At 45.7% G+C, this 57671-nt stretch carries 49 protein-coding genes, 7 tRNA genes, 1 pseudogene and 1 riboswitch (2 of these 58 cut by a window edge); of the genes and pseudogenes, 27 read left to right on the top strand and 30 right to left on the bottom strand.

The genetic code is table 11. The features are described from left to right. The 6 genes and pseudogenes from AC3IT7_RS13440 to AC3IT7_RS13465 form a co-directional block, all read right to left on the bottom strand. Positions 1 to 810, bottom strand: partial view of a UDP-N-acetylmuramoyl-L-alanyl-D-glutamate--2,6-diaminopimelate ligase gene (locus tag AC3IT7_RS13440; protein ID WP_489248792.1) — the 5' portion only. Its footprint begins 687 nt before the window's first position; 810 of the gene's 1497 nt are visible here — the first part of the coding sequence; the start codon lies at positions 808 to 810; the stop codon falls past the left edge of the window. A gap of 11 nt (positions 811 to 821) precedes the next feature. Further along, complete coding sequence (gene ftsI / locus AC3IT7_RS13445; RefSeq protein WP_475654598.1) at positions 822 to 2645, bottom strand: penicillin-binding protein PBP3; 1824 nt, start codon at positions 2643 to 2645, stop codon at positions 822 to 824. Positions 2646 to 2660: 15 nt separating this feature from the next. Further along, on the bottom strand, positions 2661 to 2993 hold the full coding sequence (gene ftsL / locus AC3IT7_RS13450) for a cell division protein FtsL (protein ID WP_100355180.1): 333 nt from the start codon (positions 2991 to 2993) through the stop codon (positions 2661 to 2663). Between the two features lie 10 nt (positions 2994 to 3003). After that, positions 3004 to 3915 (bottom strand): 16S rRNA (cytosine(1402)-N(4))-methyltransferase RsmH, encoded by a 912-nt coding sequence (gene rsmH / locus AC3IT7_RS13455; RefSeq protein WP_475654597.1) that lies wholly within the window; start codon positions 3913 to 3915, stop codon positions 3004 to 3006. Positions 3916 to 4100: 185 nt separating this feature from the next. Then, positions 4101 to 5120: a sulfate ABC transporter substrate-binding protein gene (locus AC3IT7_RS13460; protein WP_489248793.1), complete on the bottom strand. Its 1020-nt coding sequence runs from the start codon at positions 5118 to 5120 to the stop codon at positions 4101 to 4103. Positions 5121 to 5363: 243 nt separating this feature from the next. Further along, positions 5364 to 5938, bottom strand: a pseudogene (locus AC3IT7_RS13465) (sulfate ABC transporter substrate-binding protein); the annotation flags it as partial. 485 nt (positions 5939 to 6423) lie between these two features. Between AC3IT7_RS13465 and AC3IT7_RS13470 the strand changes: the two are divergent. From AC3IT7_RS13470 to AC3IT7_RS13490, 5 genes are all read left to right on the top strand, one after another. After that, positions 6424 to 6726, top strand: coding sequence for a hypothetical protein (locus AC3IT7_RS13470; protein WP_489248794.1), 303 nt, complete (start codon positions 6424 to 6426; stop codon positions 6724 to 6726). 126 nt (positions 6727 to 6852) lie between these two features. Further along, positions 6853 to 8361, top strand: a complete 1509-nt coding sequence (gene gltX, locus AC3IT7_RS13475; RefSeq protein WP_489248795.1) for a glutamate--tRNA ligase — start codon at positions 6853 to 6855, stop codon at positions 8359 to 8361. Positions 8362 to 8418: 57 nt separating this feature from the next. Continuing rightward, positions 8419 to 8494: transfer RNA gene (locus tag AC3IT7_RS13480), tRNA-Ala, on the top strand. Positions 8495 to 8530: 36 nt separating this feature from the next. After that, positions 8531 to 8606 (top strand) — tRNA-Glu (locus AC3IT7_RS13485). A gap of 150 nt (positions 8607 to 8756) precedes the next feature. After that, positions 8757 to 9098, top strand: coding sequence for a membrane protein (locus AC3IT7_RS13490; RefSeq protein ID WP_004281123.1), 342 nt, complete (start codon positions 8757 to 8759; stop codon positions 9096 to 9098). A 72-nt stretch (positions 9099 to 9170) separates the two neighbouring features. Here the strand turns inward: AC3IT7_RS13490 and ettA are convergent, their stop codons facing one another. Then, positions 9171 to 10832 carry an energy-dependent translational throttle protein EttA gene (ettA, locus tag AC3IT7_RS13495; RefSeq protein WP_489248796.1) on the bottom strand — a complete coding sequence of 554 codons (1662 nt, stop codon included), beginning with the start codon at positions 10830 to 10832 and terminating at the stop codon, positions 9171 to 9173. 309 nt (positions 10833 to 11141) lie between these two features. On the opposite strand from ettA, the gene AC3IT7_RS13500 reads away from it, so the two are divergent. From AC3IT7_RS13500 to AC3IT7_RS13550, 11 genes are all read left to right on the top strand, one after another. Next, a complete protein-coding gene (locus AC3IT7_RS13500) occupies positions 11142 to 12419 on the top strand; it encodes an O-acetylhomoserine aminocarboxypropyltransferase/cysteine synthase family protein (RefSeq protein WP_489248797.1) in 1278 nt (425 codons plus the stop codon). 295 nt (positions 12420 to 12714) lie between these two features. Beyond that, positions 12715 to 13602 (top strand): SDR family NAD(P)-dependent oxidoreductase, encoded by an 888-nt coding sequence (locus AC3IT7_RS13505; RefSeq protein ID WP_180040885.1) that lies wholly within the window; start codon positions 12715 to 12717, stop codon positions 13600 to 13602. A gap of 225 nt (positions 13603 to 13827) precedes the next feature. Next, positions 13828 to 14610 (top strand): bifunctional phosphoribosyl-AMP cyclohydrolase/phosphoribosyl-ATP diphosphatase HisIE, encoded by a 783-nt coding sequence (hisIE, locus tag AC3IT7_RS13510; RefSeq protein WP_489248798.1) that lies wholly within the window; start codon positions 13828 to 13830, stop codon positions 14608 to 14610. A gap of 15 nt (positions 14611 to 14625) precedes the next feature. Continuing rightward, positions 14626 to 16128 (top strand): UvrD-helicase domain-containing protein, encoded by a 1503-nt coding sequence (locus AC3IT7_RS13515; RefSeq protein ID WP_489248799.1) that lies wholly within the window; start codon positions 14626 to 14628, stop codon positions 16126 to 16128. A gap of 33 nt (positions 16129 to 16161) precedes the next feature. After that, positions 16162 to 17547, top strand: coding sequence for an ATP-binding protein (locus AC3IT7_RS13520; protein WP_489248800.1), 1386 nt, complete (start codon positions 16162 to 16164; stop codon positions 17545 to 17547). A gap of 446 nt (positions 17548 to 17993) precedes the next feature. Then, a complete protein-coding gene (locus AC3IT7_RS13525) occupies positions 17994 to 20831 on the top strand; it encodes a monovalent cation/H+ antiporter subunit A (protein ID WP_489248801.1) in 2838 nt (945 codons plus the stop codon). A 4-nt stretch (positions 20832 to 20835) separates the two neighbouring features. Continuing rightward, on the top strand, positions 20836 to 21201 hold the full coding sequence (locus AC3IT7_RS13530) for a Na+/H+ antiporter subunit C (protein WP_489248802.1): 366 nt from the start codon (positions 20836 to 20838) through the stop codon (positions 21199 to 21201). Beyond that, entirely contained in the window at positions 21201 to 23009 is a 1809-nt protein-coding gene (locus AC3IT7_RS13535; RefSeq protein ID WP_489248803.1) for a monovalent cation/H+ antiporter subunit D, read from the top strand. Before AC3IT7_RS13530 ends, AC3IT7_RS13535 begins: the two co-directional genes overlap by 1 nt. Further along, a complete protein-coding gene (locus AC3IT7_RS13540; protein ID WP_489248804.1) occupies positions 23009 to 23527 on the top strand; it encodes a Na+/H+ antiporter subunit E in 519 nt (172 codons plus the stop codon). Before AC3IT7_RS13535 ends, AC3IT7_RS13540 begins: the two co-directional genes overlap by 1 nt. Further along, positions 23524 to 23799 (top strand): monovalent cation/H+ antiporter subunit F, encoded by a 276-nt coding sequence (locus AC3IT7_RS13545; protein WP_475654301.1) that lies wholly within the window; start codon positions 23524 to 23526, stop codon positions 23797 to 23799. Before AC3IT7_RS13540 ends, AC3IT7_RS13545 begins: the two co-directional genes overlap by 4 nt. Before the next feature lie 10 nt (positions 23800 to 23809). Next, the gene (locus AC3IT7_RS13550; RefSeq protein WP_489248805.1) at positions 23810 to 24214 is read left to right on the top strand and encodes a Na+/H+ antiporter subunit G; all 405 of its coding nucleotides are present in this window, start codon (positions 23810 to 23812) and stop codon (positions 24212 to 24214) included. A gap of 100 nt (positions 24215 to 24314) precedes the next feature. Here AC3IT7_RS13550 and AC3IT7_RS13555 read toward each other — a convergent pair whose 3' ends face one another. The 11 genes from AC3IT7_RS13555 to tpiA all read right to left on the bottom strand — a co-directional run bounded on the left by AC3IT7_RS13555 (position 24315) and on the right by tpiA (position 31687). Continuing rightward, a complete protein-coding gene (locus AC3IT7_RS13555) occupies positions 24315 to 24719 on the bottom strand; it encodes a ribosome-binding factor A (RefSeq protein ID WP_005094380.1) in 405 nt (134 codons plus the stop codon). After that, the gene (infB, locus tag AC3IT7_RS13560; RefSeq protein WP_489248806.1) at positions 24719 to 27430 is read right to left on the bottom strand and encodes a translation initiation factor IF-2; all 2712 of its coding nucleotides are present in this window, start codon (positions 27428 to 27430) and stop codon (positions 24719 to 24721) included. The genes AC3IT7_RS13555 and infB overlap by 1 nt, the downstream gene beginning before the upstream one ends. Positions 27431 to 27440: 10 nt before the next feature. Further along, positions 27441 to 28925: a transcription termination factor NusA gene (nusA, locus tag AC3IT7_RS13565; RefSeq protein WP_475654883.1), complete on the bottom strand. Its 1485-nt coding sequence runs from the start codon at positions 28923 to 28925 to the stop codon at positions 27441 to 27443. 34 nt (positions 28926 to 28959) lie between these two features. Further along, positions 28960 to 29484 carry a ribosome maturation factor RimP gene (gene rimP, locus AC3IT7_RS13570; protein ID WP_489248807.1) on the bottom strand — a complete coding sequence of 175 codons (525 nt, stop codon included), beginning with the start codon at positions 29482 to 29484 and terminating at the stop codon, positions 28960 to 28962. 223 nt (positions 29485 to 29707) lie between these two features. After that, positions 29708 to 29784: transfer RNA gene (locus AC3IT7_RS13575), tRNA-Met, on the bottom strand. 197 nt (positions 29785 to 29981) lie between these two features. After that, positions 29982 to 30058 (bottom strand) — tRNA-Met (locus AC3IT7_RS13580). A gap of 68 nt (positions 30059 to 30126) precedes the next feature. Continuing rightward, positions 30127 to 30203 (bottom strand) — tRNA-Met (locus AC3IT7_RS13585). An 80-nt stretch (positions 30204 to 30283) separates the two neighbouring features. Then, positions 30284 to 30360: transfer RNA gene (locus AC3IT7_RS13590), tRNA-Met, on the bottom strand. A gap of 54 nt (positions 30361 to 30414) precedes the next feature. Then, a tRNA-Leu gene (locus AC3IT7_RS13595) sits at positions 30415 to 30499 on the bottom strand. 53 nt (positions 30500 to 30552) lie between these two features. Next, entirely contained in the window at positions 30553 to 30882 is a 330-nt protein-coding gene (secG, locus tag AC3IT7_RS13600) for a preprotein translocase subunit SecG (protein ID WP_222110695.1), read from the bottom strand. A gap of 13 nt (positions 30883 to 30895) precedes the next feature. Next, positions 30896 to 31687, bottom strand: a complete 792-nt coding sequence (gene tpiA, locus AC3IT7_RS13605; protein ID WP_489248808.1) for a triose-phosphate isomerase — start codon at positions 31685 to 31687, stop codon at positions 30896 to 30898. Positions 31688 to 31963: 276 nt separating this feature from the next. On the opposite strand from tpiA, the gene pilB reads away from it, so the two are divergent. Genes pilB through coaE form a run of 4 tightly spaced genes read left to right on the top strand, consistent with a single transcriptional unit; the run spans position 31964 to position 36398 of the window. After that, entirely contained in the window at positions 31964 to 33676 is a 1713-nt protein-coding gene (gene pilB / locus AC3IT7_RS13610) for a type IV-A pilus assembly ATPase PilB (protein WP_489248809.1), read from the top strand. A gap of 31 nt (positions 33677 to 33707) precedes the next feature. Then, positions 33708 to 34937: a type II secretion system F family protein gene (locus AC3IT7_RS13615; protein WP_489248810.1), complete on the top strand. Its 1230-nt coding sequence runs from the start codon at positions 33708 to 33710 to the stop codon at positions 34935 to 34937. Further along, positions 34937 to 35797 (top strand): prepilin peptidase, encoded by an 861-nt coding sequence (locus tag AC3IT7_RS13620; RefSeq protein WP_489248811.1) that lies wholly within the window; start codon positions 34937 to 34939, stop codon positions 35795 to 35797. Before AC3IT7_RS13615 ends, AC3IT7_RS13620 begins: the two co-directional genes overlap by 1 nt. 1 nt (position 35798) lies before the next feature. After that, on the top strand, positions 35799 to 36398 hold the full coding sequence (gene coaE / locus AC3IT7_RS13625) for a dephospho-CoA kinase (RefSeq protein ID WP_489248812.1): 600 nt from the start codon (positions 35799 to 35801) through the stop codon (positions 36396 to 36398). Between the two features lie 18 nt (positions 36399 to 36416). Here coaE and AC3IT7_RS13630 read toward each other — a convergent pair whose 3' ends face one another. The 3 genes from AC3IT7_RS13630 to ppnP form a co-directional block, all read right to left on the bottom strand. Beyond that, complete coding sequence (locus AC3IT7_RS13630) at positions 36417 to 37346, bottom strand: DMT family transporter (RefSeq protein ID WP_489248813.1); 930 nt, start codon at positions 37344 to 37346, stop codon at positions 36417 to 36419. A 3-nt stretch (positions 37347 to 37349) separates the two neighbouring features. Continuing rightward, complete coding sequence (rlmB, locus tag AC3IT7_RS13635; protein WP_489248814.1) at positions 37350 to 38099, bottom strand: 23S rRNA (guanosine(2251)-2'-O)-methyltransferase RlmB; 750 nt, start codon at positions 38097 to 38099, stop codon at positions 37350 to 37352. A 136-nt stretch (positions 38100 to 38235) separates the two neighbouring features. Next, entirely contained in the window at positions 38236 to 38559 is a 324-nt protein-coding gene (ppnP, locus tag AC3IT7_RS13640) for a pyrimidine/purine nucleoside phosphorylase (RefSeq protein WP_004281089.1), read from the bottom strand. Positions 38560 to 38973: 414 nt separating this feature from the next. On the opposite strand from ppnP, the gene recN reads away from it, so the two are divergent. After that, complete coding sequence (gene recN, locus AC3IT7_RS13645; protein WP_489248815.1) at positions 38974 to 40635, top strand: DNA repair protein RecN; 1662 nt, start codon at positions 38974 to 38976, stop codon at positions 40633 to 40635. An 88-nt stretch (positions 40636 to 40723) separates the two neighbouring features. On the opposite strand, the gene AC3IT7_RS13650 is transcribed toward recN, so the two are convergent. From AC3IT7_RS13650 to AC3IT7_RS13665, 4 genes are read right to left on the bottom strand one after another with little or no spacing between them, the layout of a single operon-like run. Continuing rightward, on the bottom strand, positions 40724 to 41710 hold the full coding sequence (locus tag AC3IT7_RS13650) for a CsgG/HfaB family protein (RefSeq protein ID WP_489248816.1): 987 nt from the start codon (positions 41708 to 41710) through the stop codon (positions 40724 to 40726). A 52-nt stretch (positions 41711 to 41762) separates the two neighbouring features. Continuing rightward, positions 41763 to 42365: a penicillin-binding protein activator LpoB gene (lpoB, locus tag AC3IT7_RS13655; RefSeq protein WP_489248817.1), complete on the bottom strand. Its 603-nt coding sequence runs from the start codon at positions 42363 to 42365 to the stop codon at positions 41763 to 41765. Between the two features lie 12 nt (positions 42366 to 42377). Beyond that, entirely contained in the window at positions 42378 to 42779 is a 402-nt protein-coding gene (locus AC3IT7_RS13660) for a YcfL family putative periplasmic lipoprotein (protein ID WP_244782699.1), read from the bottom strand. A 19-nt stretch (positions 42780 to 42798) separates the two neighbouring features. Then, positions 42799 to 44157 carry a COG3014 family protein gene (locus tag AC3IT7_RS13665; protein ID WP_489248818.1) on the bottom strand — a complete coding sequence of 453 codons (1359 nt, stop codon included), beginning with the start codon at positions 44155 to 44157 and terminating at the stop codon, positions 42799 to 42801. A 655-nt stretch (positions 44158 to 44812) separates the two neighbouring features. Here AC3IT7_RS13665 and AC3IT7_RS13670 point away from each other — a divergent pair. Further along, the gene (locus tag AC3IT7_RS13670) at positions 44813 to 45367 is read left to right on the top strand and encodes a YqgE/AlgH family protein (RefSeq protein ID WP_475655313.1); all 555 of its coding nucleotides are present in this window, start codon (positions 44813 to 44815) and stop codon (positions 45365 to 45367) included. Beyond that, on the top strand, positions 45360 to 45803 hold the full coding sequence (gene ruvX, locus AC3IT7_RS13675) for a Holliday junction resolvase RuvX (protein ID WP_489248819.1): 444 nt from the start codon (positions 45360 to 45362) through the stop codon (positions 45801 to 45803). Before AC3IT7_RS13670 ends, ruvX begins: the two co-directional genes overlap by 8 nt. 63 nt (positions 45804 to 45866) lie before the next feature. Here ruvX and AC3IT7_RS13680 read toward each other — a convergent pair whose 3' ends face one another. Beyond that, entirely contained in the window at positions 45867 to 46487 is a 621-nt protein-coding gene (locus AC3IT7_RS13680; RefSeq protein ID WP_244782695.1) for an alpha-ketoglutarate-dependent dioxygenase AlkB family protein, read from the bottom strand. Between the two features lie 150 nt (positions 46488 to 46637). Here AC3IT7_RS13680 and AC3IT7_RS13685 point away from each other — a divergent pair, with 150 nt between their 5' ends. After that, on the top strand, positions 46638 to 48440 hold the full coding sequence (locus tag AC3IT7_RS13685) for an ABC transporter ATP-binding protein (protein ID WP_489248820.1): 1803 nt from the start codon (positions 46638 to 46640) through the stop codon (positions 48438 to 48440). A gap of 208 nt (positions 48441 to 48648) precedes the next feature. Here AC3IT7_RS13685 and AC3IT7_RS13690 read toward each other — a convergent pair whose 3' ends face one another. From AC3IT7_RS13690 to abuO, 4 genes are all read right to left on the bottom strand, one after another. After that, on the bottom strand, positions 48649 to 49605 hold the full coding sequence (locus AC3IT7_RS13690; protein WP_489248821.1) for a hypothetical protein: 957 nt from the start codon (positions 49603 to 49605) through the stop codon (positions 48649 to 48651). After that, the gene (locus AC3IT7_RS13695) at positions 49602 to 50939 is read right to left on the bottom strand and encodes a glycosyltransferase family 2 protein (RefSeq protein WP_489248822.1); all 1338 of its coding nucleotides are present in this window, start codon (positions 50937 to 50939) and stop codon (positions 49602 to 49604) included. The genes AC3IT7_RS13690 and AC3IT7_RS13695 overlap by 4 nt, the downstream gene beginning before the upstream one ends. A 378-nt stretch (positions 50940 to 51317) precedes the next feature. Next, positions 51318 to 52037 (bottom strand): phosphate signaling complex protein PhoU, encoded by a 720-nt coding sequence (phoU, locus tag AC3IT7_RS13700; protein ID WP_475654746.1) that lies wholly within the window; start codon positions 52035 to 52037, stop codon positions 51318 to 51320. A gap of 92 nt (positions 52038 to 52129) precedes the next feature. Further along, positions 52130 to 53488, bottom strand: coding sequence for a multidrug efflux outer membrane protein AbuO (gene abuO, locus AC3IT7_RS13705; RefSeq protein WP_489248823.1), 1359 nt, complete (start codon positions 53486 to 53488; stop codon positions 52130 to 52132). Positions 53489 to 53777: 289 nt separating this feature from the next. On the opposite strand from abuO, the gene AC3IT7_RS13710 reads away from it, so the two are divergent. From AC3IT7_RS13710 to AC3IT7_RS13720, 3 genes are all read left to right on the top strand, one after another. Further along, positions 53778 to 54809: a hypothetical protein gene (locus AC3IT7_RS13710; protein ID WP_489248824.1), complete on the top strand. Its 1032-nt coding sequence runs from the start codon at positions 53778 to 53780 to the stop codon at positions 54807 to 54809. 108 nt (positions 54810 to 54917) lie between these two features. After that, positions 54918 to 55050: riboswitch (TPP riboswitch) on the top strand. Between the two features lie 88 nt (positions 55051 to 55138). Beyond that, complete coding sequence (gene thiC, locus AC3IT7_RS13715; RefSeq protein WP_489248825.1) at positions 55139 to 57034, top strand: phosphomethylpyrimidine synthase ThiC; 1896 nt, start codon at positions 55139 to 55141, stop codon at positions 57032 to 57034. A 76-nt stretch (positions 57035 to 57110) separates the two neighbouring features. Further along, positions 57111 to 57671, top strand: partial view of an NUDIX domain-containing protein gene (locus tag AC3IT7_RS13720; protein ID WP_489248826.1) — the 5' portion only. It continues 75 nt past the right edge of the window; only the first 561 of its 636 coding nucleotides appear in the window; its start codon is at positions 57111 to 57113; its stop codon lies beyond the right edge, outside the window.

Below are 57671 nucleotides of genomic sequence, written 5' to 3' on the forward strand. Positions count from 1 at the left end.
CTGAACCTGATAATCCGCCGCTTGCGTGGTGGAATAGGTCAAGATTTGCGGTTGCGCAGGATTGTTTTTCGCAGCCTCTAACATGACGGACGCATGTTCATCATCAATATTGATGATTGCCACTTTTAGACTTTCAAATTTAAATAAAGCAGACTTGGCTTCGGCATAGGCTTCTAGCGTCCCGTGATAATCCAGATGATCGCGGCTTAAATTACTATAGCCCGCAATCTCGATCTCACAGCCAGTTAAACGGCTTTGCTCCAGACCATGTGAGCTGGCTTCAATCGAGGCAAACTTGGCACCGGCCTGCGCATACGCATGTAAAGCATTTTGCAGTTGCAATGCATCCAGTGTGGTATGTGACGAAGCTTCCAGATGGGGTAAAATCCCATTACCTGTAGTGCCCATCACTGCACAAGCCTGGCCTTGCAGCATCAGCAACTCAGCGACCAGACGCGAAATGGTGGTCTTGCCGTTGGTTCCCGTCACCGCCAGAATTCGAGCGGCCTGAACAGGCTGACTGGCGTGTAAATACTGTTTTTGCCACTGCCCCATCCAGTGCCGCACATCAGCCACCACCAGACTCGGGGCAATAGCCAATTCAGTTTCTGAAATCACTGCCAATGCACCATTATCTAAAGCTTTTTGTGCAAATACTACTGTTTTTTCCGGTTGGGACAAACTGGTCAGGGCAATAAAAATTTGCCCTGGCTTAACTTTACGGCTATCCAGCTCGAAACCCTGAAAGGCTTGACTCATCCATTCAGCAGCATCTTGAACGGCGTAGAGAGCTTTAAATGTAATAGACATTGATCACCTATTTACTGGACTTTGGGAGATTCTAAAGGTTTGTCCAGAGGGACATTCAGTAGACGCAAGGATTCCTGCATCACGCGTGCGAAGACTGGTGCAGAAACCGTACCGCCATAGTAGGTACCTTGCGGGTTTTCTACCACCACCACCATCGCAATACGCGGATCACTGACGGGAGCTACGCCCGCAAATAAAGCCCGGTATTCACTGGTCGAATAGCCTTTACGGTCGGCACGTAACTTATGTGCAGTACCGGTTTTACCTGCCACACGATAACCCGGAATTGTGGCACGCGTCGCGGTACCACCCGGTAAAGTTGCAGTTTCCATCATCAACAAGACCTGATCGGCAATCTTGGCATCAATCATCTGCTCACCCTGTGGCTGCTCTTCCAGCTTGTACAGGCTTAGCGGTATTTTCACGCCTTTATTGGCCAGCATGGCATAGGCATCGGCCAGCTGTAGCACCGTTGCATTCAGACCATAACCATAGGACATGGTCGCGACTTCAGATACATTCCATTTGCTCGGCGGCAGGATCAGACCGGCACTTTCACCCGGAAATTTCACCGCTGAACGCTGCCCAAAACCCAGACGCTTATAGAAGGTCGGCAAGGTTTCATAAGGCAGCGACAAGGCCAGTTTGGCCACACCGACGTTAGAGGATTTCTGGATGATGCCACCCAGCGTTAATTGGCCATAATTATGCGTATCGCGAATGGTGTGATTTCCGACCCGCATACTACCCGGTGTGGTATTGACCACTGAGTTGGCGGTATATTTACCACTTTCCAGGGCCATTGCGACAGTCAGCGGTTTCATGGTCGAACCCGGTTCGAAGGAGTCCACCGCACCGCGGTTACGCATCGCATCTTTATTCAGCAAACCATTCTTGTCATTCGGGTTATATGAAGGCCATGAAGACAAGGCGAGAATTTCACCGGTTTTGACATCAACCGCAATCGCGGTGGCTGAACGGGCATTATTGGCGACCCCTGCCGCAGTCAGCTCACGGTACATGATGTATTGCAGACGCGAATCGATACTCAGGGTGATATTTTCCCCCGGTTCGACTTCTTTAATCACTTCCGGCTCTTTGACCCGGTTGCCTTTTTTATCGCGGATGATCTGCTGCTCACCATCTTCACCTGCCAGACGGGCGTTGAGCTGCATCTCCAGACCTTCAATCCCGGTACCTTCACTATTGGTCAGGCCAATAATCTGTGAATTCGGTTGTGGCTGCGGATAATAGCGCTTGTAGTTTTTCTCGGTATACACGCCCTGAAAATTACGCTTCATAATCAGTTCAGCCTGTTGCGGCGGCACTTCTTTTTTCAAAATCAGGTAACGTGAACGTGGTCGTTCTTCAAGTTTTTTACGCAGTTCTGCACGATCCATGCCGACTGCATCGGCAAGCTCATCCAGGTTCAGGTTTTTATCTGGTAACTGACGTTTCAGCTTGCGGCTATTTGGCTCTTTTTCCAAGGCCAGCATGGTCTCGTCATAGAGTTTTTTATTGTCAAAATAATCGCGCGGATCAATCACGATTTTCATGATTGGGGTACTGATCGCCAGAGGCACACCATTACGGTCATAGATCACGCCACGCATGGCCTTAATGGTATTGGTTCTTAAAATATTGGCATTGGCTTTGTTTTGTAAAAAATCTTTATTGATAATCTGCACATAGAAGGCACGGCAGACCAGAGTAATAAAACACAGTAACACCACCGCCCACATGATATAGAAACGGTTGATATAAACATTTGAGGCGTTTTTGTCGGTGACTGATTGTTTTTTACGTACCGCTTGCTTCTTTCTTTTGTCTATCATGTCCGAGCGCTAGCCTTATTTTTTCTCATCTGAAGGTTGTGGTAAGGAAATCACGACACTCTGTGACACCGGGGGAGAATACATGCGCAACTGGGTGACTGCACGTGTACCAATCTGCGCGGTTGCACCGAAAGTCTGCTGTTCAATCAGCAAACGTCCCCAGTCCGCATTCAGGTCATCACGTTCACGCAGATAGCTACTCAGCTTTCTGGTGTCCTGACGATATTCAAAGACCTGAAAGACCACAAATACTGCACTGATGAAGACCATCAGGATCAGTACAAGATAGATGATGGCTTTTTTCAGCCACAATTTTTCTGATTTTTTATCGATCACTTCAGTTTTCATTATGCGCCTATTAAGCTAAACGTTCTGCAACCCGCAGCCAGGCACTTCGTGAACGAGGATTGGCTTTGACTTCCTCATCACTGGCTTTGACGCGAGCCACTTTCTTTAAACGTCGCGTATCTTTCTGTTGTTGCGGCATTCCCCAACCTGAATCTTCTTCAAGCGTTGACTCTTTTTGGATAAATTGTTTGATCAAACGGTCTTCCAGTGAATGGAAGCTAATCACGGCCAAACGGGCTTCCGGCTTCAAGATATCCACTGCTTGCGGCAAGAAGATTTCAATATCTTCTAATTCTTTATTAATAGCAATACGAATGGCCTGGAAAGTACGCGTTGCAGCATGCTTATTTTTTTCCCATTTCGGGTGCGCTACTTTTACAATTTCCGCCAGTTGTGCCGTGGTATCAATCTGTCCGGCTGCCTTGATGGCTTTGGCAATACGGCGACTATAACGTTCTTCGCCATATTTGAAAATAATATTGGCCAGTGCTTCTTCTTCAATTTTAAGCAGCCATTCTGCTGCAGTTGGCCCCTGCGAGTTGTCCATACGCATGTCCAGCGGGCCATCTTTCATAAAGCTGAAACCACGCTCAGCCTGATCCAGCTGCGGTGAAGACACGCCTAAATCCGCCATCACCCCATCCACTTGTTCAATGCCCAGTCCAGCCAGCGCATCTTTCAGGTCAGCAAAGCTGGCATGAATAATTTTAAAGCGTGAATCTTCCTGTTCGAGTTCAGCTGCAACTGCCAGTGCCTGCGGATCTTTATCGAAGGCATACACACGTGCATGTTCATCCAATTTTGACAGCAATAAACGGGTATGTCCGCCACGGCCAAAAGTACCATCTACATAAATTCCCGTATTGCGACCCGCCAACAAGGCATCAATCGTTTCGTGAAGTAATACAGAAATATGTGACATAAAAACTCAATCAATAGGGCGAAAAATTTAACTGCACATTATCACCCTGTTTGGGTAAAGCTCCAAACGACTTTTTGTAGATAAATATTACTTTCTATAGAGAAAACCGTTTTAATATTTTTCAGATATAAAAAAGCCTCCTGTTTTCGGAGGCTTTTTCAAAATTTAGCGCTACACCAGCAAAATTAACGTTTGCTGTTATAAATCTGGTCGAAGATGGCACCATTCACAAAGTGGGTTTTTTGCGCATTGGCCCAGCCACCAAACACTTCATCAATGGTAAAGGTTTTAATTTTCGGGAATTGCGCCGAATATTTGGCTAAGACTTTTTCATTACGTGGACGATAGAAATGTTTGGCTGCCATTTCCTGACCCAGAGGTGAGTACAGGTAATTGATATAGCCTGTGGCTAACCATTTATTGCCATTTTTCTCCACGGTACGATCTACAATTGCCACCGATGGCTCAGTCAAAATCGTAATCGACGGATAAACAATCTCAAACTTGTCTTTACCCAAGGTTTTTTGCGTGATTAAGGCTTCATTTTCCCAGGTCAGCAATACATCACCAATGCCACGCTCGGCAAAAGTGGTCATTGAAGCACGTGCCGCAGAATCCATGACTTTTACATTTTTGTAGAGCTTACCAACAAAGTCCTGAGCCTTGGCTTTATTCCCGCCAGGCTGTTTCTCGGCATAGCCCCATGCAGACAGATAAACCCAACGTGGCAAACCACCGGTTTTCGGGTTCGGGGTAATAATTTGCACACCCGGTTTGGTCAAGTCATTCCAGTCCTTGATACCTTTCGGGTTGCCTTTACGTACCATGAACACGATGGTTGAAGTATAAGGTGCCGAATTATGCGGGAATTCTTTTTGCCAGCCTGGCTGAATCTGGCCAGATCTCACAATTTCTTCGATGTCATTGGCCAGCGCCAAAGTCACCACATCCCCTTTCAAGCCATCTACCACCGAACGTGCCTGCTTGCCTGAACCGCCATGTGACTGTTTAAAGTTCACATCCAGTCCGGTACGGCTTTTCCAGTAAGCACCAAAGGATTTATTGAATTCATCATAAAATTCACGGGTTGCATCATAAGATACATTCAGAAACTGTCGGTCAGCCGCTTGCGTAACAGTGGCTGTCATACTTAGGCCAGTCGCCAATAAGGCAACGCTAAATAACGATTTTAATTGATTTTTCATGAGAGCACGGGAGTTTATCTTCTATAGATATAACTATATGAAATAAAATCATTTACTGCAATTCAACCTACAACATCACAACACGATATAATCGAGGGTTTTTTATTATTAATTACATGTTTTTAAAGATAAAAATTCTCAAATTATTCTACTTATCTCTAATATATAGAATTTTATGCTTTAAATATAAAAAAAACGGATAACACCTGATCTATTTTATCATCCAGTCGGGCTTAACGCTTTTTATCTCTTGTCATAATAGATCTGGTCGTACATCGCCCCATTCATAAAATGCGTTTTTTGCGCTTTGGCCCAGCCACCAAATACCGGATCAATGTTAAAGGTCTGAATTTTCAGGAACTACGCCGAATATTTGGCATTCCGTAGATGGAAGAAATAATTCGCAGCCAGCTCCCAAGCTTTCGGTGAAGACATATAGTTCAAATAAGCTTGTGTCAGATGAGTATTTCCACTTTTATTCACGTTTTTATCAACCATCATCAGCAAAGGCTCGGCCAGAATTGAAATGGATGGCTAAATCATATCGTATTTGTCTTTACCCAAACCCTGGGTTGCCACTAAAGCTTCATTTTCCCAAGACAACAGTCCATCTCCAATATCACGCTCGGCAAAAGTGGTGAGTGAACTACGTGCTGCGGAATCTAGAACTTTGACATTTTGATAGCGTTTTTTCACTCGATCTCTGTGCCGTCTGGCTGTTTCAGCGTATAACCCCAAGCCAACAGATCAATCCAGCGTGGCGCGCCACCTGTTTTTGGATTTGGCGTCATAATCTCGACCCCCGGTTTGGTCAGGTCATAACAGACATTCAGGAAATCTTTAGCCAGCGCATTTTGCATGCAAGCCACAGTCAATAAGCGAAGATCGCAGTTGCTATTGTTCTATTCAGGTTATGTAACTCGTTATTTACACAGCGAGCATTGTATAAATTAAAAATAAATATAATAATCATATATTTATAACAATATTCTTAATCTATAGCTGATTTTAAGATATCTAGTAACAATTAAAGTCAGATACATATTCTGCTAAAAAATTAATCTCCTGCTACAATATAAGACAGTTCTTCACGTTCTCTTCACAGTTGTCTGCTAAAAATAGGCCGCTAAAATAGAGAATTACGTTTTTTAGTAATTTTCCATATATGTTATATTAATTTTTTGTAAAAAATGTGACTTAGTTCTACTTCTTTATAATCAACTGTGATTAAATTGTAGACAGAGTATTAAAAAAACATTTTTAACAAAATAAAACCAACTAGAAGCAAGGAGGAAGTTTGGATATGAAAGTTAAATTATTCACAGCCAGCATCCTGAGTCTGATCATGCTGTTTTCGATTCAACTTGGTCATGCCGTTGCCGTTAAGACCGATTTGCCGAAGGCTTCAGACAGTACTGTAGAAAGCAAAACATCGCCGATTGAAAAAGCAATTCAACAGAACAAAAGCGAAAAAACCCTGCATACAGATGACAACCTGAAAGTTTTAACTGCACTTAAAGTTGCCCCTTCGCAAAATTTCTTTGCAGCACAAAATTATCGTTTTACCCGCTTCGTGCAAAGCATTTTTTCAAGCGACCATTCTTAATCAGTTTGAACTGATTCGAACACTCCAGGATTTAAAGCCATATCACTCAATGTTGAATAAAGCATTAAGTGATGTGGCTTTTTCGCTATAATAGAGCCAAATTTATATTCTAGATTATATCCGGCTATGACTGTTCGTACTCGTATTGCACCTTCCCCTACAGGCTTTCCTCATGTAGGAACTGCCTATATTGCCTTGTTTAACTTATGTTTTGCTAAACAGCATGGTGGTGAATTTATCCTTCGTATTGAAGATACCGACCAACTGCGCTCAACACCTGAATCTGAAAAAATGATCTTGGATTCATTGCGCTGGCTTGGCTTGAACTGGTCTGAAGGTCCAGATATTGGCGGGCCGCATGCGCCATACCGCCAGTCAGAACGTATGGATATTTATAAAAATTATGCTTTGGAATTAGTAGAAAAAGGGCATGCTTTCTACTGTTTCGCAACCGCAGCAGAACTGGATCAAATGCGTGCTGAACAGCAAGCACGTGGTGAATCTCCGCGTTATGATGGTCGTGGCTTAAACCTTTCTCAAGAAGAGGTCGAGCGTCGATTGGCTGCTGGCGAACCGCATGTGATTCGTATGAAAGTGCCGACTGAAGGTATTTGTAAATTCAATGACATGCTACGTGGTGAAGTCGAGATTCCATGGGCACAGGTCGACATGCAGATTCTGCTTAAAACTGACGGCTTGCCGACTTATCATTTGGCCAACGTGGTGGATGACCATCTGATGCAAATCACTCACGTGATTCGTGGCGAAGAGTGGATTCCGTCTGCACCGAAGCACCAACTGCTTTACCAATACTTTGGCTGGGACATGCCGGTGCTTTGCCACATGCCATTACTACGTAACCCGGACAAGTCAAAACTATCGAAACGTAAAAACCCAACCTCTATCAACTACTATAAAGATATCGGCGTACTGCCTGAAGCCTTGTTGAACTACTTGGGCCGTATGGGCTGGTCAATGCCGGATGAGAGTGAAAAATTCACTCTGGCAGAAATGATCGAGCACTTTGATATTCAGCGTGTCTCCCTGGGTGGCCCGATCTTTGATGTGGAAAAACTCAATTGGCTCAATGGCCAGTGGATCAAAGCGCTTTCTCCAAGCGACTTACTTGATACTTTGCTTGCCTGGAAAGCAGATCGTGCCAAGCTAGAAGAAATTGCAGCAGCAATTCAGCCACGTATTAACCTGCTGTCTGAAGCGGTGAACTGGTCTGCGCATTACTTCAATCATTTCCCGACACTGACTCAGGAACAGTTTGTCAGCAAAAAACTGTCTGACGAACAGGTTCGTCAGAGCTTGCAGTTTGCAATCTGGCGTCTGGAAAGCCTGTTTACCTGGAATAATGACACCGTAAGCCAAACCTTGATGGATTTGGCCACCCAGATGGAAATCAAACTGCGTGACTTCATGCCGGCGTTCTTTATTGCCATCGCGGGTTCAACTGCCTCTACTCCCGTAATGCAAACCATGGTGACCATTGGCCCCGACCTGACCTTCGCACGTTTACGTCATGCGCTGGAAATTGTTGGCGGACCAAGCAAAAAAGAGCTAAAAGTCTGGGAAAAACTTAATGAAAGCTTAAAATTGCCGAAAAATGAAGCGGTTGATCAAGCTTAATTAATTTTTATGTTGACGTGTGGGCGCGATATCCCTAATATAGCGCTCACACAGACTGGGGTCATAGCTCAGTTGGTAGAGCGCTACAATGGCATTGTAGAGGTCAGGAGTTCGATCCTCCTTGACTCCACCAAATCAAGTCTTGCTTTAGCTGTGTAATGCCTCATTTGTCCCTATCGTCTAGAGGCCTAGGACATCGCCCTTTCACGGCGGTAACCGGGGTTCGAATCCCCGTAGGGACGCCATATTCAAGATTACTTTTGAAGTGGTCTTTTAAAAAACCCAAGCATTGCGACTTGGGTTTTTTATTGCCTGTATATTTTATGTTGGGCAATATTTCGGTTTCTTCGCATCTTCCGATAAAATAATCAGTAATTTAGAATTCTGGAGTTGTAATGCAATATCGTTGCCCTAAGTGTCAAAGCCCGAAAATCATGCCGGTAGCCCAGCCAGGTCAAGCAGCTCCACGTCCGGTAGTTCCTAAAAGCCTGATGTTTCTGGTTCCTGCCCTGTTCTTATTATTATTACTGGTGATCATCAGTATTGCGATGTGGATTTTTGGTGATGGTGCAGGTACAACTTTACAGACCGCGACTGTCATCGTCTTTATTCTCTCTTTAATCGCCGGCTTCATGTTCTATAAAGATCTACCTGATTTTAAAATCTCCATGCAAGCATTTATGCAAACCCAAAAGAAATGGAAATGTCGTGAATGTAATCATGAGTGGGAAATCTGATCTCTCATTCAGTCAAACACAAGCACAAAAAAACCAGCCCGCAGGCTGGTTTTTTATCAATCAAGATGCAGATTAAGCACCGATTTTGCGGTATTTTTGACGCTTGGTTACCAGATCATCACCATCACGTTTACGGCGATATTCTTCGAACTCAGTATAGTTACCGTGGAAGAATTCTGGGGTCTGGCCTTCAAATGACAAGATGTGCGTTGCAATACGGTCAAGGAACCAGCGGTCATGCGAGATCACCATCACAGTACCCGGGAATACCAGAATGGCATCCTCAAGCGCACGCAAGGTTTCGATATCCAAGTCGTTCGACGGTTCATCGAGCAGGATCACGTTTGCGCCCATTTGCAGGATTTTTGCCAGTTGTAAACGGTTACGTTCACCACCAGACAATTGACCGACACGTTTTTGCTGATCCTGGCCTTTAAAGTTAAAGCGACCGATATACGCACGAGATGCAATTTCGTATTCGCCAATCTTCAAGATGTCTAGACCGCCAGAGACTTCTTCCCAAACGGTTTTGTTGTCATCAAGCGTGTCACGAATCTGGCCCACATATGCCACTTTAACCGAATCACCCAGTACCACAGTACCTGTGTCTGGTTGTAATTCGCCAGTCATCATACGGAATAATGTGGTTTTACCTGCACCATTCTCACCGACAATACCCACAATCGCTGTTGGTGGCACAACGAATGATAAATCTTTATAAAGCGTACGACCATCAAACGATTTGCTGATGCCTTCAACTTCAACCACCTTGTTGCCTAGACGTGGGCCAGGTGGAATGTAGATTTCAGAGGTTTCGTTACGCTGTTGGAACTCACGCGAGTTAAGTTCTTCAAAACGCTCCATACGCGCTTTGTTTTTCTTTTGTTGACCTTTGGCATTTGAACGAACCCATTCAAGTTCCTTTTTCAATGCTTTGGCAAAAGATTCTTCCTGCTTGTTCTCTTGTTCTAAGCGGGCATTTTTCTGCTCCAACCAAGAAGAGTAGTTACCTTGGTATGGAATGCCCATGCCGCGGTCAAGCTCAAGAATCCACTCAGCCACGTTATCCAGGAAATAACGGTCATGCGTAATCGCAACGATGGTGCCCGGGAAATCTTTCAAGAAACGTTCTAACCAGGCGACAGATGAAGCATCTAAATGGTTGGTCGGTTCATCAAGAAGCAGCATGTCCGGTTTAGACAACAGCAAACGGCACAGCGCCACACGACGGCGTTCACCACCTGAAAGCAGCTTAACATCTGCATCCCAGGCAGGAAGATTAAGCGCAGCTGCAGCTTGATCCATCTGGTTGGCAAGGTTATGTGCATCCCAGGCATGAATAATTGCTTCCAGCTTCTCCTGCTCTTTTGCAAGAGCATCAAAATCAGCATCTTCCGCTGCATATTCAGCAAAAACTTCGTCTAAACGAGCTAAAGCATCTAAGGGTTCACGCAAACCATCTTCAACGTTGCCACGAACGTCTTTGGTTTCATCCAAAGGTGGTTCTTGCTCTAGATAGCCAATTTTTGTGCCCGGCTGCGCACGTGCTTCACCCGAGAAATCTTTATCTACGCCCGCCATAATACGAAGCAAAGTAGATTTACCTGCACCGTTTAGACCAAGCACACCAATTTTTGCGCCTGGGAAAAATGATAAGGAGATATCTTTCAGGATTTCGCGCTTAGGCGGAACCATCTTAGATACTCGGTTCATCGTATAAATATATTGGGCCACGTAGGACTCCTCAACTGAAAAACCAAATGGGGTTAAAACAACCACCCCAGCTCAAAAAGAGCGAAAAAATAATCGGCTATTATACGCAGAAAGCAGCGAAAACATAAGCCATTGCCATGAACTTCAATGCATTGTTACAAGTTTGTTGCTGATGTTTTTTTAAACAGCTGTTTTCAGTAAAATAACTGCGCCGAATCCCGGTTTATATATGATTATTTCACCTATCTATTTCAGTAAAATTGCACTTTTAGATAGATATGAAAATGCTACACTCAAGTCATAAACTTAAACACAAGAAGATCACACAAAATGAGTTATAAAGCAGAAACCCTGGCGATTCATGCCGGTTATAGCCCTGAGGCCACCACCAAAGCTGTTGCAGTGCCTATTTATCAAACCACATCTTATGCCTTTGACAATACCCAACATGGGGCCGATTTGTTCGATTTAAAGGTTCAGGGCAATATCTATACCCGCATCATGAATCCGACCACGGCGGTACTGGAACAACGTATCGCGGCACTTGAAGGCGGGATTGGCGCACTGGCATTGGCTTCTGGCATGGCGGCGATTACCTATGCGATTCAGACCATTGCTGAAGCTGGCGACAATATTGCCTCTGTCTCTACGCTTTATGGCGGCACTTATAACCTGTTTGCACACACCCTGCCGAAACAAGGCATTGAAGTGCGTTTTTTTGATTATGAACAACCAGAAAGTCTGCGCAATTTGATTGATGACAAAACCAAACTGGTTTTTGTCGAATCGATTGGTAATCCGCTGGGTAATATTATTGATCTGGAAGCCATTGCCAAAATTGCGCATGAATACGGTGTGCCTGTGGTCGTGGACAATACCGTAGCCACCCCGGTACTGCAGAAATCTTTTGATTTTGGCGCGGATATTATCGTGCATTCCCTGACCAAATATATTGGCGGTCATGGTAATTCAATTGGCGGGATTATTGTCGATAGCGGTAAATTCCCGTGGGGCAAATATCCTGAACGCTTCCCTGCCCTTAATACCCCAGATCCAAGTTACCACGGCGTAAACTATGTCGAAGTTCTCGGTGAAGCCGCCTATATTGCCCGAGCCCGTGTAGTGCCATTACGTAATACTGGTGCCGCCATCAGTCCGCAGAATGTCTTCCTGATTTTGCAAGGTCTGGAAACTTTGAGCCTACGTATGGAACGCCATACCGAAAATGCCCTGAAAGTAGCCGAATATTTACAGCAGCATCCTAAAGTAAAATGGGTCAATTACGCTGGTCTAAAAGATCACCCACAACATGCCTTGGCACAAAAATATGTGAAAGGCAAACCTTCCGCTATTCTGACTTTCGGAGTTCAGCATGGTCTCGAAGGGGGTACCCGCTTTATTGATGCGCTGCAACTCTTCACCCGTCTGGTCAATATCGGCGATGCCAAGAGTCTGGCCTGCCACCCGGCGACCACCACGCATCGTCAGCTCAATGCTGAAGAACTCAAATCTGCCGGTGTCAGTGAAGATATGGTGCGTTTATCCATTGGCATTGAACATATTGATGACCTGATTGCCGATCTGGATCAGGCGCTGGCAACCGTTTAAAGCCCGACTACATCTATCCCAGAACTCCATCCATACAGGTGGAGTTTTGATTTATTTTTCTAAAACAGCCACTTGCTTTGCTTTTTATTTTCATGGTAAAAGTTAAATGAAATAGCGAACACAAATAGAGCAATTACTCTAATTTTTATTTTAATTTCAATAGTTTAATATATAGATTTTCCTGAAGAATTGTTTATCATATCTGTACTCATCTTCGCTCTCATTTTTTGTTAGAGCGCCATAGACCTTTAATAAAAACAATTTGAACGTTGACTTCAAATTAGGGATAACAAACGTGAAAACTAGACTACACAAACAACTGGAAAAATCTGTTGCAGGTAAAACCATCCTGATTACCGGTGCATCCAGCGGTATTGGTTTAACGACAGCACATCAACTGGCCGATGCAGGCGCCCATGTTTTACTGGTGTCCCGCACACAAGAAACCCTAGAACAAGTAAAATCAGAAATTGAAGCCAAAGGCGGCAAAGCCTCGATATTTCCATGTGATTTAAACGATATGGAAGCCATTGATGAAGTCTCCAAACAGATCATTGCTTCAGTCGACCATATCGATATTCTGATCAATAATGCAGGACGTTCGATTCGCCGTGCGGTACATGAGTCAGTGGATCGTTTCCATGATTTTGAACGTACCATGCAGCTGAATTATTTTGGCGCGGTGCGTCTGGTCATGAATATCCTGCCACAAATGATGATTCGCCGTGCAGGTCATATTATCAATATCAGTTCAATTGGCGTACTGGCCAACGCCACCCGTTTTTCGGCCTATGTTGCCTCAAAAGCAGCATTAGATGCCTTTAGTCGCTGCCTGTCTGCAGAAGTACATTCGCACAAAATTGCAATCACCTCGATCTACATGCCTTTGGTACGCACCCCGATGATTGCACCGACCAAAATCTATAAATATGTACCGACACTTTCTCCGGAACAGGCGGCTGACCTGATTGCCTATGCAATCGTGAAACGTCCGAAGAAAGTCGCCACCGGTTTGGGTCGTCTGGCATCGATCACCTACTCAATAGCCCCAGATATTAACAACGTGTTGATGTCGATTGGTTATAACCTGTTCCCAAGTTCAAGTGCCTCTGTGGGACAACCACAAAAACTGAACCTGGTACAAAAAGCATATGCGCGTCTGTTCCCGGGCGAACACTGGTAATTTTTACTGGAATAATTTCCTGAAAATACAGGCCGCCTACCGGGCGGCTTTTTAATGCTTCAGTCTTAAAATATCCAGATCAAAGCCGCTGATTCTGGCGAATACACGACACAGCCTGTCCTGTCGATACAGATTTTTGTCGCAAATGCTGCGAGATCACGTACACTATCAGCGGATATTTCCTATCCGTATTTTTATATTTTGATTGAAATGATGGAAACCCTTATGAATAACGCGCAATGGCTCGATGAAGTAAAATTTAACGAACAAGGATTAGTCCCTGCCATTGCCCAGCATCATCAAACTGGTCGTGTGTTGATGGTGGCATGGATGAACCGTGAAGCGCTGGCACTGACTGCTGAAAAAAATCAGGCGGTGTATTTCTCCCGTTCACGCAACAAGTTATGGCATAAAGGTGAAGAATCCGGACATTTTCAAACGGTACATGAAATCCGTCTGGACTGTGATGCTGACGTGATTGTGCTACAAATTGAACAGCATGGTGGCATTGCCTGCCATACCGGCCGTGAATCCTGTTTTTATCGCAAACTCACGCCAACTGGCTGGGAAATTGTCGATGTACAACTCAAAGATCCGTCTGTGATTTATGCTGAAAAGTCTAGCAATCCGCATACGCTGGCGATGGAAGCATCAACCGCCCAATCTGAACAGGTTGAAGTTTTGTCTTATCTGGGTCAGATGATGGCAGAGCGTAAACAGGCCGATCCGGATTCATCTTATGTGGCCAAGCTGTATCATAAAGGTTTAAACAAAATCTTGGAGAAAGTCGGTGAAGAAAGCTTTGAGACTGTACTGGCGGCTAAAGACTTTGACCAAGATGCATCTATCGACAATAAAAATGACCTGATCTATGAAGTTGCTGATTTGTGGTTCCACACCATTGTCATGCTGGGTTATTTCGATATCGAACCGCAGCTGGTCTTGAATGAACTGGCACGTCGACAAGGCTTATCCGGTCTGGTCGAAAAAGCCAGCCGTCAGCATTAAATCTTGAACTCATCTGTGTCTGATTTAAAAAAACCGAGCGCAACCTATGAGCAGGCGACTGCCATTGATAACGCACGTCTGGGCAAATCCTTTAAGGTGATTGCCTATGCAGGCACCGGTAAAACCACCACCCTGCAAATGATCAGTGACGCCATGCCGCAAAGACGCGGCATGTATCTGGCCTTTAACAAAGCCATTGCCAGTGAAGCGCAAGCCAAGTTTCATCGTGGCGTAGATTGCCGCACATTCCACTCGCTGGCGTTTCGTAGCGTTCCACGTGGAGTCACCGACAAACTGCGTCTGCCACGCCTGAGTCCAAGTTTTATTGCCAAGGAATACCGGCTTGAACCGATAACCATGCGCCGTATGATGGGTGGGCGTTATGAAAAATATGTCCTGATGCCTTCGCGACTGGCCAGTCTGGTCGCCAATGCGGTCGGCTATTTCTGTTCCACCAGTTCGCAATATCCTGCCCCGCGGCATATTCAGGCGCCAAGCTGGTTGCATCCGGATGATATCGAGACTTTGCAGAAGAAACTCTATCCGGCGGTAGAGCGGCGCTGGTTAGAGTCAATTGATCCGAATCATCAGGCCGGGATCGGACATGATATTTACCTGAAACTCTGGGCGCTGTCCGAGCCGAATATTCCGGCCGATTATGTGCTGTTCGATGAAGCCCAAGATGCCGATCCGCTGATGCTGGGAATTTTACTGAAACAGCGCAGCACCCAAGTAATTTATGTCGGTGATGCGCATCAGCAGATTTATGCTTGGCGTGGTGCGGTGAATGCCATGCAGCAACTGCCTTTGCCAGAATCACGCCTGACCACCTCATTCCGTTTTGGCCCTGAAATTGCCCTGAATGCCAATGCGATTCTGGGTGCACTGAATGAAACCGTGCCTTTACTTGGTAATCCGCTGCTAGATTCTAAAGTGGTCAATAAACCGCATACCAAAATGCGCGATGCGATTCTGTGCCGCACCAATGCCCGCGCCATGGAGCTGTTACTTGCTGGTCTGGTGCGTGGCGACAAAGTCAGCCTGCAAGCCGATCATGTCAAGCTGAATCGTTTTGTCGATGCGGCTGCCATGCTGAAACAGGGCAAACGTGTGGTCGATGTACCGGAGCTGGCCTGGTTTAATTCCTGGCATGATGTGCATGAATACTGTGAGACCAATGAAGGCAGTGACATCAAGCCTCTCGTGAAGCTGGTCGATGAGCATGGCACCGATCCGCTGAAAAAAGCGCTGGCCAAAATCACCCCGATTGGCCAGGCGGACTATATTATTTCTACCGCACACAAGGCCAAAGGTCTAGAGTGGGAACGGGTGCATATTGAAGATGACTACCAGTTCAAGCTGAATGAGAAAGACCATAAAATTAGTGATGAGGAACTACGTTTACTTTACGTGGCCTGTACACGTGCTAAAGTAAGCTTAAATATTCATCACATTTATGACCTGATTCAACAACTGAAGATCAAGATGCCGCAGTCGCTTCGTCAAGCCGTCGGTTAAGGCATGGATGTAAAATCATGGTACAGGTGACCTATGCACATCGAAGCGCTTCAACTCAAACATAGCCTGCATTTTTCCGACATTCAGCTTCAGCTTAATTATGCACAATCCCCGGTCACCCTGATTCTCGGCAATCAGGGCACTGGCAAAACCACACTATTACGCTTTGCCTATCAGGCACTGACCTGGTTTGCAGCGCGTTATCGTGATAGCCGGGCTGCAGGTCTGGTGATGCAAGATCAGGACATCATGCAAAACCGGCTGCAATCCAAGATTGATATTCAGGTCGGTTTTCCTGAAGATTTCTGGACTGATACAAAATCCAGTCAGGCTGATTCCGCCCAAGCACAGACCTGTTCTTGGCAAATTTATAAAACCCTGAATAGTCAGGGACTCGGCTTTAGCAAAGCAGAAACTGCGCAACTGGACAGCATGCTTGGTCTTTATCATAAAGCGCGGTTAAACGATCCCCTACTCGGCCTGCCACTGCTTGCCTATTATCCTGCCGACCGCTTTGTCAATGAAGTCAGCCTGATCAGCAAAAACAATCCTGCCATTTTGCAGTCTGCACATGCTTACGACATTGCCGCGATTCCCTTTATGACCTTTAGCCGTTTTTTTGAATGGTTTCGTGAGATCAGTGATATTGAAAATGCACAAAGTGCCAGAATCATGGATCAGATTCTAACGCGTGCCTTGCAGCAACCGGAAAATGCTCGGGGAGATGAGCTGGCCCGGCAGATCGAAAAAGCGCAAGCACACCTGCATGCACCCTATTTAACTGCCTTAAAAAACACCCTGTCACAGGTGCTACCTGACGTCAGCCAGATCTATTTAAAATACCAGCCCAAGCTGCAACTGATGGTGACCTATCAGGACAAGAACTTCAGCTTTCAGCAGCTTCCCAACAGCATTCGCAACTGGATTGCGCTGGTGGGCGATATTGTACGGCGTCTTTGTCTGCTCAACCCGAACAGTTTATTTCCGTGTCAGGAAGGTACAGGGGTATTGCTGATTGATGCGATTGATCATCAGCTGGATCAGGATCTGGCAGCAGAGATTTTGCCGCGCTTGCATCGGGTATTTCCACGCCTGCAAATTATTGCCACCGGTAACCGGCCCGAGTTACTGGAACAGGCACAAGCTTTTCAATGTCTGAAACTGGAAAATAGACAGTTGCATCCGATTGACTTTGAAAACATGAAAACCCAGTTTGACCAGATTTATGCCGAACTGGATCTGCAAGCTCAGCAAGAAACAATCCCTGCCGAAGAAGCTTTAGTCGAGGCCAGTATTGAACTCGCTACCCCACAGACCCTATTGCAGCTGATTCAGCAGCAGCTAAGTCCCGAACAGCAGCAGGAACTGCTAGCTTTACTGACTCAGGATCATCACCCGACACTGCCTCAATCGCTGTAAACAGTCTTGCAAAACGAACAGCGAGTATTTCCCTACTCAATGGGCATGATCTAGCGCATTTCCGGGCTGTCTTTTGCTGATTAATGAACGTATTGAGTCATATTTACAATCAATACAGAAAATTTAATCTTAATTTTCGGTCACTTCTGCATGATCTGTTGAAGCATTTCCTGCACGCCAAAATCAAGCGCGGGTATAATTTATAAGTTCTACATAAAAACGTTGATGTTGTTGTTATCCTGTAATATGATCGGTTTTATTCGCGAATTTCATTGTAAAATCGGAATTTGCTATCGTTTATAAGTTGCGCAATACAACTGTTTTATATTCTTTCTAGAATATTCTTTTGGCTTTCAAGATTGAGAAGTTTGGGTCGCTCCTTGTGGTCCTGTAGTCCTTGAAAGATAAAGATTCACCCTAGGTTGGTCACAACCTAAATCACGACAATGGATACGAGTGTGCTGCCGATTATTATATTGTTACCGTTAGTATTAGGCACAACCCTTGTCTCGTGGCTGAAACAATTTTCGCGCGGGGTAACGGCTTTAGGGGCAATTGGTGTCAGCCTCAGCAGTTTCTTATTATTATTGAGTCAGGCGCCCGCCATCTTTGATGGTGCGGTGATCATTCAGACCTGGTCCTGGCTGCCCCAGCTCGGGATCGATTTCAGTTTCCGCCTGGATTCGCTGGGACTGTTGTTTGCCTTGCTGATCAGTGGGATCGGCACCCTGATCTATATTTATGCCTATTATTATCTCAATCCAAAAAATTCACTCAGTAAACTTTATTTCCTGCTGATGCTGTTTATGGCAGCCATGCTCGGAATTTCACTATCAAATAACTTGCTGATCCTGCTGGTTTTCTGGGAACTCACCAGTATTTCATCCTTCTTGCTGGTGGGGTATTGGAGCAATTACGAAGCCGCACAACGCGGTTCGCGTATGGCCCTGACCATTACCGGTATGGGCGGTCTCGCCATGCTGGGTGGCTTTATTTTACTCGGGCAAATCACCGGCACTTATCAGATCGATCAAATCCTGATGATGACTGAACAGATTCAGTCCCATCATTTATTTGTGCCGACCTTGTTGCTGATTTTAATCGGTGCCTTTACCAAAAGTGCGCAGTTCCCTTTCCATTTCTGGTTACCGAATGCCATGGCTGCACCGACACCGGTTTCTGCCTATTTACACTCGGCCACCATGGTCAAGGCCGGCCTGTTTCTGGTCGCCCGTTTGCTGCCGATTTTTGCTGGCGCGGCACTGTTTCATAATATTGTGACCTTTGTCGGTCTGTTTACCCTATGTATGGCAGCGTTCTTTGCCATCTTTAAAGAAGACCTGAAAGGCCTGTTGGCCTATTCGACCATCAGCCATCTGGGCCTGATCATGTGTCTATTGGGGATCGGGTCGCCACTGGCTGTTGCAGCGGCAATTTTCCATATTATTAACCATGCCACCTTTAAAGCGGCACTGTTTATGATTGCCGGAATCATCGATCATGAATCTGGTACCCGTGACTTGCGTAAGCTGTCAGGTCTTTGGCAACTGCTGCCATTTACCGCAACATTGACCATGATCACTGCGGCCTCGATGGCGGGTGTTCCACTGACCAATGGTTTCCTGTCCAAGGAAATGTTCTTTACCGAACTGGTTGCCAACTTGAGTGGACCGGTGATGGTCGGTTCAGCAATTGTCGCGACATTGGCCGGGATTTTTGCTGTGGCCTACTCAATCCGTCTGGTACATGGGGTATTTTTCGACGGACCATTGGGCAAACAGGTGCCGAATAAAGATGCACATGAGCCACCATTTGGCATGCGTGCACCGGCGACGCTACTCGCATTCTTATGTATTTTAGTCGGTCTATTGCCAGCACTCCTGGTGGAAAAAATTGTCAATAGCACCACCCGGGCGACCACACAAAATTTTGCCTTTGAAGGTACGCATCTGGCGCTGTGGCATGGGGTCAACCTGCCGTTGTTGATGAGTGTGATTGCTTTAGTGGGCGGCGCCATCTTTTATTTCTCTCTAGCCAAAGGTGGCACATTACGTGAAATTGATCTGGATCCAAAACTGGGCCGCTTGCAGGGCCGGATCCTGTTTGACCTGTTCCTGAAAAATCTGCTGCTGAATTCACGCCGCTTCCGCCGTGCCACTGAAAATGGTCAATTGCAAAGTTATTTGTTGTGGATTGTGATCTTTACCATCGGACTGGTAGGTTTTCCATTGCTGGCCAATGGCGTAGGTAGCGGTACGCGTGAGCTGACCCATGCCCCTGCCCTGGCCATTGTGTTATGGATGTTGCTTTTCTCTGCCTGCTGGATGCTGCTGTGGTTCCATCATGAGCGGATTAAAGCGGTTCTGATCAGTGGCGCAGTTGGCCTGGTAGTGACCATGGTCTTTATTGGCTTCTCGGCCCCCGATCTGGCACTGACCCAGATTACCGTCGATGTGGTGACCACGGTTCTGCTCCTGATGAGTTTATCTTTGCTGCCGCAGTTAACTCCATATGAGTCCAGCCCCACCCGACGCTGGCGTGATGCCATTATTGCACTGGGCGGCGGTCTCGGAATCGCGGCCATTGCCTGGCTGATCATGACCCGTGATCATAATTCCATTTCATGGTTCTTCCTGCAACAGTCGATTCCACTGGGCGGCGGCACCAATGTGGTCAATGTGATTCTGGTCGACTTCCGTGGTTTCGATACCTTCGGTGAAATTACCGTACTTGGTATTGCTGCAATTGGTGTCCTGAGCCTGATGGACGGGATGCGTGCCCATGGCACCACCATGACCCAGGGTCTGACCTACCGGTTTAATCCATCCCCCCTGATGTTGCGTATTACGGCCTCATGGATTTTGCCGGTCGCCCTGGTGATCAGCCTGTATATCTTTATGCGTGGCCATAACCTGCCAGGTGGTGGATTCATTGCCGGGCTAGTCACCTCACTGGCACTCATTATTCAATATATTGCAGTAGGACAGGACAAAACCGAACAGTTGCTGGGTGCCAAATCCGGACGTCTTTACGAAATCTGGATTGGTGTGGGTTTAAGTATTGCCGGTTTGACCGGGGTTGCAGCCTGGTTCTGGTCACGTCCATTCCTGACCAGTGCCCATATTCATGTTTCGCCTCCCCTGATTGGAGAAATGCATCTGGCTTCGGCTGCGCTGTTTGATGTCGGTGTGTATGTCACCGTGGTCGGTGCGACCATGCTGATGATTTCTGTTCTGGGTGATTCACGTCACTCCAGTATGACCGGCCCAGTACCAAGAGGATAATAGAATGATGAGTTTAGAATTTTTATTAGCCTCTGCCATTGGTCTGCTCAGCGCCACCGGGATCTATCTGATCTTGCGGGCGCGTACCTTCCCGGTGGTACTGGGTCTGGCCATGATCGGCTATGCAGTCAACCTGTTTTTATTTGCCATGGGCCGGATTCAGATGAATTCGCCTGCGGTTCTGACTGAAGCCTCTCAGGTAACCGATCCACTTCCTCAGGCGCTGGTGCTGACAGCCATCGTGATTGGCTTTGCCACCACTGCCTTTATTGTTCAGCTGGCCCTGCGTAGCCGTTATGAATCAGGAAATGACCACGTTGATTCAAAAGAAGAAACACCACAGATTGACCCACGTGAGGATGAGCCTTGATGACTGATCTTCTTCACTTCTGGACGCAACATAGCCCGATTTTCAGTATTCTTTTACCCGCCATCACCGCTTTTACCCTGGTACTTTTAGGCAATCCGGGTTCTGGCTCTCTGGTCACGGACTGGCGCCAGCCCTGGCGTCGTGGTATCAGTCAAATCTCCGGCATCTTGGGCCTGATCATTGCTGTCAGCTATTTGATTGACAGCAGTCAGGGACAGGTCAGTGTTTATACGCTGGGTGAATGGGCCGCACCTTTTGGCATCGTGCTGGTGCTGGACCAACTCTCCGCCATGATGCTGGTATTGACCTATGCTCTGGCCTTGCCTGTGATCTGGTATGCCAGCCGCGACTGGGACATGCGTGGCCGGTATTTCCATGCCATGCTGCATTTCCTGCTGATGGGTCTGACTGGCGCCTTTCTGACTGGTGACTTGTTCAACCTGTTCGTGTTCTTTGAAATTCTGCTCATGGCATCTTATGTGCTGCTACTGCATGGACAAGGCAAGGCCCGTTTTCAGCTAGGGATTCATTACGTCACCATCAACCTGCTGGCATCTGCGCTGTTCCTGATCGGACTCGGGATGATTTATGGCAGTGTCGGCAGTCTGAACATGGCCGATGTGGCGCGCTTGATGCCTACTCTTGCCGATGATCAGCATAAACTGGCTGTTGCCGGTGGGCTCATGCTGTTTGTGGTTTTCGGAATTAAAGCGGCAATGCTGCCTGTGGGCTTCTGGTTACCTAAAACCTATGCCGTCGCCACCACGCCGGTTGCAGCACTGTTCACCATCATGACCAAAGTCGGTATTTATGCGATTTTGCGGATCAACGGGACGGTATTTGACGACGAGTACAGCCATCAGATCCTGATGAACTGTCTGCTGGTGATTGGTCTGGTTACCTCAGTATATGGTGTGATTTGCGCCATTGGCACAGAGCGTCTGCGTCGTTTTGTCGGTTTCATGGTGCTATCTTCAGTCGGTACCATTCTGGTGGCCATTGGTATGAATACGACTGCAGCCTGGGCTGGTGCACTGTATTATATGGTGCACAGTACCCTGAATGCCGCAGCATTTTATATCCTGTCGGGCTGGATTACTTCACAGCGCGGCGAGTTTAAAGATCATTTTAAAATCGCCCCGATGATGAAACAGAATAAACTGGTGTCGATTGTCTATTTCATCATTGCCTTGATGATGGCCGGTCTGCCACCGTTTAGCGGTTTCTTCGGTAAAGTCTTTATTTTGCAGGCTTCTGCCGGTTCAGACTATCAAATGATCATTATTCTGACCATTCTGCTGGTCAGCCTGCTCAGTATTCTGGCCTTTACCCGGGTCGGTTTCATGCTGTTCTGGCGCTCAACCAAACCCGAAGATGATCTGGATTCTGAAGATTTCCACAAATATGAAGCCTTACCAAGCAAGGCACCGCCACGTAATGACCGTACCATCTATTTGCTGCTCGCTGGCTTGACCGCCTACGTGGTATTTGCCAGTCCGATCTATCAGTATAATTATCAGACTGCAGCACAGATCAAAAACAATCCGGTCTATGAAGCTGCCTTGCTAAAACGTGATGCAGAAGGTCAGTTTATTAGTGTGCAGCCTTTTGAGCCGGGCTACTTGCCAGAAACCAAATATGGTGGTGAAACAGTAGATCCGAACGCACATCTGATTCCTTATGTCATTTCAGAAGCCACCCTGGAAGGTGACAATATTTCTGAATTCAAGCAGCGTCAGATTGACCAGCAGTATATTGAACAAACCAAATATGATGATAATCAACTTAAACCGGCGGAGGGACCTTAATGGCTGAAGCATTCCTGCAACGTTGGTTCCCGCATCCACTGGTTTCTGTCATCGTGGGGCTAAGCTGGGTTTTACTGGCACATAACCTGGAAGCTGGCACACTGCTTGTGGCGCTGGTTCTGGCAATTATCATTCCAAAAATGGTCGCACCTTTTATTGACTACACCCCGAATATCCAGTGGGGCCCTGCACTTCGCCTGTTCTTTGTCGTGGTCTGGGACATTATTGTGGCCAATCTTAAAGTCGCCAAACTGGTCTTGGGGCCAACCAAAAACCTGCATCCAAAATGGTTCCGTGTGCCTTTAGACACCGAACATGAGGAGGTCAATACCTTACTGGCGATGATCATTACCACCACGCCGGGCACCGTCTCGGCCGGGATTGATCAGGATCGCGGTGATATTCTGGTGCATGCCTTAAGCACTGATGACGAAGCGGCCGAAATCGAGATTATCAAACAGCGTTATGAACAGCCGCTGATTGAAATTTTTAGCGCACAGCCAGGAGAAAAAGCATGACCATTCTGCCTTATGCATTAATGATTTGCCTGGGTGCTGTCACTGTCTCAATGTTACTCTGCCTGGTCCGGCTGATTACCGGCCCGTCTATCGTCGACCGGCTTCTGGCACTAGACACCCTGTTCCTGAATGCCACCTGTCTGATTGTAATTCTGGGAATTTACTGGAGCAGCACCTTTCTGTTTGAAGGGGCCTTACTGGTGGCCATGCTGGGCTTTGTCTCTACCGCGGCCTTGGCACGTTATTTCACCACTGGCCATGTCATCGACTAGGAGTTTTTAAATGCCTTTAATTTTAGAAATACTAGTTTCGATTTTTTTATTAATTGGTTCTTTCTTTATGCTGGTCGGCGGGATTGGCATGGTACGCCTGCCCGATCTGTTTATGCGACTGCATGCACCCACCAAATCCAGTACCTTGGGTCTGGGCAGCTTCCTGATTGCCGCAATTATCTTTTCCGCCATGTACGGCCGTTTCGGCTTTGCTGAAGTGCTGATTACCCTGTTTGCCTTTATTACCGCACCGGTATCGGCCAATCTGATGGCACAGGCAGCATTACATTTGCGTTTACGTTCTTTAAGTGGTGAGGTTCCGGAAACCCTGGAGCGTCCGCTGCCTTGGCAACGTTCACGCCGCCGTGCTTTTTATGAGAAAAAAATGAACCATAAAGATGATGATCTGACTTGATTTAGACGGTTTTGAGAGCCATCCGTTCTAATAGTTCAATTTTCATAACATACAGAGATAAAAAAGCCACCCGAAGGTGGCTTTTTTAATGTCCTAAGACTTATTCATCATCTTTTTTTGCTTCAGCTTCAGGTAAGTCCTTCACAGCTTCAGCAATCAGACCGAACATATAGTTACCATATGCATTGGTCTTGTCGTAATGGAAACGTAGACGAGGTGTAATACGGGTTTTGATACGACGGCTCAGTTCGTGACGCAGGAAACCGGAGGCTTTGTTCAACACCTCTAAGGTTTCTTTATTCGCCGCTTCACTTTGTTCATCGCCCAGTTCACGTCCCATAACAGTCACATAAACTTCCGCATATCCCAAGTCTGGGCTCACCTTCACGGCAGAGATGGTCACCAGACCACCTAAGCGTGGATCTTTCAGCTCCTGACGGATCAGTTCTGACAACTCGCGTTGTACTGTATCCGCCATACGCTTCAGACGTTGACTACCCGCCATTAAAGACTCCGTTTAATCAGTTGAACATCGTACACTTCGATCTTATCCAGTGCCTTGATGTCTTTATAACCTTTCACCGCAAGACCACATTCCATGCCGGCACGAACTTCTTCAACCACTTCTTTGTAGCGACGAAGAGATTCAAGCTCGCCCTGGAACACAACCACGTCATCACGTAATACGCGAATCGGTTTGTTACGATGCAATACGCCTTCAAGTACCATACAGCCTGCAGCCGCACCGAATTTGCTTGAATGGAATACTTCACGTACTTGTGCAACACCCAGAATCGTTTCACGATGTTCAGGCGCCAGCTTACCGCTCATTGCTGCTTTCACATCATCAATCAATTGATAGATGATTGAGTAGTAACGGATATCGATACTGTCTGCATCGGCTTTTTGACGCGCAGAGTTGTCCGCACGAACGTTAAAGCCAAGTAGAACTGCTTCTGAAGATTCAGCCAGTGTTACGTCAGACTCGGTGATTGCACCTACGCCCGAACCAATAATACGTACTTTCACTTCGTCAGTTGCAAGTTCAGCAAGCGCAACATGTAATGCTTCCAATGTACCGCGTACGTCAGTTTTCAGAACCACGTTCACGATAGGCACATCTTTCTTGCCCATAGACGCCATGATGTTTTCAAGACGCATTGCAGATTGACGCTCAAGACGTTTTTGACGTTCACGATCCATACGTGCATCGGCAACTTCACGTGCTTTTTTCTCATCGCTGACAACAAGCACTTCGTCACCCGCCATTGGCGCTTCTGGAAGACCCAGAATTTCCACTGGAATCGAAGGACCGGCAGATTTGATACGCTGACCATTTTCATCCGTCATGGCACGAACACGGCCATAAGATGAACCGGCAAGCACCAGGTCACCCACTTTCAAGGTACCGTTTTGAACCAGGATAGACGTTACCGCACCACGGCTGTTGTCTACACGTGCTTCAATCACCACACCTTGTGCAGCACCTTCTTCAGATGCTTTAAGCTCTAGAAGTTCAGCTTGAATCGAAATGATGTCAAGAAGTTCATCGATGCCTTGACCAGTGTGTGCAGAAACCATTGCCACTGGAACGTCACCGCCCCATTGCTCAGGTACGATTTCTTTTACAGTCAGTTCATTCAAGACGCGATCTGGATCAGCAGATTCTTTGTCCATCTTGTTGATTGCAACAATGATTGGCGTACCTGCAGCACGTGCATGGTCAATTGCTTCTGCAGTTTGTGGCATAACACCATCATCTGCTGCAACAACCAGTACCACGATATCTGTCGCTTTGGCACCACGTGAACGCATTGCAGTAAATGCTGCGTGTCCCGGAGTATCAAGGAAAGTAATAATGCCTTTATCAGTAGTTACATGGTAAGCACCGATATGCTGGGTAATACCACCTGCTTCACCTTGCGCCACTTTGGCACGGCGAATACGGTCAAGTAACGATGTTTTACCATGGTCAACGTGACCCATGATAGTTACCACCGGCGCACGCGTGGTTTGTGCACCACGTGCTTCTTCAGCCGCTTCAAGCAAGTTATCTTCAGCTTGCGTATCAGAAACCAATACCGGGTTATGACCCATTTCTTCTACGATTAACGCTGCAATTTCCTGATCAATGGCCTGGTTCTGTGTGACCAGCTCACCCATTTTCATCAGTGATTTAATAACTTCGCGAACCTTGATCGCCATTTTCGCAGCCAGGTCAGCTACAACAATGGTTTCACCAATTTCAACATCGTAAACCTGTTTCTTCACCGGTTTTTCGAAGCCATGTTTGTTTGAAGAACTTGTTTTCAAACCACGTTTTGGCTGTTTGCTGAAGCTTTGCTCTTCCTGGCCACGACGTCCACCTTTTTTCGGCGCACGTGCAGCTGGTGTATTGGTACCACGTTTGATTTCGCGGTCTTCTTTCGCAAATGAATCTTCATATGCCTGACCAACCAGACCCGCAGCAAGCGGAGAATCATCAACTACACGAATTGTCGCAGTGGTATCTTCAGCGGTGTACTTAGACGCCATTTGACGCATTTGTTCAAGCGTACGTTGCTGCGCTTCTTCAGCCGCTTTACGACGTGCTGCTTCTTCAGTCGCTTTTAATTGCGCTGCCTGAGCTTCACGTGCTTTTTTCTGTTCAGCCGTTTCAGTTGGTTTAACCACCTGTTTTACAATCGGCTTGTTGGTTGATTTGCGTTTTACCACAACTGCCGCTTTAGAAACTTCTTGCTTGTCGCTGGTTTGTTTTGCAGCAGCACGCATGGCTTCTAAAGCTTTACTCGCGTTATTGACGCCAGTTTTTGGAGCTTCAGCAGAAGAAGCAGCTTGCGCTGTATTCTGCTCAGGCGCAGCTTTGGCCTGTTGTTCAGCCTTGGCTTTCGCCAATGCTTCTGCTTTGATCTGTTCTGGATCAGGCTTAACAAATGTATGCTTCTTGCGAACTTCTACATTAATCGTTTTCGCCTTACCTGAAGTACTCGCAACTTTTGCGGTACTGGTTGTTTTACGTTTCAACGTGATTTGCCCTGCTTGGCTTTCTGAACCTTGTGATTTTTTCACATGGCTCATCAAGCTATCTTGTTGTTCGGTGGTAATAATATCGTCAGCTTTACGCTGTGGTAAACCTGCCTCACGAACCTGCTCTAGGAGCTTCTCAACTGGACGACCCACGCTGAGGGCTAACTCTTTAATCGACTTGTCCGTCATATACTACCTCCTAGTTAAACCATGATTCGCGCGCTTTCATAATGAGTTGACCAGCTTTCTCAGCACCCAAACCTTCAATATCTTCGATATCGTCGGTCGCCTGATCTGCCAAATCGTCAACTGTTACCACACCACGAGCTGCTAGAGCTTGCGCGATCTCTGCTGTCATGCCTTCCATTGCAACAAGTTCTTCACTTGGCGCTTGTATATTCTCTTGCTGTTGTAATGCATCAGCAAGTGCAATTTCTTTCGCACGGCTTTGCAATAATTCAACCAGTTCAGCATCAAGTTCGATTTCATCAAACGTTTCTGCAGGGACATAAGCAATTTCTTCAAGCGAGGTGAAGCCCATTTCTACCAGTGCCATCGCCAAATCTTCCGCGATATCCAGACGTGTCACAAACATGTCCAGATATTGTTGCGCTTCGTTTTGTTGACGGGCGTAGTATTCCTCTTCCAGCATCATGTCCAGCTTGTAGCCAGTCAATTCCGATGCCAGGCGAACGTTCTGGCCTTGCGAACCAATCGCACGAGCCAATTGATCACTCGTTGCGAAAATGATATCTGCAGTACGGGCATCTTCATCGATGACAATACTCGATACATCTGCTGGTTCCAGTGCGCTTGCGATGTACTGGGCAGGATCGTCAGACCATACCACGACATCAATACGCTCACCGTTCAATTCTTGTTGAACAGCCTGGATACGTGTACCACGCATACCAATACATGCACCAACCGGATCAATACGGTGATCATTTGTTTTCACTGCAATTTTAGCACGCACACCCGGTTGACGGGCCGCTGCTTTAATTTCAATGATTTCTTCTGAAATCTCTGGGATCTCTTTCTTCATCAATGCAATCAGCATATCCGGCTTGGCACGTGACAACTGGAGTTGCGCACCACGACCTTCACGATTGACATTGAACAGAATCGCATTCATACGTTGCTTCGGACGAAGGATTTCTTTCGGAATCATTTCTTCACGTGCAAGATACGCTTCAGCATTGTCACCCAGGTCAATGATAAAGCCGTCTTTGGTTTGTTTTTTCACTTCACCATAGATCAGCTCGCCGACTTTAGATTCGTAAGCATCGGCCACTAGTGCGCGTTCTGCTTCACGGATCTTCTGTACAATCACTTGCTTGGCAATCTGTGCTGCAATACGACCGAAATCAATCGATTCCACTTCGAGTTCACGAATATCACCAATTGACCATTGTGCAGGATCAAGATCCGAAATCGCGTCCTGACACGCTGGCATTTCATGATCTTCGTCTGCTACCACTTCCCATTGACGGAAAGTACGGTAATCACCTGTCTTGCGATCGATTTCCACACGTAAACGTGCTTCTTCAGAGTGAGTTCCTTCGTAGAATTTTTTCTTCGTCGCAGCAACTAAAGCTTGCTCAAGCGCTTCGAAAATTGCTTCACGAGGTACACCCTTTTCGTTACTAACCGTTTCAACGACGGTCAGAATTTCACGTGCCATACGTCACCTATTCGTTAAATTTTTATTTATTCAATTAATCTTGGAAGACCAAATTTGCTTTATCGATATTGTGACTGTCGATCTCCAATACCTGTTGCTTTTCTACTTCAACTTGAATCATTTCATTGTCTAGGTCGACTGCAACCAGTTTGGCCTGGAATTTACGACGGTTATCTACCGCACTGATCAGACGTAATGCTACGGTATGACCAATATAGCCTGACATCTGTTCGAGCTGGAAGAATGGACGATCCCAGCCTGGAGAAGACACTTCAAGTGAATATTCACCCGCGATCGGATCATGAACATCCAGCATGGCGCCGACTTGCTGCGTAACACGCACACAATCCTGAACACCAATACCACGCCCCTGTTCCTCTTCACCGTCTTCATTTACTGCCGGCTCAGCGTTTGCATCGACCGGTTTGTCGATGTAGATACGTAATAACGAACGTTTGCCCTGTGGCAGGAACTCAATCCCCCAAAGGTTTACATTACAGGCTTCAACTGCTGGTGCAATCAAGTCCTGAAGTGCTTGAGTTTTATTTGATAGCTTCATTTACTCTCGTCATCTGGTGCGATTTTATGATCTATTTGACCACTACAAACCAATACAAACTATAGTAGTAGTGAAACATGGAGATTTGACCAAATAATGTCGACACTACACGATAGCCAATAAAAAAGGGCGTAAATCGCCCCAATTAAGCACAATAGCGATTTTTTTTCAAATCCCACTGTGCAAAAAGGCCCACCTTGTTGTGAGCCTCTTTTTAGAAACTTGGTAGCGGGAGCTGGATTTGAACCAACGACCTTCGGGTTATGAGCCCGACGAGCTACCAGACTGCTCCATCCCGCATCAACGTGCAAAAATTATATACAAAAGATGAGAGCTTTTCAATCAAAACCACATCATTCTGCATATTTGTCATCTGTCACTGAAAAATTGGTAGTGGGAGCCGGATGTAAACCAACAACCTTCGCCAGTTTATAGAGGGTTGAGCCCGACAGGCCATCAACTAGATCTATAAATAACGCTTACCAAACCATTTAAAATGGTAGCGGGAGCTGGATTTGAACCAACGACCTTCGGGTTATGAGCCCGACGAGCTACCAGACTGCTCCATCCCGCATCAGCGTACAAATAACATTTCAGTTTAAAATACTTAAACTGCTTTTAAAGTTTGCATCTTTAAAAGATTGGTAGCGGGAGCTGGATTTGAACCAACGACCTTCGGGTTATGAGCCCGACGAGCTACCAGACTGCTCCATCCCGCAACAACATGCAAATTAAATTTCTCAACTTAAAACCTGTTTAAGCTGCCTCTTGAAAGTTTGCGTCTTTTAAAAGGATTGATTGGTAGCGGGAGCTGGATTTGAACCAACGACCTTCGGGTTATGAGCCCGACGAGCTACCAGACTGCTCCATCCCGCATCAACAGAAGTTTTTTCAGCTGCATACACCAACTTAAATTTCTGGATTATAAGTTGGTGCGGAAGGGGGGACTTGAACCCCCACGCCCGAAAGCACTACCACCTCAAGGTAGCGTGTCTACCAATTCCACCACCACCGCAGCTGTGTCGCATTCTAGTCGCATCACTGCAAAAAAGAAAGGACTAATTAAAACTATTCGGTCGTTTCTGGTGCAGTTGGTGAAGTTTCATTCGATTGCACAGGCGTGGCCGGCGCAGATTGAACCGCACCCAAACTGTAGGCATTTGTGCTTTCTTTTTTGGCCAAAACAGCCAAAGTCAGACTGGTTATAAAAAATAGCGCCGTTAAAATGGCAGTCAAACGGGTCATGAAATTGCCTGAACCCGATGCCCCGAATACCGTCGCCGCACCACCGCCACCGAAAGAGGCACCAGCATCTGCACCTTTACCGTGCTGAACCAAAATCAAGACAATCATCAAAACAGCTAAGATAATATGTACTACCAGCACAAAAGTTTGCATGCTGAACTCCTAATTATTGTGTATTTGCAAATGCGTGAGCAATGTTATGGAACGACTCAGCATTGAGCGATGCACCACCGACCAGTGCCCCATTGATATCCGGGCAGGCTGCTAACTCTACTGCATTTTCTGGCTTGACACTACCACCATATAAAATCGCCATCGTCGCAGCATAGCCTGTGATCTGGCTCAAACCTTGACGGATTTGGGCATGCATCGCCTGCGCATCTTCAGGAGAAGCGGTTTTACCGGTTCCAATCGCCCAGATTGGCTCATAAGCAATCACGATATTTTTCCATTGTTCTGCTTCAACCACAGCAGCAATATCACAAATTTGTTGCAGCACCACCGCGTCCGCCTGACCAGCTTCACGTTGTTCCAGACTTTCACCAACACAGTAAATCACCGTTAACCCAGCATTTAATGCATTTTTGATTTTCGCATTCAAAACCTCAGCACTTTCCGCAAAAATTTCACGGCGCTCAGAATGACCCACCAGTACATAACCGATCTGGCTGTCTTGTAATAATTCAGCGCTGACTTCACCGGTATAGGCACCCGTTCCTGCAATACGTGAAACATCTTGCGCTACGGTGTAAACAGAACGAGATGCAGATGACAGTTCCGCCTGAATCTGGTTCAAGGCAATGGCAATCGGAGCCAAACCAATATGGCATTTATCTTCGGCAATCGGCGCAATGTCCAGTAAATGTTTCATATCGCGCACTAATGTTAATGCATCTGCCTGCACCGGATTCATTTTCCAGTTACCTATTACCCAAGGGGTAATCGTCGAAACCGACATAATTAACCTATTTCATTTACATATTTTGAATTGGGCACATTCTACACGGAATTGCAAAATTTAAAGAATAGTTTTCTTATCACTCCTTCTAGGTTTAGACTATTCAAAATGGTTATTTTTTGTTATCACTTAAAAAAATGGGGACTTCTTCTAACCAGTTCAAAGTTTTACTGGATATTAAGAAGATTGCAGCACTCTCGGCTATGGTATTTTTACGCAACAAACGTATAATTTTAATATAGCAATTAAAAAAATTTGATTTATAGGCATTTGAGCATGACAGCATTACAGGGGTCGCCAAGATTTACCGGATTTATTCGTCGTCTCGTCGAGGAAAGTATCATATCGGCTGAAGATATGCGCAGTGCTTTAGCCCATGCCAGACAAGAAAAAATTGATATTGTGGCTGAGCTGATTCATCAGCATCATATTTCCGCGACAGTGATTGCCGAGACCATTTCTGTGGAATTTGGCGAACCGCTGTTTGATATCAGTGCCTATGATCCTGCACAAATTTTGCGGGATGTAATTGATGAAAAGCTGATTACCAAGCATCGTATCCTGCCGATTTTTAAGAATTCTAGCATTTTATATATTGCCACCAGTAATCCGACCAATATCGAAGCGATTGATGCAGTCCGTTTTTCGACCAAGCTCAATATTGAAACCATTATTGTTGAACACAACAAACTTGAAAAACTGATCGAGCAGAATTTTACTGAAGAAAGTACTTTTGAGTTTGATGACGATTTTGATCTGGATGTAGATTTTGATTCATCTGACCCAAACAAGGAAGATGATGAAAAAGACAAAGGTGAAGAAGAAGCACCGATTGTCAAATATATCAACAAATTACTGATTGATGCAATTCGGATGGGTGCTTCGGATCTGCACTTTGAGCCCTATGAAAAAATCTACCGGGTGCGATACCGGGTCGATGGGGTACTGCGCCAAATTGCCACACCACCGCTGCAACTGGCAAACCGACTGTCTTCACGCTTAAAAGTCATGTCGCAAATGGACATTTCTGAAAAACGTGTTCCTCAGGATGGTCGTATCAAGCTGAAGCTCTCCAAAAACAAGGCGATTGATTTCCGTGTCAACTCATTGCCGACCCTGTTTGGTGAAAAACTGGTACTGCGTATTCTGGATCCATCCAGCGCCATGCTGGGGATTGATGCACTCGGTTATGAGCCGGAACAAAAAGAACTGTTTATGCAGGCTCTGGATAAACCGCAAGGCATGCTGCTGATTACCGGTCCGACCGGTTCGGGTAAAACCGTTTCACTGTATACCGGCCTGAATATCCTGAATCGGGAAGATACCAATATTTCAACGGCGGAAGATCCGGTCGAGATCAACCTGCAAGGGATTAACCAGGTCAACGTCAACAATAAAGTCGGCCTGACCTTCTCTGCCGCGCTGAAATCATTCTTGCGTCAAGATCCGGATATCGTAATGGTCGGTGAGATCCGGGATCTGGAAACCGCAGAAATTGCCATTAAGGCCGCACAGACCGGTCATATGGTGATGTCAACGCTGCATACTAACAGTGCGCCCGAGACATTGACCCGTTTACGCAATATGGGGGTGCCTTCTTTTAATATTGCCACATCAGTGAATCTGGTTATTGCTCAACGACTGGCACGCCGTTTATGTCCACAATGCAAAAAACCTGCCGATATTCCACAGCAGAGTTTATTGGAAATGGGTTTTACCGAAGCTGATCTTCAGCAGCCAGACTTCCAGATCTATGAGCCGGTTGGTTGTAATGAGTGTCGCGAAGGCTATAAGGGTCGTGTGGGTGTTTATGAAGTGATGAAAGTAACGCCTGAAATTTCCAGAATTATTATGGAAGATGGCAATGCGCTTGAAATTGCCGCTGCTTCCGCACGTGCAGGTTTTAACAATTTACGCCGGTCAGGTTTAATTAAGGTGATGCAGGGGGTGACTTCTTTACAGGAAGTCAATCGTGTCACCAGCGAATGACCGAGCGCTGATCTAAAATAAGGATAAAGGTATGGCAGCAGTAAAGAAAGGCCAGATGATGCCGATCTTCAGCTATGAAGGAATTGATCGAAAAGGGGTAAAGATCAAGGGGGAACTGCCGGCACGCAATATGGCGCTGGCTAAAGTGACGCTCAGAAAACAGGGTATCAGCATCAAGACCATTCGGGAAAAGAAAAAAAATATTCTCGAAGGCTTAATGAAAAAGCGTGTCAGCACCCTGGACATCACGATTTTTACCCGTCAGCTTGCAACCATGATGAAAGCCGGTGTACCACTGGTACAAGGCTTTGAAATTGTTGCAGAGGGTCTGGAAAATCCCGCGATGCGTGAAGTGGTACTGGGAATTAAAGGTGAAGTGGAAGGTGGTAATACCTTTGCTGGGGCACTGCGTAAATACCCGCAGTATTTTGACAAGCTATTCTGTTCGCTGGTCGAGTCAGGTGAACAGTCCGGTGCGCTGGAAACCATGCTGGATCGTGTCGCGATCTATAAAGAAAAAAGCGAACTGCTCAAGCAAAAAATCAAAAAAGCCATGAAGTATCCGGCCGCAGTAGTCGTAGTTGCGTTGATTGTGACCATTATTCTGATGGTGAAAGTGGTCCCGGTTTTCCAGGATTTATTCTCTTCATTTGGCGCGGATCTGCCGGCTTTTACCAAAATGGTGGTGAATATGTCGGAATGGATGCAAAAGTACTGGTTCCTGCTGATTATTGCCATTGGAGCTGTGATTACGGCTTTTCTGGAAGCCAAAAAACGTAGTAAAAAATTCCGCGATTTTCTGGATAAAGCTGCCTTGAAAGCGCCGATTTTTGGTGATCTGGTTTATAAAGCGATTATCGCACGTTATAGCCGTACCCTGGCCACCACCTTCGCAGCCGGTGTGCCTCTGATTGACGCACTGGAATCCACCGCGGGTGCCACCAATAACGTGGTCTATGAAGATGCCGTCATGAAAATCCGTGAAGATGTTGCCACTGGCCAGCAATTACAGTTTGCCATGCGCGTGACCAACAAATTCCCGTCTATGGCAGTGCAAATGGTCGCCATTGGTGAAGAATCAGGTGCACTGGATGCCATGCTGGACAAAGTCGCGACACATTATGAAAATGAAGTCGACAATGCTGTAGATGGCCTCACCTCTATGATGGAGCCGTTGATTATGGCAGTCTTGGGTGTACTCGTCGGTGGCCTGGTCATTGCCATGTACCTTCCAATCTTCCAAATGGGTTCTGTGGTTTAATGCAAGATCTTATTCAGTATTTCAGTCAAAACCCAACAGCGCTATATATCGCAGTTGGGCTTTTTAGTTTATGTATCGGTAGTTTCCTGAATGTAGTGATCTACCGGACCCCCAAGATGATGGAACAGGAATGGCGTCACGATTGCCAGCTGTTCCTGCATCCTGAACAGCCGATGATTGATGAAAGCAAATTAAGTTTAAGCAAACCGGCTTCCACTTGTCCCAAGTGTCATCAAACGATCCGCTGGTACCAGAATATTCCAGTCATCAGCTGGCTGCTCTTGCGTGGCAAGTGTGGCAACTGCCAGAATCCGATCAGTATCCGCTATCCATTTATTGAGCTTCTGACCGCGGCCTGTGCACTGATGGTTGTAGCAGTATTTGGTGCAACGCTGCAAATGCTGTTTGGCCTGATCCTGACCTATGTACTGATTGCACTAACCTTTATTGATTTTGACACTCAGCTATTACCCGACCGTTATACCCTGCCCCTTGCCGCGCTGGGTCTGGGCGTGAATAGTTATGCACTTTATACCTCACCCGGCTCTGCCATCTGGGGCTATATCATTGGTTTCCTGTGTCTGTGGGTGGTGTATTATGTATTTAAAATCGTTACCGGCAAGGAAGGTATGGGCTATGGCGATTTTAAACTGCTTGCCGCTCTGGGTGCCTGGATGGGACCTTTATTACTGCCTTTAATTGTACTGCTGTCCTCTCTGGTCGGTGCGATTATCGGGATTATCCTGCTGAAAGTCCGCAAGGAAAATCAGCCTTTTGCCTTTGGTCCCTATATCGCGATTGCCGGCTGGATTGCTTTTCTCTGGGGTGAGCAGATTATGAAAGTGTATTTAGGTCAATAAAGTGAAATTTATACTCGGATTAACCGGCGGGATTGGTAGTGGCAAGTCTGCTGCCAGTCAATGGTTTGAAGCACAAGGCATTGTCGTGGTCGATGCGGATGTGGTGGCACGTGAAGTGGTCGAGATTGGACAACCGGCACTGGCCCAGATTGAGCAGGCTTTTGGTGCATGGGTCTTGCTTGAAGACGGCTCACTGGATCGGCGTGGCTTGCGCGAGCATATTTTCCAGTCTCCCGAAGCACGCAAGACTTTGGAAAATATTACCCATCCGGCGATTCGCACCTCGATTATTCAACAGTTGCAGGCCGCACAAAGTCCCTATGCCATTCTGGTTTCACCACTACTGTTTGAAACCGATCAGCATCAACTGACTCAACATACTTTACTGATTGACGCCACCATCGAGCTGCAAATTGAACGTGCCTCACAACGTGACGGCCAGAATATCGAGCAAATTCGTAATATCATTGCCGTACAGATGTCCCGTGAAAACAAGCAGGCCATGGCTGATGATATCGTCCTGAATGATGGTCATCTGCAGCATCTGTATGCCCAGCTTCAACGATTACATGAAAAATATTTAAACATGGCAGCCGCTTGAAGTATAAAAAAAGCAGTCTTAGTGAGACTGCTTTTTTTGTTCTGCCATTTTTTGGGTCAGGCTATCCTGATGTTGCAGCCAGCGCCAGGGCTGTAAGGCACCAATTGCCATCCCCAGCAAGCCACAGACCATCGCCAGACTTAAAGGTTCATTTAATAGAGGCACAGCCAGAATCGCGGCAATAAAAGGTGCCAGATTGGTAATACTGCCTGCCTTAAATGCACCAAGACGTTTAATTGCCGCTACATAACTTAATGTGGCAATAATCACCACAAACACCCCATGAAAGATGGTCTGAAACAGCAGATGCTGTGGTTCAGGCACACTCAGGTTTTTCGGTAAAAACAGCAGATAAATGGGCAGATAGACCACTGCTGACCAGATCGCGACACCGCTCATTGCCTGCCATGCAGTTAACTGATATTTACGCAATAAGACCGTGAAAATTGCCCAAAGTATGGCGCTGATAAAAAACAGCCCATCCCCTACCCCAAAGGCCACTCCAGTTTCCTGATACATCAGCAGACTCATAATACACAGCACCACCACCATAATGATCAGGCTGGCCCAGGTGTGTTTATCAAAAGCCTGTCCCATCAGGAAAAAAGCCATGATTGCGGTACAGATCGGAATACAGCCATTCAAAAAAATTGCGGCATGCGCTGTAGGTGCATAATGAAAAGCACTATAGGCAAACAAGCAGTAAATCACTCCGCCAATCATGGCCAGAATGAAGGGTTCTTTTTTCAGTAAAAAAGCTGCCTCTTTGCGATAGAGCAAGATCGGCATCAGGATCAGGAAGGCCAGAGAAAAACGCAGGGCTACAATATCCCAGGCGCTGATCTGCCACAGTGCATTGAGACGGGCGGTTAAGGTAAAACCGCCCCAGATACACATGGTGATCAGTAAAAAAACATAACCTTGGGTTCGATCAGACCATGCCATCATCAATTACAGGTTACGCTGACGGCAAGCTTCGTACAGCGCCATGCCGGTCGCAACACTGACATTCAGGCTTTGCAGATTACCCGCCATCGGGATATACACCGTTTGATCACACTGGCTTTGCGTAATTGGACGCAGGCCGGTATCTTCAGCACCCATCACTACACACACGCCAGTACCGGTGAAATCAAATTCCTGAATCGGCAAAGCTTTTTCATCCAGCATGGTACCGACAACACGCACATTAAAGTCTTCTTTGATTTGACCCAAGGTACGTGCCAGGTTGGTCACCTGAATGAATTTGACTTTATCGGCACCACCGGCAGCCACTTTACGTGCAGTCGGAGTCAGGGTGGCAGAACGGTCACGTGGGGCAATTACGGCCTCGACGCCCATCGCAGCAGCCGTACGCACACATGCACCGAGGTTATGCGGATCGGTAATATGGTCAAGCGCCAACAACAAGGCCTGCGGATTTGCAGCCAATAAAGTTTCAAGATCTTTTTCATTCAAGACCGGATGGGCACGAACGGCTGCCACCACACCCTGATGAAAAGGTTGGCCGGCTAATTTTTCCAGTTTGTCACGACTGGCTTGCTGCACACTGATGCCAAACGGTTCAGCCAGCTCCAGTACACGTTTTAAACGCTGATCATCGCGTCCTTTGAGAGTGAATAATGTCAAGACACGTTCAGGCTCAAGCTCTAACAATGACTCCACTGAATGTACGCCATAAAAATATTCAGGTTTTGCCATGAACGACCTCTAAATTAAAGTTGTATATAAAAGAAAAATCCCGTAAAGCTGACTTCACAGGATTTCTATAGAAAGATTAGTTTAACCGATTCGCACTGAAATTTCTTGCCCGGTTTGCACTGATCTTGATCTGTACTTAACCTTCAAAATGGCAGACATAGTCCAGCACATCGTCGGTTTCGATTTTAAAACGGCTATTGCCAGGTACGTAGAAAGACTGGCCAGCACGGAACAGCTCGCTTTCTTCACTGTCTCCGATCTGTACACGACACTCGCCTGAAACAATTTCCATGCGCTCAGGAACATGCGTTTCAAAGGTCAAGGCATTTTCTGATGGTAAAATGACACCCAAGGTTTTTTTAGTACCATCTTCAAACTGAACAATATGGCTGATACATAAACCGCCGAAATATACATTAGATTTTTTAAGTACAGATACATGATCAAACTGAGCTGACATGCGATTTCTCCAGATAAAGCATTTTGTAATATTTTGATTGCTGTAGTTTAAATGTGCACCCTCAACTAATCAATCGAAGTTTGCCGGCATCGATAAAATATTCTATTTCGCCTGAATGCCTGATAAAGAAAGCATCGCTCGACTGCTGTCCGATCTGCCTGATGCCCTATTCAGCCAGCTAAATTTAACTCGCAGCTTAAGCTTTTATAATGTCAAAATCATGAAAACCTGTCATGAATCTGTCTAGTTTTAACTCAGCTTCTTTCGAAAATACAGTGAAATAAGCATATATGAATCGCTAAAATTTAAGATAGAATGAAATCGATTCGTCCTGATTTATAATCACAGCCGTGTTGTGATCCAAATCCAACAACAGGCTATTTCACTCAAACTTTTCGCAGCCCGGATGCGTTTATGCTGACACATTTAACTCTGATCAATTTTGCTTTAGCTGAACATCTTGCTATTGATATTGATAAAGGTTTTAACGTTTTAACCGGTGAAACCGGTGCAGGTAAATCCCTCTTGTTAGATGCCTTGTCTGCCTGTCTGGGTGAGCGAACTGATACCAATTATGTGCGTTATGGCGCTGAAAAAGCCGATGTGACTGCCAGTTTCAGCTATCAGGAACACAGTCCTGAAGCAGCCTGGTTAAAAGAGCATGAGCTGGATGATGAGTCGGGAGAAATTCATTTACGCCGGGTGATTTTTGCTACTGGCCGCAGCAAGGCCTGGATCAATGGACGACCGAGCAGCCTGTCTGAACTGAAAGAAATTGGGCGTTTGCTGGTACAACTCTATAGCCAGCACAGCCAGCAACAATTACTGGAACCGCCTTATCCGAAACACTGGCTGGACCGTTATCATAACTTTTATGCACCGGCACAGGCGGTACGCGATGCCTATAGTACCTGGCAGAAAAATATTCGCCAGCATCAGGCGGCACTGGATGCACAAGCCACCCGCAAACAGCGTATCGAAACCCTTGAGCTGCAACTGGAAGAACTGGAAGACATCGTTCAGACCGATTATCAGGAAATCGAACAGGAATTTGATCGGCTCTCGCATCATGAAGCCATCATGCAGGACTGTGTATATAGCCTGAACGTGCTGGATGAGGCTGAACAGAATATTACCCAGGAACTGGCATCGATTATGCGTCGGGTCGAATCACATGCGGGTCGTAGTGAACAGCTCTCCGGGATTTATAACTCCCTGCTCAATGCGCAAAGCGAACTTGAAGATGCTGCGGCAAATTTACGTCAGTTTATGGATCGGCAGAGTTTTGATCCGGAACGTATGGAAGAACTGAATTCAAGCTTAGAAGTTTTTCATCGTCTGGCGCGTAAATATCGTACCCAGCCGGAATTACTCAAAGCAGAATATGAAGCCTGGCAAAACGAATTGGCACAGCTACATCAACTGGAAGACCCGGAAATGCTGGCCGAACAGGTCGCCGTTTCTTATCAGGACTTTCTGGATAAAGCCCAACATCTGGATCAGATTCGCCGTAAAGCCGCAGGCCCCCTGGCCAAGCAGCTGACCGAACAGGTTAAACAGCTGGCCCTGCCTGAAGCCCATTTCGAGTTCAAGTTTGAAGCTTTGGAACAACCATCTAGTGAAGGGCTCAGCTTTATTCAACTGTTGTTTACTGCCAATAAAGGTATTCCGGCACAGCCTTTGGCACGCGTGGCATCAGGTGGTGAACTGTCGCGTATTGCACTGGTAATGCAAGTCATGAATGCAGAAAAAACCGAAGCCGAAGTACTGGTCTTTGATGAAATTGATGTCGGGATCAGTGGTGGTACGGCAGAAATTGTCGGGCGTTTACTGGCCGGCTTGGCACAACATGTACAGATTCTGTGTATTACGCATCAGGCACAAGTCGCAGCACAATCCGACCAGCATTTACTGGCGAAAAAGCAGCAGACTGACCCTGCCAGCAGTACCATTTTGAGTCTGCAAGAAGATGCACGTATTGATGAACTCGCTCGCATGACCGGGGGAGTGGAAATCAGTGAAACGACTTTACAACATGCGCGTCAGTTACGTCAGTTGAAATTTCAGCAGGTGTGACCACCATATTCAAAAAAATCCCTGAATATATTCAGGGATTTTTTTTGATCTTGAGCATGGGATTCAGATTTGAATCATCGAGCTGGAATTACCATTTTACCGGTTGATCGCTCGAACCTGGCGTCATTTCATAGCCTGGTGACAAATCATAGGACTGACGGGTCTGCGACTGCGCAGGCTGTAATTTCAGGCCTTGCAAGATTTCCGGATTCAAGCCCTGAGCAATTTTATCTGCCGTGCTGTCATTTAAACTGTTACTCAAAATATTCTGAGTCATTAAATTGGACAAGCTACGATTAAACGTACCTGCCGCAACCACCTTACTGGTATTGGCTTCGATCACGCGCCAGGTCAAACGTACTTGTTCTGCACCGGCATTCAGGCCGTACATCTGCTGACCGTTATTTACTGACAGATCATTGATACGCCCGACCAGCAAATAGTCTGCGCCAACCTTCTGGCCAATACGTGCCAATTCCTGAGGTGCACCATCCCAATACAGGAAATCATTTTCAAACTGCATTTCATTGAGATAATGACGATCGACCACACTTAACTGTCCGGTCTGAGCCAGATAAGTACCGAGCACATCCGACAATTCCTGACTAAACTCACGTGCTGATGCATCACTGGCCAGCCGGTTATTTTTCTCAGCCATCTGAAAAGGCAGGACTGCAATCCGGCGCAAATGCTGATCTTGAACCGTCGATTCAAACTTCACCACATGTGCACGAACCTTGGCCCGGTAATTATTTTTTGCGCCCGTCACACTCAAGACCTGAAACTTGGTCACTGAGCCTGAACCCTGATTCGCCACACTAAAAACTGGCGAAACTTTACCGCTATAATTCCAGCCCTGATTATTTACAGATAATGAAACGGTTTCTTCATAGTTCATTTGTGAAGATACTGACGCGCCATTCACTGACTGGACTGCAATTAACAATGCTTCAGAAATTGCCTGATGTTGCGTTGGACCGCTACCGCTGGCTTCTTTCACTACTTCTTTGATGGCAGCAAAAGCCGGAGAGCTCAGCAGTCCGGACAACAGGCCTGCAAGTAATATTTTTTTCATATTGTATTCTTCTACAGCAACTACGCCCTAAGCGCAGTTGCCTCCATTTAAATTACAGACCAAAAGTCGAACGTTTTGCTGCTTTGCGAATTTCCTTCTCACCCGTCCACTCTACAATGCCGGTTTGCAAGTTTTGCAGTTTGAAAGTGAATTTGTAATACACATCACTTTTGCTGCCTGATTTCTTGACAATGCTCGACAAGTTACCATTCAGCATAAACTCGGCACCAATATGTCCACCGGTACGTACTGCAGTCGCCTGATTCACCATACCGCTCTGTTTTTGATAAGCCAGTTGCTGTGCAACCGCATTCACCGATTTCATATCGACAAAACGGAATTTTCCAGAGTTGATCAGCTTGTTCTGAATGCTATCGGTAATCGATTCAGTATCAATATGTTCCTGGGTTTTATTATGAATACGGTCAAGGACAATGACCGGACGGCGGGTCTGGGTCATTTGTACCACAGGTGGGAACATCAACATGTCATCTACCATTTTGGCTGCAATCATTTGCAGGTCAGTTGAACCGAAGTCTGTGGTTAAGGTCTCTACCGCTTGAGCATCCCCATAACTGACTGCGCCACCAGTGGTCGCACAACCCGTTACCAACGTTGACGTTGCCAATACAGCTAATATTAATTTTGCGTTCATCTTCAATCTCTCTTATTTTTTCAAATACACAACAATATCGACAGCAGACGGATTCGGAGCAAGTGACTGCACTCCTTTTGCTTCACGTCCGGTCAGTTGAATCGGTTTCCAGATCGCGCCTTCAGGATTTACTTCTGCACCTTGTGCATCTACCCAAACAATCTTGTAACTGAAATCCTTGTTATTAAAACGGCGGTTTTTAATCGCAATTGAGGCACGTTTCAAATCACCAGAAAAACTCATGTTCACACGTTCCACAAAGACTTCTGTGGTCAATACCGGGTTATTGGTAATGGTGCGGATACTGATTTCGTTGTTTGCACTGCTTTGTGTTGACAAGGCATTCGGTGCAGTACAACCCACCATCAACAATGCACTTAAACCAAGGATTGCAAAGCTAAATTGACGTTTCATAGCATTCTCTTATTGATTATTAACGTGGAATAGCACTGACACTGGCGGTAATCTTGTCATTCATATGATGAGCATAGACAAAGACCGTCTGGTTGGCTTTCACATCGAGGGTGACAGGCGAACTGGACAAACTTCCACTCGAAAGCTGCAAATTATGTTTGCCTGGACTTAGATTTAAACGGGCAATCTGGGCATTACTTGGCAAGGTGCTCCAACCACGCAAGTCAGCACGTTCTGTAGACATGTTTAAAACGTTACCTGCCAGCTGACCCAGCACACCAAACTGGTTACCGAGTTCTTTTTGTGCTGCATATTTGGCCGTGGCACGTACCACCTGACTGGTCAGATTCCCCAAGACTTTTTCTTTTAAATCTTTGACAGCCAAAGCACCAATATCACTAATCACATAACTATCCTGCACAGGCTTGTTATTAATTCTGACTTTTAAACTTTTCGGTGCGACATACGTACTTGGCTCATACGTGGCAAACGCCATATTGATCAAGCCGCCAGGTGTTGGAATATCAATTTTATTTTCAACTTTTTGCGGCACAATGCCTTGCTCGATAAATACAATCACCGGCACACTGCCCTGCTTTTGTTGTACCACCAGCTGGTTGAGACGCTTAACATCTTCTGCAATCTGTGCATCTGGCTGCAATTCATAGGCTTTTTTATAATCCACCAGAGCATCGTTATATTCGCCCAAGGTTTCCCATAAATTTGCCGCCATATAGAAAGCATAGGCATTTTGGTAGCTATTTTTAATCTTGCCGGCAATCGGGTCGAGGCCAACAAAAGCCTCATCAAGTGCAGTAAATGCAGAGTCATTCAAAGATTGTTTCGCAGCCTTATCTTTTTTCCGTTCCAGCTGTTTTTGATAAGACAACTCAATTTCACGCTGAATACCTTGTGCAATACGCATTTCAACTGCAGCAGCATCCAGGTCTTTTAAGAAAATATAGTTTTTTGCCTGGGAAATATGCGCCAGAACCTGCTCATGTGGTGGAACCAGATAAGGCACAATGGAATCATTACTCACCATGGCCAGTGCTTTAAAACCCACCCGGGAAACACTAATTTTGGCACGGTTTTTTTGTTTTTCTAATAAAGTGAAGGCCTGAGTATAATAATTACGGCTTTCTTCATATTGATGGTTAACTTGTAATAAACGTGCTTGCTCAAGCAAATATAAAACACCATCTTTTGAATTAGATTTATCTTTAAACTGGGTCATTAGATTTTCAGATAATGCCGCATTTAAATGACTTCTAAATACATTACCCTCTTCATTATAAGTACTAAATACTGCAGCTTGGGATACTACTGAAACTGAAAACAACGTAGTGATTAAAGTTCCTTTTATAAAATTATGCATAGTGACCCAAAATAAATTTTAAAAATTACCGCATCTTACAAATAAAGTATTAATGTTTCAATATGTAAATATTGTGTGTTTAGTGAACCTTTAAACTGAATTTGGTGTGATTTTATTACATAAAAAAACATATTATATAAATTAATTACAAATATTGATCGTTTTTTTATCTAAATAAATTACTTTTCCAGACTTAAAAAAACTGTAAAAAATAGCTTTCAAAACATAATAAAATTTAATGTATTTTAGTTTTAATTAAACTAAGAGGAGTTAATGGACAAAAATAGAGAATTTATCAAGAACAGCTATAGATTACATTAATAATCGAAATTTAATTTAAACCCTATTTGAGATCATAATTTAAAATCGTAATAGCAATTTATAGTCAACATTTCAGAGTATTAAACAATAAATCAAAATAAATAAAATTTAGTGCACCTTAAAATACAATAAAGCCATTTTTTAAAATAAACCCTAAAATTATATTTTTCTTTAATCTACTCAGATTCAACAAAGCCAAGTTGTCAGCAACTTATTTTTATGGGATAAATACAAGCAAGGAATAGTCAGTTTGAGTGATTGAAAGCAGGGAAATCAGCCCAATTCATTACTTTTGCAGACTGCATACTATACTGACTTCTGGAGAACTGCTCAGGTGACCAAACAATTTCTGACACATCGTTGTCTGATTGCGCCGCCACATGCGGACGATGACTTTTTTTCTCAGACGGTCATCTATCTGGCCCGTCATGATGAAGATGGCGCACAAGGCATCATCATCAACCGACCTGCCGGCATTCAGATTAAAGAATTGCTGAATGATCTGGATATTGAAGCAGATAATGTCAATCCGCATGAAGTATTGCAAGGTGGGCCTTTACGTCCTGAGGCCGGCTTTGTATTACATACCGGTCAGCCGACCTGGCATTCCTCTATTGCGGTAGGCGAGAATGTCTGTATTACCACATCTAAAGATATTCTGGACGCGATTGCGCATAATGAAGGTGTCGGCCGCTATCAGATTGCCCTGGGTTATGCCAGCTGGGCCAAACATCAGCTGGAACAGGAAATTGCTCGCGGTGACTGGCTGATTTGTGATTCCGATATGGACCTGATTTTTAATCTACCTTATAACGACCGTTGGGATGCTGCCTATAAAAAAATGGGCGTCGACCGCAACTGGTTATCTTCCGAGATTGGACATGCCTGATGTAAACACGCCACAAACCATTATGGCGTTTGATTTTGGTACACAAAAAATGGGAATGTCTGTTGGACAATCCCTGATTGAAAGTGCCAATCCCCTGCCATTATTTCCCATGAAAGATGGCATTCCCAACTGGGATGAACTGCTCAAAATCGTGAAAAGCCATCAACCGAATCTATTTCTGGTCGGTTTGCCGCTGAATATGGATGATAGTGAATCTGAGCTTTCAACACGGGCCCGTAAATTTGCCCGCCGTTTACGGCATCAGACCAATATTGCAACCCTGATGGTAGATGAGCGTCTGACCACCCGTGAAGCACGAGACGAACTGGATCATTATCAGGCGCAAGGTCGCGGCAAGAAGTTGTCTGCCGACAGTATTGCCGCTGCCTTATTGATTGAAAGCTGGTATCGTCATCCGGCTGGAGTCACGCCTTAAACGACTGTAAGAACTTTAAAATCAGCATCCTTTGGGATGCTTTTTTATGCCCAAAAATATTTATTAAGTATAAAAATAACGGAAGGTCAGATTGATTCTTGGTGTCAAAACTTTGCTGGTCTTGCCGATATTATGCTTCCAGTGCCGCTGGGTCTGGCCACGCATCACAATCAGTTGGCCACTGTGTAATAGCAAATCGACTTTATTGCCTTGGGTTTTATGCTTAAAGCTCATTTTACGCGTCGCACCCAGACTGAGTGAAGCAATAACATTTTCCCGAGAGGTGCCTGTATATAAAGCAGGTTCATCATCACTATGCCAGCCCAAACCCTGGGAACCATCTTCATACAAATTGGCCAGACAGGAATTAAAGGGATGCCCCACCAGCTGTTCAATCTGCTGCTTTAAGCGAAACAGTCCGGGAGTCCAGAGCTGAGCTTGCTTGAGCGTCCCTGAATAATGATATTGATAATGCGCATCGCCATACCAGACCACTTGGCGTGCAGTGACATAGTGCTTGCCGAATAAGCGCACTTCATCATGTTGCCAGGCCAACTGACTCAGAAAATATTGCAGATACTGCTGGCTTTGTGCCTGATCCAGAATCAGACCATAATTCTCTACTACCCCATCGAAGGGCAAGATATTCGTTTCAGGCTGCGGCTCGAATAAATCTAGGGTCATGTTATTTAGATCTAGTATCTTGCTGAAAATACTTGCATTGACTCCGGAAAAGTACAACCGGCTGTCACAAATGACTACAACATTTTCCCTTGTGACTTCCCCTGTTCCTGCCTAAACTAAATTTAACTTTCACAATAAAAATAATCCTTTATGAACTTATGGCAACTGTTTCTTAAACTGCGTCCTTTTGTTCAGCCATATCGGGTGCTGGTGATTGCCACGCTGATTTTGACCCTGATCGGTTCCTTTACCGCACAGGTCAATGCGCTGACCCTGCAATATGCGGTCGACAGCATCAATGCGTTACTGGAAGCCGGGCAAGGACTGGAACAAGGCTGGCATATTCTGATCACCATTTCGGTGATCTTGCTGGGTAAAGAAATTCTTAATGCCTTTGTGCAGTTCGGACAGAAATTTTACGGAGAGAAACTGCGGATTTTTGTCTCTCAGGATCTGGCGCAAGGGATTATTGAAAAGTTCTTAAAATATCGTCTGGAATTTTTTAATCAGGAAAATAATCAGGCCGGAAAATTACAGACCCGGATTGATCGCGGCATCGGTTCACTGACCCGTCTGGTGCAGATTTTCTTTATTGATATCCTGCCGTTATTTACCAGCGCAATTGTGGCTTTGGGCCTGATGTACTATGCCAATGTGTATGTTGGTCTGGTAGCCACTGCCATTGTGCCGATCTATTTCTGGCTGACCTATAAACAGGCACAAAAGCTTGGAGGCTGGCGTCGTAGTCTGCGGGATGGTCGTGAGAAAAAGAGTCAGGGTATTCTCAGCATCATCAACTCGATTACCGTGATCAAGTCGTTTAACCGTGAATCGATTGAGTCGGAAAAGCAGCTGACCTTACAACGCGAGCTGACGGATAACCAGATGAAGACCCGTCAGACCAGTTTCCTGTTTGATGGCCTGAAAACATTCTTGGAACAGATCGGCATTGTGCTGATCATTATTCTGACCTCGTACTTTGTGCTGGATGGTCAGATGAGTATCGGCATGATCATGTTCCATGTCCTGCTGTTTAATAATGTCTCTGCTCCGATTCGCTCATTGCACCGGATTTATGATGAAGTGAATGATGCCATGATCTATTCGGAAAGCTTTTTCAAGATTCTGGAAGCCGACAATGAAGTTGAACAAAGCGGCCAGCAAAAACCTGTTGTGCAAGGCAAATTTGAACTGAGTGGCGTGAATTTCTTTTATCCAAATGGCCATCATGCCCTGAAGGATATTGCTATGGAAATCCGTCCCAATAAAATTACCGCCTTGGTCGGTTTATCCGGCGCGGGGAAATCTACCCTGATCAGCCTGCTGGATAAATTTTATGAGCCGCAACAAGGCCAGATCAAACTGGATGGCATTGATTTAAAAGATTATGACACCCAGTATCTGCGTGATCATATTGGTCTGGTCTTGCAAAAAAATCACATTTTTCAGGGTACGATTTTTGACAATATCCGTTATGGCAAAATCAGCGCGTCGATGCAAGATGTCATTGAAGCGGCAGAAAAAGCCTCGATTCATAGCCAGATTTTACAGCTTCCGGATGGCTATGACAGCGATGCCCTAATGCTGTCTGGCGGCCAGCAGCAACGGATTGCCTTGGCGCGAATGTTCCTGAAAAATCCACCGATTATTTTTCTGGATGAGCCGACAGCAAGTCTGGATGCGATTGCCAGTGAGCAAATCAAGCAAAGTCTGGATCAGATCAAGCAAGGTCGTACCGTCATCATCATTTCACACAGCCTGTCGCAGATTATTGATGCGGATTATACCTATGTGATGAAAGAAGGAATGATTGCTGAACATGGCGAGCACGATCAGCTTTATCATCAGCAAGGTGTATATAAGGAAATTTTTGATGCGATGGCCAAGAGCCTGAATATTGAAAAAATTGCCAAGACTTTTGAAGATGATGCCGAGGAAGAAACGCATAGTTAGGGTATATAAACTGAGGAACAGTACTCGTTGAAAAACATTTACAAGCTCTACAACTGATTTAGCTTAAAGCATAATTTTTTATTAATAAAATCAACATATTAGACTCACAATTTTTAACTCGGCATATCCAGCAAGAGAATTGGGAAGATTTGGACTATATCCAAGTATTCCCAATTTCCTTTGATTAAATAGATTTTTATTAATTTTTTCAGAACTCTACGACCCACTCGCCCTTGATGTAACGATAATCATAATCTGGCCCATAGAATGAAGCACTGCGGTTGTATCCGGCATTCATACGTAGAAATTGTGTACCATGGGCAGGACTTTGCAAATTCAGCTCGAATAACCGGGTGGATTGACTTGAATCCTGATTGATTTTTTCACGTCCAAAACCAGCGGTGAAACCTGCTGACCATCCGGAAAAACGCTGGCGCCAACCTAAGGCCAGCATCGATTCTTGATAATCCTGAGGGTTGAAATACTCTCTTCCTGCATCCTCTTCACTACTCTGGTAAGTACGGTATCTAGCTTGGAGCGTTAACCCCAAGTCCAGAGAGGGCTGATAGATCAGTCTGATACGACCATGATCACGACGGTTATCATCTGAAAAAAATTGTGTTCCTGCGACACCGACGATGGTGACATGCTCACCCAAACCTTGATCCAGTGCCGCACCCACGAATGTAAAATTTGTCCCCTGATTCAAAGCTGCTTGCGTTTCAACCCAATCTCGATTGGCAAAAATTTCGAATGCCGTTTTTTCTGCCAGTGGCATACGATAACTGCCGTCGAAAGTGAATAGGGCATGATCACCTTGATCAAATATACCTGCTTCCAAAGCCCAACCATTCGCTGTAGCAGAATCAATATTACGTCCGATAAATGAGATCTTTTGACCATCTCGACTCCAGTCATCAGCTTTATACTGATAAGCACTGGCACGTATCCCTAGATAATGATCAGCATGCTCATATCGAGGCAAAAATTCCGCTGATAATTTGCGGGTTTGGAAACCTTCGCTATCATCACTTAAAAAGAACTCTGTACCAAGCGCACGTTCACTTGGAGCGGGATTTTCCTTTACTTCATTGGCTAGGCTACTTGTACTCATGCTGATGAGTACAGGAACAATTGCATAGATGCCAATTTTTTTATTTCTCATTTTGTTCCCCATGTTTTTCGTGTTCTCAGTACCTCATCCAGATACCCTAAAATACTGGCAGGCTGCAGTAAGAAACTGTATGTAACGACATACAGTAAGAAGCCAATGAAGTTTTTACGAACTTTAAGTTCCAGATCGTTAAACATTCTGCGTTCTATCGAGTAATTTAATAGACCAAGCAGAAATGCCATAGGTAATAATACCAAAGTCATGATACCTACGATCCAATAGTGTCCAAAACACGCCAAAATGAGTCCCGGTATAAAGCCAAAAGTAAAAGCGATATCTAACCAGGGAAAAAACAGATTCCAGTAAATAAAAAATGTGGATAATCTCGGTTTAATTAAAATACTCGGATGTTGAATAAAAGCTTCAATCATGCCACGTGCCCAACGCTGACGCTGTTTAACAAACACCTTCAGTGTGGTCGGGGCATTGGTAAATAGACAGGCATCCTCACAATGTCCGATACGATAGCCTGCGTTTAATAATGCCCAAGTCAGTACAATATCTTCGCCTACACATTCGGGCCATCCCCCTACTTCAATCAAGGCATTACGATCATAAATAGAGAAGGCTCCTTGAGCTACTAAGGTGCCCTGATATAAGGACTGCATACGTTTAGTCGCTGCAATACCGAGAAAATAGTCCCACTCTTGGGTTTTGGTTAACATGTTTTCACGAGAGTTGCGTACCAGAATTTTACCCGCAACCGCACGTGTGTTCGGTGGGTCAGCCATATAGCGTTCAACGAGATTGATTAATGCAACACGATGCAGATAAGAATCCGCATCAACTGTGATTACTAAATCATGCTGAGTGAGCTTTAGTCCTTCATTTAAAGCATGCGCCTTGCCCGCATTTTTCGGTAAATCCAGTAAAGTAAGCCAAGGAAATTTTAGCTGGGCATTTCTGACAATTTCTGCAGTTTCATCCTGTGAGCCATCATTGATGACAATCACCTGCAGTTCACCCGGGTAGTTCTGCAGGCCGATACTGACCAAGGTATCCTTGATTGAAGCCGCTTCATTATAGGCAGCAACCAGTATGGTAATACCGGGATAAGAAACCAAAGGTTGCCTCTTGGGTCTTCGATCCATCATTAGACTGAAAGCCGCAAATGAATTCATAAATCCGGGAATAATGGCAATACCATAGATCAGGAAAACAGCCGCAAAATAACCAATATATTCGCTGAGATCATACATCCAGTTCTGGGAAATCCAAATTGAAAAGGCTGTCCAGCAACAAGCACCAATAAATGCTATGACAAACTTTAAGCGCACAGGAAAATAGATGCGAGAGTCTTCTATTTTTCTTTTATCAATGGTCATGAACATTCTCTTTAATGTGACATTTCATACAAATCGTGCAGGTTTATCTGAAATAAAGAACGCTTGTTGAAACACCTCATCAATTGTTAGATATCCATATCTGTAAATACATAAAGCTCACCATTATTTTCAGAAAGGACTTCGCTTAATGTAAAAAACCTGCATTTTTATAATTATATATTGGTTTTGTATCTTTTTTGATAACTGTGTCACAATTTTTATAAAAAATTCATAATTATTACTTTTAATTGTAATTTATTGTAAAAAATTTTTTATTATTCTCAACGCTGCTCGATGGTTTAATTCGATAAAAAACCTTTCCTCAAGCCAGCAAAAAGCCCGCAACTTGCGGGCTTTTTGTCTTAATTATTCCAGTAATTACTGCTGAACTTTTTGCTCAATCTCTTCGACGCTGGTATGACGTACGTCAAAACCCTTGACCATATAGATCACCTGTTCTGAAATATTGCGGGCATGATCACCGATTCTTTCCAGTGAACGCAGCACCCACAATACATTGATGACACGACTGATATGTCGCGGATCTTCAATCATATAAGTCATGAGGGTACGTGTTGCTGACTGATATTCACGGTCGATGTCTGCATCTGCCAACATTACCTTCAAAGCCTGATCTACATCCAGACGTGCAAAAGCATCCAGCGCATCATGAATCATCACCCGCACCTGGTTGCCAATATGCCGGGTTTCCATATACCCGCGCGGCGAACCACCTTCTTCACACAGACTTTGTGCAATCCGGCCTATTTTCGAGGCTTCATCGCCAATACGTTCAAGATCGGTATTGGCCTTGGACATGGCAAGCACCATACGTAAATCAATCGCAGCAGGATGACGGCGCGCCAGAATCAGGGTCAGTGCTTCATCAATATCCCGTTCCATCTGATTGACGACATTGTCCTGAAACTGTACATCAACCGCCATGGCAACGTCAGTGTCCAACAAGGCATGAATGGCATTGGCCACTTGCTGTTCCACCAGTCCGCCCATGGTCATGAATTTGGTATTTACATCCTGCAATTCTTCATTAAATTGCGAAGAAATGTGATGACTTAACACAGGATTATTTGGACACAAGGAAGTCTACTCCTGAAACGGCATATAGCGATGATCAATAATAAAGCACATTAAAGCATATTTATGATGAAAGTTTGATGACAATAGCAGCCTCATCTGGGCTGAGGTGCATCATATTCAATCAACCAGGCATTCAGCTCGGCCAGTTCCTTTTCGGTCAGCTGACCGACCGAAGCCTGTAACTGCAACACATGCAACAGATAGTCATATTTGGCATTTAAATAATCGGTCTTGGCAGAAAAGGCATTACGCTGGGCTAGCAATACATCGACCATGGTCTTGAGTCCTTCCTGATATTGTGCTCTGGAGGCTTGAGAAACCATTTCTGAAGAGTCCATCGCCGCTTTACGCGCATTCAGTTTGGCCTGATCGGTTTCTACCTGCATGAAAGACTGCTTTACATCGGTATTGGCTTTACGGATGGCGGCATCCAGCTGGGCTGTACTTTTTTCTACATTGACCCCGGCCTGACGAATACTTTTCTGGGTACGGCCACCGTTAAATAGATTCCAGTTCACTTCCACCCCAATCTGGTCAAAATCGCCATTACTGGAAATAATCGTTTCCGGTGTCTGTTTCTGATAGCCATAAGTACCCACCGCTTCGACCTGCGGATAGCGTGCCGCCTGTTCGACCCGTTTGGCATCTTCAGAATAGCGTTTTTGCAGACGGGCTTGCAGAATGTTCAGATTCTGGCTTTGTGCCAATTCGCTCCAGGACTGCATATCACTGGGAATGGGTTTCTGGAACTGGAAGTCCGGGCGTAATACCGCCAGATTTTCCTGATAAGGCCCAATCAGCTGAGCCAGCTGTTCCTGTGCCAGCACCAGCTGAACCTGGGTCGAAATCCGGTTAGCCTGGGCACTTTGATACTGGGCATTGGCTTCACTGACCTCACTCTTTGCCACCAGACCTTCCTTCAGTTTGGCATTCATCATGCGTAACTGCTCAGACAATGCCTGTTCTTCCTGCAAATATGCTGTGGTCAAAGACTGCTGCCGCAACACATTAAAATAGGCTTCTGCCACCTGTAAAATATGCTGCTGTTTTTGCAGACGCAAATTGATTTCACTCAGTTCAACCGAAGTTTTGACCTGCTTATAGCCCTGCCAGGCGTCCCAGCGAAATAAAGGCTGGCGGGCGGTTAAAGCTACCTGCCGACTGGTGGTACTGGAACTTTGCAACTCACCAAACCCAGGCGGCAAACCTGCAGACTGCGAGTTATTGACGGACTGGTTCTTACGGGTGATATTGCCTGAAAGGGACACGGTCGGCAGCAAATTGCCGCTGGCAATCCCCAGATTGAGCTGATCGGCCTGATACTGCAACACATTCGCCTGCCAGTTCGGGTCATTTTGCTGGGCGCGCGCATAGGCTTCTTGCAAATCCAGTGCAAAAACTGCTGGACTACTTGCCAATATCCCCGCCATGACACTGAGTTTTAGTTTCATTTTATAGTGTTCATCCCTAACAGCCATTCAGATCAAAAAATGCTGGCGCTTTAAGCTAAGCCATACTAAAGAGATCTTTTCGATTTTTACGTATGATTTTTATTAACTTTTTAATATAACTATCGGGTTTTATCCACGATTAATTCAATTTTCAAGATCTCTGCCTGCAATGTAACAAAGCAATTCACAATACTAAACATAGTATTTTAATTTGATCTATACAATATACCTCCCAGTAAGGCCGTTATTTTCTGAATTCACCTATACAGAGTCCTGAAGCACAGTGTTAATGCCATTCCCGTCGATATTCAAAGCCTGTTTCATTGCCGGCAGTTTGCTGTTTCTGGGAGGCTGTCAGCAGCCCTCAGAATCACAGCTCCAGATTGAACAGCCTGAAGCGAGTCAAGCCCAAAGTCCAGTCAATGACTTCAGCCTCATGTGCCAGAATATTGAAAAAAACATGTCCCAGATTAATGACCAGCGTACGACTTTTGCACTGGAACAGATTAATCAGGATCTTAAAGTGTGCCTGCCCTTAATGGAACTGGCAGAGCAGAAAAATCTGATGCTGCGCTCTACCGAAATGTATCAGCGCTTTTTGGCTGTGGACCGTACCGAATTTCAGCAACGTGCCTTTGAGCAGTATGCGCTGGAAATGGCCCAGCACCCCACCATTCAGCAGGCACATTTTCAGCAACTGACTTCACGTGACCAGTATCTGTTAAAGCACAAAGGTCAGGCCTATGTGGAATTGCTAGATCTTGGCGATGGCAGCTTACATTATCGTCGCAGTCCGGAATATCTGGCGCGTATTTTTGCCCCCTACTTACCAGCCGCTGAAAGGGTCTTTATTGAACAGCTCGCTGAACAGAATATGGAGCCGGTGCTGGTGGAAAAACGCCTGCAGATCGAGGCGGCTGACATTGCGGCACGCAGTCTGCTCTGGGAAGATTATCTCAAGACCTATCCGCACAGCAGTTATAAACGTGATGCCGAATACTTACTGAAACAATATACCTACTTCCTGTTCAGAGGCACTGAAGCATCTCCGGTTTCTGAAGATTATCGCGACCGTTATGCCGTCGATACCAGTCATCTGGAAACGATTATCGGTCTGTCGCGTGGCCAGAAATCAACCCTGTCTACCCAGGCCCGCCAGTTTCTGGAATTTCTGGACATGACTCCGGAACAGCGCCAGCAAGCCTTACCTGCCGACTATCGCAACCGTTCGGAAGCGGAACAGATTCTGTATTATGCCAAGATCAGTCCACCCTCACAAAAATATGATAAAGACTGTTTTATGGATGCGTTCTGTATCTAGCCGGAATGGGTGTGGAGCTGAGTCCAGCTTTTCCTGACCTGAACAGATCATCGTTAAAGTTGAAAGATTTAGACCTGTTTATTCTGCCTCAACTGAGCTAAGCTTTAGCCTCGCTTGACGGAGCGCGAGTAATCACTCGCTGAGATCATGTGATTCCTTTTATCGTTATCAGGAATTGAGCATGAGTACCGTTGAACCTGATCAGGTTAAGACCTGCGTAGGAATCAAGCCAGCTAAAAACCCAGCCCTTTTTTTATCCGCTCAGGATAAATCTGCCCGCGTTTTTGGTCGTGCTTGATTCGTTGATGTCATTCATAAGGATCATAGCCATGAACCAGTTAACGAATCTTTCTTCTGAAACTTCTCTCTCCACCCATGAACAGGAAGCACGTGACTTAACGCGCATTCTGCCTGCTTCACGTAAAGTCTATCTGTCAGGCTCACGTCCTGATATTCAGGTGCCGATGCGGGAAATTTCCCTCAGTGAAACCCCGACAGGCTTAGGCGGTGAATACAATCCACCCTTGATGGTTTATGACACTTCCGGTGTCTATACTGATCCGAATGTGACGATTGACCTGAATAAAGGCCTGCCAAATATCCGTGACAGCTGGATTGAACAGCGTAACGATACTGAAATGCTGGACGATTTAAGCTCTGAATTTGGCCGTCAACGTCTACGAGATATCCGTACTGCCGCAATCCGTTTTGCCCATATCCAGAAACCTCGCAAAGCCAAATCCGGCCACAACATCACCCAGATGCATTATGCCAAGCAGGGTATGATTACTCCGGAAATGGAATATATCGCGATTCGTGAAAATCTGCGGCAACTCGATGGTGTCGATATGCGCCAGCATCCGGGGCAGAATTTCGGTGCCCAGAATTTACGCGAAATCACCCCGGAATTTGTGCGTCAGGAAGTCGCTGCCGGCCGCGCCATTATTCCAGCCAATATCAACCATCCGGAACTGGAACCGATGATTATCGGGCGTAATTTTCTGGTGAAAATTAATGCCAATATCGGTAATTCTGCACTCGGTTCCAGTATTGAAGAAGAAGTTTCGAAAATGACCTGGGCGACACGCTGGGGTGCCGATACCATTATGGATCTGTCGACCGGACAGAATATTCATGAAACCCGGGAATGGATTATCCGTAACTCTCCAGTGCCAATTGGCACCGTACCGATCTATCAGGCTTTGGAAAAAGTCAACGGCGTCGCCGAAGATCTGAGCTGGGAGATCTTTAAAGATACCCTGATTGAACAGGCCGAACAGGGCGTGGACTACTTCACCATTCATGCTGGTGTACTTTTAAGATATGTACCGCTCACGGCCAACCGTCTGACCGGCATTGTCTCGCGTGGCGGTTCGATCATGGCGCAGTGGTGTCTGGCACATCATCAGGAAAACTTCCTCTATACCCATTTTGATGACATCTGCGAAATCATGAAAGCCTACGATGTGTCGTTTAGTCTGGGTGATGGCCTGCGTCCGGGCTGTGTGCAGGATGCCAATGATGAAGCACAATTTGCCGAACTGAGAACCTTGGGTGAACTGACCCATCGTGCCTGGGAGCATGATGTGCAGGTGATGATCGAAGGCCCGGGCCATGTCCCGATGCACATGATCAAGGAAAATATGGAGCTGCAACTCGAAGTCTGTAAAGAAGCACCCTTCTATACCTTGGGGCCGTTAACCACCGATATTGCACCGGGTTATGACCACATTACTTCAGCCATTGGCGCCGCGATGATTGGCTGGTATGGCACGGCCATGCTCTGCTATGTCACACCTAAAGAACATTTGGGCTTACCGAATAAAAAGGATGTGAAAGACGGCATTATTACCTACAAGATTGCAGCACATGCGGCAGATCTGGCCAAAGGACATCCGGGTGCGCAGGCACGGGACAATGCCCTGTCCAAGGCCCGTTTTGAGTTCCGTTGGGAAGATCAGTTCAATTTGAGTCTGGATCCGGATACCGCCCGCAGCATGCATGATGAAACCATGCCCAAAGCAGCCCATAAGTCAGCGCATTTCTGTTCCATGTGTGGACCGAAGTTCTGTTCGATGAAGATTAGCCAGAATGTGCGCGACTATGCCAATCAACAGGCCAATATAGATCAATCTGTGGTCTCGCAGGCCGAGATTGAAGCCGGTCTGGATCAGATGAAAGCCAGTTTCCATAACTCCGGCCAAAATCTGTACCAAAAATTATAAAACTTTAAAAAAAACAGTTGTCTTCAAAAAAAACTCAGATAGGATGAAAATAAATCAATTCATTCTATCTGAGCATATGAATATTATTAAACAGGCCTCTTATAATAAAAAAGACTTTAGCGTAGAGGCACGTGAGTTCTTGTACCGGGGTTTTATTCAGGTGGAAAAAGTCAGCCTGCAACACCGTTTATTTCATCAGGAAGGCTCAACACCGACCTTGCAGCGTGAACTGATTCATCGGCCAGAAGCAGCCGGTGTGTTGATGTATAACCATCAGCAGCAGAAATTTGGCCTGATTGAACAGTTCCGTATTGGGGGGCTGGACGATGTCGACTCGCCTTGGCAGCTCGAAGTCATTGCCGGCGTACTCGATGGAGCCGAAGCTCCGGAACAGTGTATCCGTCGTGAAGCACTCGAAGAATCAGGCTGTACCCTGACTGAGTTACAGCATATTTTCAGCTTTTATCCTTCTGCGGGTGCCTGTTCCGAATTGTTTCATTTATATGTTGCCGAGACTGAACTGCCGGAACAAGGCGGTGTCTTTGGCATGCCAGATGAAGGTGAAAATATCCAGCTGCATATTCTGGATTATGCCGATATTGCCACTTTACTCACCAATGGTCGCTTAAGGAATGCA

The organism is Acinetobacter sp. KH_038 (assembly GCF_057839405.1).

Bases quoted from the DNA above. Each gene is read 5' to 3' on its own strand.
- ftsI (WP_475654598.1), bottom strand. From the start codon at position 2,645: ATGATAGACAAAAGAAAGAAGCAAGCGGTACGTAAAAAACAATCAGTC.
- ftsL (WP_100355180.1), bottom strand. From the start codon at position 2,993: ATGAAAACTGAAGTGATCGATAAAAAATCAGAAAAATTGTGGCTGAAA.
- rsmH (WP_475654597.1), bottom strand. From the start codon at position 3,915: ATGTCACATATTTCTGTATTACTTCACGAAACGATTGATGCCTTGTTG.
- AC3IT7_RS13460 (WP_489248793.1), bottom strand. From the start codon at position 5,120: ATGAAAAATCAATTAAAATCGTTATTTAGCGTTGCCTTATTGGCGACT.
- AC3IT7_RS13470 (WP_489248794.1), top strand. From the start codon at position 6,424: ATGAAAGTTAAATTATTCACAGCCAGCATCCTGAGTCTGATCATGCTG.
- gltX (WP_489248795.1), top strand. From the start codon at position 6,853: ATGACTGTTCGTACTCGTATTGCACCTTCCCCTACAGGCTTTCCTCAT.
- AC3IT7_RS13490 (WP_004281123.1), top strand. From the start codon at position 8,757: ATGCAATATCGTTGCCCTAAGTGTCAAAGCCCGAAAATCATGCCGGTA.
- AC3IT7_RS13500 (WP_489248797.1), top strand. From the start codon at position 11,142: ATGAGTTATAAAGCAGAAACCCTGGCGATTCATGCCGGTTATAGCCCT.
- hisIE (WP_489248798.1), top strand. From the start codon at position 13,828: ATGAATAACGCGCAATGGCTCGATGAAGTAAAATTTAACGAACAAGGA.
- AC3IT7_RS13520 (WP_489248800.1), top strand. From the start codon at position 16,162: ATGCACATCGAAGCGCTTCAACTCAAACATAGCCTGCATTTTTCCGAC.
- AC3IT7_RS13525 (WP_489248801.1), top strand. From the start codon at position 17,994: ATGGATACGAGTGTGCTGCCGATTATTATATTGTTACCGTTAGTATTA.
- AC3IT7_RS13530 (WP_489248802.1), top strand. From the start codon at position 20,836: ATGATGAGTTTAGAATTTTTATTAGCCTCTGCCATTGGTCTGCTCAGC.
- AC3IT7_RS13535 (WP_489248803.1), top strand. From the start codon at position 21,201: ATGACTGATCTTCTTCACTTCTGGACGCAACATAGCCCGATTTTCAGT.
- AC3IT7_RS13540 (WP_489248804.1), top strand. From the start codon at position 23,009: ATGGCTGAAGCATTCCTGCAACGTTGGTTCCCGCATCCACTGGTTTCT.
- AC3IT7_RS13545 (WP_475654301.1), top strand. From the start codon at position 23,524: ATGACCATTCTGCCTTATGCATTAATGATTTGCCTGGGTGCTGTCACT.
- AC3IT7_RS13550 (WP_489248805.1), top strand. From the start codon at position 23,810: ATGCCTTTAATTTTAGAAATACTAGTTTCGATTTTTTTATTAATTGGT.
- AC3IT7_RS13555 (WP_005094380.1), bottom strand. From the start codon at position 24,719: ATGGCGGGTAGTCAACGTCTGAAGCGTATGGCGGATACAGTACAACGC.
- infB (WP_489248806.1), bottom strand. From the start codon at position 27,430: ATGACGGACAAGTCGATTAAAGAGTTAGCCCTCAGCGTGGGTCGTCCA.
- nusA (WP_475654883.1), bottom strand. From the start codon at position 28,925: ATGGCACGTGAAATTCTGACCGTCGTTGAAACGGTTAGTAACGAAAAG.
- rimP (WP_489248807.1), bottom strand. From the start codon at position 29,484: ATGAAGCTATCAAATAAAACTCAAGCACTTCAGGACTTGATTGCACCA.
- secG (WP_222110695.1), bottom strand. From the start codon at position 30,882: ATGCAAACTTTTGTGCTGGTAGTACATATTATCTTAGCTGTTTTGATG.
- tpiA (WP_489248808.1), bottom strand. From the start codon at position 31,687: ATGTCGGTTTCGACGATTACCCCTTGGGTAATAGGTAACTGGAAAATG.
- pilB (WP_489248809.1), top strand. From the start codon at position 31,964: ATGACAGCATTACAGGGGTCGCCAAGATTTACCGGATTTATTCGTCGT.
- AC3IT7_RS13615 (WP_489248810.1), top strand. From the start codon at position 33,708: ATGGCAGCAGTAAAGAAAGGCCAGATGATGCCGATCTTCAGCTATGAA.
- AC3IT7_RS13620 (WP_489248811.1), top strand. From the start codon at position 34,937: ATGCAAGATCTTATTCAGTATTTCAGTCAAAACCCAACAGCGCTATAT.
- AC3IT7_RS13630 (WP_489248813.1), bottom strand. From the start codon at position 37,346: ATGATGGCATGGTCTGATCGAACCCAAGGTTATGTTTTTTTACTGATC.
- rlmB (WP_489248814.1), bottom strand. From the start codon at position 38,099: ATGGCAAAACCTGAATATTTTTATGGCGTACATTCAGTGGAGTCATTG.
- ppnP (WP_004281089.1), bottom strand. From the start codon at position 38,559: ATGTCAGCTCAGTTTGATCATGTATCTGTACTTAAAAAATCTAATGTA.
- recN (WP_489248815.1), top strand. From the start codon at position 38,974: ATGCTGACACATTTAACTCTGATCAATTTTGCTTTAGCTGAACATCTT.
- AC3IT7_RS13650 (WP_489248816.1), bottom strand. From the start codon at position 41,710: ATGAAAAAAATATTACTTGCAGGCCTGTTGTCCGGACTGCTGAGCTCT.
- lpoB (WP_489248817.1), bottom strand. From the start codon at position 42,365: ATGAACGCAAAATTAATATTAGCTGTATTGGCAACGTCAACGTTGGTA.
- AC3IT7_RS13660 (WP_244782699.1), bottom strand. From the start codon at position 42,779: ATGAAACGTCAATTTAGCTTTGCAATCCTTGGTTTAAGTGCATTGTTG.
- AC3IT7_RS13665 (WP_489248818.1), bottom strand. From the start codon at position 44,157: ATGCATAATTTTATAAAAGGAACTTTAATCACTACGTTGTTTTCAGTT.
- ruvX (WP_489248819.1), top strand. From the start codon at position 45,360: ATGCCTGATGTAAACACGCCACAAACCATTATGGCGTTTGATTTTGGT.
- AC3IT7_RS13680 (WP_244782695.1), bottom strand. From the start codon at position 46,487: ATGACCCTAGATTTATTCGAGCCGCAGCCTGAAACGAATATCTTGCCC.
- AC3IT7_RS13685 (WP_489248820.1), top strand. From the start codon at position 46,638: ATGAACTTATGGCAACTGTTTCTTAAACTGCGTCCTTTTGTTCAGCCA.
- AC3IT7_RS13690 (WP_489248821.1), bottom strand. From the start codon at position 49,605: ATGAGAAATAAAAAAATTGGCATCTATGCAATTGTTCCTGTACTCATC.
- AC3IT7_RS13695 (WP_489248822.1), bottom strand. From the start codon at position 50,939: ATGACCATTGATAAAAGAAAAATAGAAGACTCTCGCATCTATTTTCCT.
- abuO (WP_489248823.1), bottom strand. From the start codon at position 53,488: ATGAAACTAAAACTCAGTGTCATGGCGGGGATATTGGCAAGTAGTCCA.
- AC3IT7_RS13710 (WP_489248824.1), top strand. From the start codon at position 53,778: ATGCCATTCCCGTCGATATTCAAAGCCTGTTTCATTGCCGGCAGTTTG.
- thiC (WP_489248825.1), top strand. From the start codon at position 55,139: ATGAACCAGTTAACGAATCTTTCTTCTGAAACTTCTCTCTCCACCCAT.